Below are 48,256 nucleotides of genomic sequence, written 5' to 3' on the forward strand. Positions count from 1 at the left end.
GCATCAGTGGATTTCGCAACTGATGAAATAACTGCAAGGCCTGTTTTTACAGCATCGGCAGCGCCTGTCTCAGTAGCCGTAGTGCTTGGCGAGGCACCTGCTTCAGTGTTGGTTGCAGTACCGGTGCTTGTGGTTGGTTCAGAAGTTGATGAAGATCCGCAGCCTGCTATAAAAGTTACTGCGAGAACTAAAACCAATACCAGTGATAGTAATTTTTTCATAGTAGTTCCTCCAAATAGATATTATATTATATTATTTATTTAAAACCAGCCTGTTGAAAGCCGGTAAAATAAATCTCAAAAGGATTGATGTTGCAATTCCGGCAATTACGCCCGAAATCAGCAGTACGGGAAGGTATACCCAGAGATATATGTTGGTGTATATAAGTGATACGACTATAAACTGACCCACATTATGGGTTATTGAACCAAATATGCTCAGCGCAAGATAAGATATCCTGTCTTTAAAAACAAATATGAGCAGGGACATGACCAGAACTGACAGGACGCCGCCGCTTAAGCTCAGAAGTCCGGCTATGGGGCCTCTGGTCATGGCCACAAACAAGCCCTTCAGTACTGCTATGGCAAAGGCCGGCTTCTTTTTAAGGAAGAACAGCGCATACATTACCGCTATATTTGAAAGCCCCAGCTTCACTCCCGGAACGGGTATCAGCAAGCTCACAGAGGGCAGCGAATTTTCAACTATGGAAAGTACCAAAGCAACAGCAAAAAGCAGGGCTGTTAAAACTAAAAGTTTTGTTTTGCTCATTATACCGACCTCATCCTATCATATCAATATCCTGGTTGTTACGGCCGTTTTGCGGAACAATCTTAAGAAAAATCTCATTTGGCAGGCAGGCCGCTGTCTGTCCTACCGTGTGCAGCCTGCCTGTCTTGACACAAATCTTGTCGGGACAGTCGGAGCTTTCAAATCGTATACTTCCGTCAGGCTCCAGATGAAAGACAACATTTTTGTTCTGAGGAATGGAAAAATGAATATCCTTTCCCTTTGTCAGCTCAACAGTCTTTACAAGCCTGGATTTATAGTATATCTCAGCCTTGGCAGGTTGCGCCGCAAAAATATACCTGTACAAAAGCATTGATGATATACCAACAAATAAAATTGTTAAAACAAGCACGATGTCACTTTTCTTAAAAAACTTCATGTTTACTCCTCGGCTGGCAGGCAGGTTATGCCGCCAAAATAAGCTTGAATCAGGACCGGAGGTATGCGAACGGCAATGGCTAATTATGGTGTTAATTATTTAACTAATCTGCCCTTAAAAAATTCTATGGTTTTACAATAATCCGGATATAAAAATCACCAGCGTAATGGATGCCATAATAATCACATAGTTTTTTATTGAACAAATAAAGGTTTTTTCCTTATCCTGCAATTTAAAAAACGTATTTATATTTTTCTGAACAAATATCAGCGTCACCAGAGCCGTCAGGCATATGGGAGAGAGCATGCCCCCTGCAACCATGGCTATGATTGCGGCATAAGGCATATAGTACAGAGCCGCAAATAAATACAGCGCCGGCTTGTTTCCCAGATAATACGGCAAGGTATATCTCATGACAGAAATATCTTTGTCCACGTCACAAATGTTATTGGCAAGCATGATGTTTGCGGTAGTGCAAATGGGAGCTATTGACAGCAGTATGACAGTTATCAGGGGTATTACCTTCATTTCAAGACTTACAAGGTCCAGACCAAGCTTCAAGGTCAGATATGTTCCCTCCGGCATATTTATATATAATAGAAGGAATGGAATCAACAAACCGTAAAACAGGCCTGAAAATATTTCTCCCAGAGGCTGTCTTGAAATGGGTACAGGGCCAAAGGTGTAGAACACCCCGCATATGAAGCATACGGCACCCAGCAGCAATACTACCACATCTGTGAGATATGCCAGGTACAGTCCAAAACCGGCGGATATGAGAAACAGCACATATATTATCATAAGAGCCGTGCCTCTTTTAAAATCCAGGGTCTGGTGATTTGTTTTGGTATCAATATAATTGTTAATGGCAGTTGTGGTAAGATCAAATACAAACATGGAAACAAAAAATATCAGGGTCAGTCTCCAGTTTATGGGCTTATTTAAGGAGTATATATAAGCAATCGTCATTAAAAAAGCAAAAATGCTGGTTATCTTTGTCTTTATCTCTGTATAATTCAGAAGCTTTAAAACCATTTTTCTTCACCTGTAAGTTAGGATTTTCCATATGCCTTGTCAAGAACATATATAAGCTTTGACCTTTTATCGGAGGAAATATCAAGCTGGTCAATTATTTTTATGGATTTATCATAATACCTTCCGGCTATCATATGTGTATAAGCCAGACCTCCCGACTGAGTCACGGCGGCTTTCAATTCCTCCTGGGTAAGTTCATTGCTGCGGGCCTTATCCTTAAGTCCCAGCAGCTTCTTGAAGGTATATATCAGCGGCAGGGTAATGACTCCCTGCTGATAATCGGATTGAACAGGCTTTTTGGCTATCTCCCGGGTTTTTTCAAAGTCCATGCAGTCATCCTGTATCTGAAAAATCATACCTGCATATTTTCCCAGCCGCATATACTTGGCTATTGTTCCAGCCTCCGGCTGAGAATCCTTGTTATCAGGATGTTCGGCATCATACCCGCTGAGGATGGCTCCCGCGCAAAAAGAAGCTTCAAACAGTGCTGCCGTCTTACCTGAAATAATTTTAAAATACTGATATGCCGACAAATCCAAAAAGCCGTTGTTAATATGCTGGTTCAACTCTCCCAGACAAACTCTGCTGATGTAATCCGGCATGTTTAATTTTATATAATCCTCTTTGTTTGGAACCGACGCAGCCATTTTCAGTGCTACGCTGAATAAATAATCCCCGCATATTACTGCGGTCTTCCTGCCGTATTTCTTTTGCAGTGTAACCCTTCCACGTCTGACGCCTGCATTGTCCATAACATCATCATGGACCAGCGTTGCCAGGTGCAGCAATTCAATGGCAGCGGCAAAGCTCACGGCATTTACATGGATTTTGCCTTCTCTGTTCTGAGCACATATGAGCAGTGATACAGCACGGATATATTTGCCGGCAGAGGCTGTCAAATGCTCGGTATATTTACGGATGATGACCGGAGCCGAGGAAAGTGCCTTGTCAACCTTTTCCCTGACCATGTCCAGGGCTCCGTCATAAACTATAAACTCAATGTTTTCATTAATCATTATAAATATACAACCTTCTTACAATAGGTAGTCTCTTCCATTGTTTCTTCAAGAACGGCATTGCATAGTAATCCAAACCAAAGGTTCTTCCGGCACCTATCAAAACAGCTATTGCAGCAAATATCATCCAGAAGGTTCCCAGATAAAGTCCGGTAGTACATACGAACATGAACTGCAGTACCAGCGAAAGTGCCGAGGCCGGTGTTGTGAACAGTCCTCCTATGAGAGCAAGGCCAATCAGTATTTCAGCAATAACTATAAAGCTCTGCATGAATATCTGCACCGAATCGTGTGGCAGTACAAACCTGTTAAGGAACCCGTTCATCAAAGGTATATCAATCTTAAAGGCATAATCACTTAAAACCGAGTGGGACAAATCCTTGCCGCTTACGAAAATCAAACGGAACAGTCCAAGAAAATCAAAGTTCATGATAGCTGTTCCAATGGATTTTACAGCCTCCTGCACAGCGCCGTCCGCAGCAGCACCAGTTGCGGCACTTACCGCGTCAGTTACAGCCTTGACCGTACTTTCAGCAGCTCCCGTCGCGGAAGATACGGCGTCAACAGCGCCCTGTACCGTGCTTACAGCGGCAGTACTTGCAGCAGCCGTACTTGTGGCTGCACTTACCGCATCAGTCTGAACTCCTGCTTCGGCTGTCTTTTGTGCAACTCCCAGAATACTATTATACCAGGAGGCTGCTCCTCCAAAAAAGCCTGTCAGTTTCGGAGCGGTCAGCCAACCCTCAACTATCTTCATTATGCCTTCAAACAGCCAGACTGCACCCAGCCAGACTCTTAAAGCAACCAGCAGAAAGCTTGGAGTCCTGTTGGAAAAATGTCCGCCCACAAAGCTTCTGCAATTCCTTATGGTGAAAAACTCATGTCTTATATAGCTGAATATTTTATTCCAGCCCAACACCTGCACAAAATAAATAATATTGATAAAGTGCTTTGCAAACATTGCAAAGAAAGATGGCAAATTGAACATGTGGTTTGGCAGCCCGACTCTGGCTACACCGTAGCGTCCGCCCACACATACCATTACACCGTGGAAGGACGGCTTGTAAACCTCCATCTCTCCTTTTCCTGTAATTGCACAATGTATATTATTAGCACATGTCGCCGCACTATGCTCACAATTTTCTACCATCTGAGGAACAGGTCTTTCTTCTCCCTCAGGAATGTAAAACATATTGTCACCAACAACATATACTTTCTCGTTATCCAGCGATCTCAAAAATGAATCTGTCTTTATACGGCCTCTGCCCACAGACTGCAAATTCTGGGCAGCTTCATTTGTTATATCCGAGCCTTCAATACCGGCTGTCCAAATGACTGTTCCCGCACTGTATCTGGAACACTGGCTGTTTTTCTTCACCTCGATAAAATTTTCGCCTACTGCACAGACACCGGAATTGAGCATCATTTTAACGCCCATTTTTTCCAGACGCCTTTCAACCTTTTCCGACAGCTTTTCAGGCAAAATCGGTACTGCCCTTTGGAGTACATCAACATTTACCAGCTCCACAAGTTCCCTGTCTATTTCATATTTTTCACAAAGAAAAGGTACATATTCAGCAAGCTCTCCCACCATTTCAACACCGGTAAATCCGGCACCTACCACATAGAAGGACAGCAGCAGCTTCTTCTTCTCAAGGTTGGTTTCTGCGGCAGCCTTTCTGAAACAATTATGAATATGATCCTTTAATCTTACCGCATCATCATAGGACCAGAGCTTGTGAGTATATTCCTCCGCACCGGGGACACCAAAAAAAGTTGGCTTTGAACCGGCCGCAACAACCAGATATTCATAATCATACCTGTTATTTTCTCCGACTACTGTGTGGTTATCAAAGTCTATGGTTTTAACAGTGTCAAGAACCACATTTACTTTCCTGCCGGCGAATACCTTTTTAAGGCTTATTTTAATGCTGTCCTCATCAACACGGTTTGCCGCCACCTCATGCAATTCTGTAAGCATTGTATGGAAGGGGTTCTTATCAATGATCGTTATAGCTACGGCATCGTCTTTCTTAAATTTTTTAGCCAACTTCTTTGCTGTAAGTATACCCGCATACCCAGCTCCGATAACCAAAATATTTTTTTTCATATTTTCCTCCAGCAGTAATATCTAATTAATTACAATTTTCAACATTTTTCTACATTTCTTGTTATAATTTTAGCAAAGAACTGCTAAACAATCAATAAAATTGTTAAGTTTTTGACATGTAAATTCATACAAATTTTATGGAAATCCTAAGCTTAATATTAAGTATATAAATACCACTCAATTTCCACTTTAATCATAATTGTGCAAAAATTGTACCGATTATTGTGCAATTTTTTATTTGCGCAGTTGCTCAGCCCTGTTTTTTGTTAAGTTGTGTAACTATAGTTTTACTTAAGATTATAAGCATAAAAAAATGTTGATAGGCATATCTCTCGACTTTATGTAAACGCGTTCCGCATTAGTATGATATATCATTACCGCCAGATTGTAAAGACAAAAATTCATCAAAGAGACAAAGGAGCATGGTCATCTGCCCCACAGGCAGTCCGCCATGCTCCCGTTCAGTTGTTGCGTCCGGTTTATAAGCCTTAAGCCGGCTTTTTACGCCTGCGCCTGGTAAATAATATCTGCAGTGGTACTTGAATCTTCCACAGTGGATTTATAGGCTACTCTGGTATAATTTGCGAATCTTGAAGGTGACAATATGGCTGCTTCACCTGCCGCTACCTCGAACTCCGAGCTGTCGTCTATCCACAGGGTATTGTCCGGGCTTATCTGCACCTTTGCCGTTGCAGAATTGGCACCTGTATTGTTTACAAAGAAAGAGTACTGGCCTTGAAGTGAAATATCCCTTGCGGTTGAGCCTGCATAACTATTTGCCGTTGTAATATTCTGGGTAGCATTTGTAAAGGTTTTGGTATATGCTACCTGAAGTATACCTGTAACATCTGTCTTTAATGCTCTGTTATCAGTACCGTCGTTACCATATACCACTATATTGTCCTGGGTATTTGAAAGATTTCTTATATCCAGGTCTGTTGCACTGACTTCAACTGATGTTCCAATATCGGTTGCAATTATCTGCCTTCCGCTGGCATCGGTTTTTAACGCCTGATTATCTGTTCCGTCATTTCCATAAACAACTATATTATCCTGGGTATTTGAAAGATTTCTTATATCCAGGTCTGTCGCACTGACCTCAACTGATGTTCCAATATCGGTTGCAATGACCTGCCTTCCGCTGGTATCAAGCTTTAAGGTTCTGACTGTGGTTCCGTCATAACCGTACTGTAATGATTTTAGGTTATCGGGTGAATCCTGAAAAACAGGAATTCCAGCCATAATAATCAACTCCTTTACATTCCTACGTTTACATAATATGTCTTCAATTTATTCATTGTGACGAAATTTGTAAGAAGTTGTTAAACACCTGAAATTTTTGCATTTTATACTCAGGTCAGGCGTTTCATATAAAATGCCTGACCCTCACCTGCCAGCTTTTCTTCCCACAGGCTTTGCAGCAAAGCAAGCTCCTGGGAATAATCCTTCTTTTCCGGGTCCTTTTCATCATAGGGGAGCTGCTCCAGAATCTCTATAACAAAGCCCTCTTCCCCCAGTTCGTTCCATTCCTTCCGCAATTCCCTGTTAGGATGCCTGCCGTTGGACAGTCTGACATAGGTTCCGTTCATTACTCCCTTCAAATCGGGTGTTGCCTGAATGTGGCACTTGTTATTGCTCTTGCAGCGTACAAGGAATACACCCATGGGCTGCTTTGTATTTGCATACTCCTGCTGAAGTTCTCTTTTACGCGCTTTATCCATCTTAATATCCCATCTCCTTCAAAATTCTGGACAGGGTACGTAAGCGTTCGCCAATAAGTTCATCGTCATTGCTCAGTGCCTGGCTGAACAGCTTGATATCCTCGTTTATTTTTTCATTCTCAGTACATACGGCTACCGTCATTGCATCTCCCTGCAGCCCCACTCTGTCAATTACAGGCTTTTCCGTATCATAAAGCTCCGGATGCCTGTAAGAATCCTCCCTGAAGTACAGTCTGGTCCTTGCCACTAAAATGGCCAGATCAAGTACACGGTGCAAAGGAAGCTCCTCCGACTGCCTGGACCATTTTTCTCCTGTGAATCTCCACACCTTTGCTGAAATGTCCACCTTACCCCGGTCATTCCATTGAGCCAGCCCCAGTGAAAGCCCTTTAGCATCAGTGTTATATGCATATCTGCCATCAACCTGCTCATAGTTTTCGGATACAATTACAGGCTTATGCTTTAAATTTGTTGGTATTTTCATAAAATCCTCCTGTGCACTCAGTAATTTAGTAATTTAGTAATTTAGTAATTTAGTAATTTAGTAATTTAGTAATTTACTAATATTAATTTATATCATTTGCTTCCCATAGTCAAGAAACTTTCCTTTACAATTTGTTGACTATATTTATTGTCTATGCAAAATATGTGCTGTCAAACTTGAACTCCGAAGCCCCGGGTGTTATAATAGGTACAATTTTATACTGCTGGTTTTTCGGTTGAGCAATTTTTTGCTTTCAAGAGAACTGAAGGCTTCTGGGGTGGGAAGCTCGTTTTTGACGAGCTTCCCGCTTTTTTTGCCCTTTGGACGTATTTTGTTTCAGGAGGTGCAGGTATGATAATTTAACCTGTAGTGCCAGTTAATAAAGTCTTTAAGAGACAAGTTTCCAAGTCCCGGGAGGACGGCTTTAAAGAAATGCGCAGTATGATTAAAAGTTTTCGCTGAAATTGCAGGCTTACAGCATGTGTCAGTCCGTACGGGAGTGGGAAGCAGTAATAGTTGTTCTTACTGTCGCAGATGTTATGAAGTAAAAATCGGCAATTGCCGGTGAATTATTTGATGTTGTTAAAAATTCAGTTATTAATACTGTCTGCCCCATGCAACATTTGATTGTGGGCAGATAAGAATTGTGGAGGTTCTGTAATGATTATCGGATTAATCATAGTTTTGGCACTGATACTGGTACTGCCCTTTTCCTTCAGGAAAATAGAGCATAACCTGGAGTATTTTCTTCTTGTAATGGGCCTGGCTGCAACCGTCCTATCGGGCACTCTGTCACTTCACCTGGCGGAGCATATATTTATGAATAAATTACTGTATTTCATAACTGCCGCTGTTCTGGTGGCCGGTCTGATTTTCAGGCTTTCAGTCAAAAAAATCAAGGGCTTTGTGAGCTTTGTTACCGGCAAGCTGCCCCTGGCCTTATTCATTTTTTTGCTAATTGTAGTTTTAGGCTTCCTGTCAAGTTTTATTACAGCAATAATTGCCGCCTTAATTCTGGTGGAAATCGTACATGTCCTGCCGCTCAAACGTACACGCAAGGTTATTCTGACTGTGACAGCCTGCTTCTCTATCGGCCTGGGAGCTGCATTGACGCCCATAGGCGAGCCCCTGGCAACAATTGTGGTCTCCGCCTTAAAGGCCGACTTCTTTTACCTTGCCAGGAATATCGGGGTCTATGCAATACCGGGAGTAATCCTTATGGGACTCCTGGGAGCCTTCATGGTTTCCCGGGGAGAGACAGGCGGCGAAGCGGAAGTGAAGGATGAAAACTTCAATTTGGAGGAACAAAATATTACACAGTCGGAAAGCCTGAAGGATGTGTTTATGAGGGCCTTTAAAATATTCCTTTTCATAATGGCACTTGAGCTTTTGGGTTCAGGGTTCAAACCACTTATAGATACCTACATCATACATCTGGACAGCCGCATACTGTACTGGCTCAACATGTCCTCGGCAGTTCTTGACAATGTAACACTGGCGGCAGCCGAAGTGAGCCCGGCAATGAGCCTTCGGCAGATACAGGCAATACTGATGGGACTGCTGCTCAGTGGAGGTATGCTGATTCCGGGTAATATACCAAATATTATTTCAGCAGGCAAGCTGAACATCAAAAGCAGAGAATGGGCCAAAATAGGGCTTCCTATAGGTATAAGCCTGTTGATTATATATTTTGCAGTAATATTCCTGTTTTAGCAAAAGGGTCGGTTGCTCTCAAGCCTGCTGTTCCCGCCCCCGGAGTCTTTCTCCAAACTGCAGGCCGGACCTCGGCCTGCGACAGCCCTGCCTTACGGCTGCTGCCTGGAACCCTCTATTTCCAGCAGCTCCAGTATTTTCAGGGTACACCGCCTGCCTCCGCAAGGTCCGCTTCCCGCACCTGTCACCTGCTGTACCTCCAGCAGTGTTTTCGCTCCGTCTTGAATAGCCTTTTTAATAGCCGCTCTGGAAATAGCCTTGCAAATGCACACCTTTGTAATCTTATCCATTATCTCGGAATTAATATCATTATCCATATATTTACTCCATTTATATTTTTTGATATTGCTATTTTCAAATAGTTTTGTTTTTACTGCGTATATTATTCATAGCGGATAAATTTAAAATCATACGCCCTGCTTCATACTACCTGAATATCATACTATTTACCAACATTTATCGGAGGATTTATGCTTTTATACGCGGTAATTTCAATTAATCTCGCCCTGGTCTTCTATTCTGTCGGCGTGTGGGGAGAAAAAATCCAGGGAATTCTGAAAAAGTGGCATCTGGCCGTATTCTGGGCCGGGCTTGCCTTTGACACTGTTGGGACAAGCCTTATGGGCAGACTGGCTGAAGGCGGTTTCAAATTCAATTTTCATGGTATAACAGGGCTGCTGGCAATTGTACTTATGCTGGTTCATGCCGTATGGGCCTCCTATGTATTGCTGAAAAACGACCGGAAATCCAAGTCAGATTTTCACAAATTCAGCATCGTAGTGTGGATAATATGGCTGATACCTTTTATATCCGGTGCTGTAATGGGAATGTCCCGCTGATATCCGGTAAATCCTTTGCTCTGAGCCCTGAATAAGAAAATTCGCTTCGCTCAGTTTTCTGGTGTTCGCCGGTATTTAGTAAGCAAATTTTCTTGTGCAACACCTAAAACTCAGGATTAATAGTGCTTGGGCTTTCAATAAAAAGTCATAATCCCCATACGCTAAAAAAAAGTGCCGCAAGCTCCGGACTTATTTACCCTTCAACTGTTCCCTACCAGTCAATAACAGAAGTACTAAACCCAGGTTTTGCCACACTCTCTTTTAATTTGCCTGCCAAAATCAATTACTATGGTAATTGACTTTAACATTATTGCTTAATGGCAGCATTTATTTCCTTCATCAATTCGTCAACATTAATACCGTGAGCAAGTGCCCCCTGTTCAATATTTTCAAATCTTGCAGCCATACACCCGAAGCAGTGCATTCCGTGATTCAGGAGCACATCTGCTGCTTCAGGATATTTTTCAACTATATCGGTTATTGACCAGTCCTTTGTTATCATCTTTTTCACCTCCTTACAACATTGCCGCAATTGCCGCAGCAGGAGAGACAAAAGGTCTTCAGCTTGCAGCATAGCACTATTATGGCAATTTCTTAAGAATAAATACCCATTACCTGCCGTACATAATCAGAATACTTTAAAATAAGTATTTCACCTGATATGGTTTACAAGACAGACTGAAATATTTATACTAAAAGCAGTTGATAAACGGCATAAAATCAAAAATATATTCAGTTCAATAGTTCAAATATTATAGAACTATTTTAATATATCATGAGTTATGATATAATTCAAGTAATTTATAATAAAAGGGGTACTTTCAAGCAGTCCCCTCTAAAGTCAGGAGGCAATACTTTGCGTGAATTATTTCACCCCAATCTTGAACAGATATGCTTATCAACCGTGTTAAGCGCTTTAGGTGATCCCATCCGCCTGCAGATAATAAAAAACCTGTCACATAAAAAGGAAACCACCTGTGCCAGTTGTAACATTGATTTGCCAAAATCCGCCTTATCCCACCACTTTAAGGTTCTCAGGGAGTCAGGTCTCATTAATGTACGAATTGAAGGCAAGCAGAGATTTTTATCAATCAGGTATACCGACCTGGAGCTAAAGTTCCCCGGATTGCTGGATTCCGTAATAAACAGCTTCAAGAGTTCCCACAGCTAGCTGTTCATCATTTCCGCCACAATCCTGATAATTTCCTTTTTCATAACGTCGTAATTCATGTACTCATGTTTATGATAAACCACTTCATGTGAAAAATTCTCAATCATACCCATGGCAATATGCACCTTCTCATGGGCATTTTCAGGCTTTATACCATGCTGGAACATGATTTCCACTATTTTCTCTGCGGTAGTTAATTCAAAATTGCAGAAGTATTCCCTCACGTCATTATCGGTGTGGGACATGGCCATCATTTCTTCATGGGCTTCCTTTGACAAGGTATGTGAAGTTGTGAATATATTGATTATCTGGTCAAGGGTTTCCAGCATATCAAAAGGTTCCTTCAGTCCCATCAGGCTTCTGTAAAGCTGGCTCGTCATGCCTTCGGAATAAAATTTGACGGCAGCGATAAAGATATCCTTTTTGTCGTTAAAATAATTATATACAATACCCGTGGAAACACCGGCCTCTTTTGCGATTTCGGCAGTATTTGTATTGTAATAGCCCTTCTCGCAAAAAAGCTTGAAGCCGGCATCAACAATTCTTTTCTTTTTTTCAATGGAACGCTTCTGTCTGGGTTCCCTGATGCTGGAAGTACTCATGCCCGATCTTCCTCTCTTTGTATTCGGCTTCTGATGTTTCAGCAGGTTTCCATACAACCGTTTCCCTCTGTCAGCCTTTATACTAATTATATTTTATATAATCCGGAAGTGCAACTTCAAATATGAAATATATTTCACATTTATAATTGACATATAAACCCGTCACAGCTATACTAAATATGAAATATATTTCAGGTTTGTTCAGCTTGTATTTGTTGTATATACAGTCCGTATCTATTTTTGTACATATGGGAGGTTATTATGAACTCACTGATTCAATTTAAAAATGTTACCAAGGAATACAATACCGGCGGGAAGAAATTTCTGGCTGCAGACAATGTTACTTTCACCATCGAAAAGGGAGAATTCGCAGTAATATTAGGTCCCAGCGGAGCAGGCAAATCAACTGTGCTGAATCTGCTGGGAGGTATGGATTTTGCTACCTCCGGCGATATAATTATTGACGGGCGGAATATATCAAAATACGGAGAACAGCAGCTAACCGGCTATCGCGCGGAACATGTGGGCTTCGTATTCCAGTTCTACAATCTTATCCCCACACTGACGGCTTTTGAAAATGTGGCACTCATAAAAAATGTGGTAAAAACACCTCTTGACCCCGGGGAAATGCTTGCTTCAGTCGGCCTTGGAGAGCACTTGGGGAAATTCCCCTCCCAATTGTCCGGAGGTGAGCAGCAGAGGGTATCCATTGCAAGGGCAATATGCAAGAATCCGGCACTGCTGCTGTGTGATGAGCCCACAGGGGCATTGGACAGTGAGACCGGCATTGTAATTTTGTCCTTGCTGCAAAAAATGTGCAGAGACTACAACAAAACCGTCGTCATAGTTACCCATAATACCGCTCTTGCCCAGACCGCCCACAGGGTAATCCGGCTGAAAAACGGCAAAGTAAGGGATATATCGGTTAATGCCTCGCCCCTTGCTGTAAGCGAGGTGAACTGGTAATGCTGCTGAAAAAAATGCTCAGAGATATGAAAAACCACAAAACCCAATTTATTTCAATATTCCTTATGGCCTTTCTGGGGGTCTTCGTCTATTCAGGAATAGGGGGAGAATGGTACGGCCTCTATAAAACCTCCTCTGGCTATTATGAGGATACAAATCTTGCAGATGTGTGGATATATGGAAACAATTTTTCAAAAGAGGATGCAGCTTCCGTTTCAAGGGTCGCCGGCGTCCGGCAGGTTCAGAGAAGACTTTCCCTTGACGCAGTGGCAGACTTCGACAACAGCCCTTCCATAAAGCTGCATATTATTGAGGACAACAGTGTTTCAAAATTTCTTCCGGTTTCGGGAGAGAACTTCTCATCTGCCAGTGACGGCATCTGGCTTGACGATCTATTCGCACGGGCAAAGCATTTGAAAAGCGGCGATTCCATAACGCTTTCTGTCCTGGGAAAGAAGCTGCAAAAGAAAATACTGGGAACAATATTAAGTCCCGAATATGTTTTCGCCACCGGGGCAAACGATATTGTTCCAAATCATAACAACTTTGGCTTTGCCTATTTATCTGCTGCCGCTCTTCCCAAGGGAATAAACATACCCTTTACCGACTTGCTGGTCAAAACGGACAGCCTTTCGGCTCCATCTCTTGAAAGCAGCATAGACAATGCTCTTAAGGGCCGTTACAGCGTATATCTGAACAGGGACGATTTTTTGAGCTACTCAATGTTTTCTGACGAGATACAACAGCACAAGGCCATGGGCTCGGTGTTCCCGGCAGTTTTTCTCTCCATAGCCCTGCTTACCATCCTCACCACAATGACCAGACTGGTAAATAGCCAGAGAACTCAATTGGGGACCTTAAAAGCCCTTGGCTTCAGGAATAAGGCAATACTTTTCCACTATATAGCCTACGGCTTTTGGCTTTCACTGGCAGGGACGGTGCTGGGAGTCATTCTGGGTCCTCTGGCACTTCCGCGGCTGTTTTATGGAGCAATGAAAACAACCTATACTTTGCCGGAATGGAAACCGGCAATACCGCCGGAAATATTTATAATGGCACTGCTTACAGTGCTTATGTGCTGCCTTACCACATATCTGGCCTGCCGGAGCAATCTGAAGGATACTCCCTCTCAGGCACTAAGGCCCAAAGCACCAAAGGAAATGAAACAGCGAGCCCGTGATTATACCCCGGTGTGGACACGCCTGGGCTTCAACCTCCAGTGGAATCTCAGAGACATGGCAAGAAACAAGGTACGTTCCGTCATGGCCGTGGCAGGTGCTCTGGGCTGCAGCGCTCTGCTGGTGTGTGCCTTCGGGATGCAGGACAGCCTGGACGATGTGGTACAATGGCAGTATAAGGACCTGAACAGGTTTTCTACCAAGCTTTCCCTTGCTGAAAATATCTCACGGGACACTCTTGACTCTGTTTTGTCCCAGACTGACGGTGAAGCTCTGATGGAAGGTGCAGTGGAAATAAAAGCCAATGGCAGGAGAAAACCCGGAGAGCTTTTGGTAACCGACAAGGTTTCCCTGATAAAATACACCGACCCTGGGAGAAATTATATGGAGCTGCCTTCCGACATGATATCCATAAGCTACAAAATGTCCCGGCTGCTGGGCGTGAAGCAGGGAGATACCGTTTCCTGGCATGTATATGGACAGGAAAAATGGATTACAGGCAAAATCGGTGCTGTATACAGGTCTCCTGTATCCCAGGGAATCACACTGACCAGGGAAATGTATGAAAAGCTTGGCTTCAGTTTTGCTCCCACCGCAGTTGTTACAAACCGGCAAATAGATACACTTCCAACCGGTGCTGAAAGCATATGGTCCGACCGGGATCTGACCGAAAGCTATGAAACCATGACCGAAGCCATGAGCATCATGGTCTATGTACTTATATTGGCTGCCGCCATTCTTGCAATTGTAGTCCTTTACAATCTTGGCGTGCTCTCTTTTACAGAAAGGCTGAGAGAACTTGCCACCTTAAAGGTCATGGGTTTTCAATCCGGAAAAATCAGGCGCCTGCTGCTGACTCAAAACATCTGGCTTTCGATTACAGGTGTCATTTTCGGCATTCCCTGCGGAAAATGGCTCATAGATTTTATGCTGTCCTTCATGGGTGACAGCTTTGACATGATGTGCAGGCTGACGGTTTTAAATGTGGTCGTAAGCTCTGTCATAACCTGTTTGCTTTCGATTGCAGTCAGTTTCTTGTTCACAGGCAAAATCAAAAGAATTGACATGGTAAGTTCACTGAAGGGCGTTGAGTAATATGAGGCAATATGCCAAAAGACCCGTCAAGGATACTTTTCTTACTTTGAGGTATCCTTGACGGGTTTCTTTTTACCGGAGTCCTTTCGTCTTCATTACCTTTTGCACTTTCTCAGGGTGAAAATGATATTTATAGCGCAGATTACGATAAATATAACCGAGGCTGCCTGCATTCCGGTAAACCACTTGTCAATTGTCGTATCCAGAGGAAGCTTCAGCCACTGGGAAAGCTTTTCAAAGAAATCCGGATTAAACAGCAGCCTGTCATTGCACATGATGATAAACAGCAATGCTGAACCCACATCCTGGACCGCGTTTGCCACAGCCAGGGGAAGGGTCCATCTCATCTGGATAAACTTCCACACGGCAATGCACAGTTGGAACAAGGCAAGCAGCAATATTGCCGGAATAAACAGCTTCAGCCTGTCGTTATCAAACAGCCGTATGGCTTCGCTTCTCCCGGGATCATTGATGTATACTGCAATAAGCTGGGGCTTGAGGTAAATAAGTGATGTAAACAGTATTGTCAAAAACATTGATACAATGGGGTCCGCTCTTGAAATCAAAGCTTTTTTGGGAACAGGTGAAGTGGGAAGCTCATCAATGGACCACTTTTTTCTTGCAAAAGGAAGCTCATTTTCATTAACACCACTTCTTTCAATGATTACAAATACCAGAGTCACCCAGAAGGCTGCCTGCAGTCCTCCCTCCAGGGCTGAGCCGATAGCGTTTGAAAACAAGCCGGCCCAAACCTTCCCAATCTCCGCCGAAGTGTCCTTGTTGAACCAATCCAGCAGGGAGAGACACATCAGTACGGGAATTGCAATTGCCACTACTGTCTTAAGTACTGAAATATAATTGTCATACAGGGCCGGACCGATCAGAAATCTTTTCCCGGGGTTATACTCCTGGGCCAGTTTCCTTGGATTGCCCAGTTTCTCCAGCACCGATCTTATCTCATCTTCAGCGGCATTTTCAGGAAGCATATCCTCTATGTTGGACCTGAGCTCTTCTGCAACGTCATAACGCATTTCCTCAGGCAGGCGTTCTGTTACTGCTAAAATGTACCGTTCTATAATACTCATGCTTCTTCCTCCTCTATTAAACCCTGGAGCTGCCTTGACAAGGCCCTCCACTCTTCTTTGAGGCTATTGTAGACCTCTTTTCCCATATCGCTTAAAACATAGAATTTCCTTGGGCGGCTTTCGCTGGTATCCCACTGGCTTGTAAGAAGATTCTGCTTTTCCAGCCTGCGAAGCAGTGGATAAAGAGTGCCGGCTTCTATGGGGGTATTCTTCTCCTCCAGCTTCTGCGCCAGTGAGTAGCCGTATTCCGGCTTGCTAAGCTGGCTGAGCACCGACAACACCAGCGTACCTCTCTTTAATTCAACAATAAGCGAGTTTATCAATTCATTAATGCTTTCCATTTGATCACCTCACTGCTATTATACTGTATATCATACACTATTGTCAATATTATAACATTATAAATTTTTACATATTTTGAATTGCTTATTAATATAAACAAAAGAGACTGTTGCACAATGAATTTTTCCACTGGGCAGCAGTCCCCTTTTTGTTCCTGTTTATTATATCAGTTTAAGCCATATTTCCATGCTTGTGGTTTCGGGTGAATGGCTTGCATATCGCTCCGCACAAAACGACTCTGTTTGCAGCTTGCGATTTGGCAGCCATGTGTTGTAGATGTACTGCTGTGCTTTGTATAGAGCATCCAGGACGAGAGCCTCAAAGTTTTCAGCTTCAAAGGAGCAAACAACATACTCTCCCGGTGGTAGTTCCCAGTTCATAAAACCGTGCGGAACCTTTCCAGGTCTGGACCTGGCACCTGCAAAATAGCTAAAATAGCCTTCCATTGGGCATGGATATGCCACACCAATCTCTTCATTATCCTCAGGAAGTCCAAGTGCTGTTTGTTTCTGAGCATGAAAGTTTTGCCAAAGAGTACCCAACGGATCAATCCCCGATTCGATCCCCAGTCCGTCTATAAACTGAACCGGCATGTCCTTTTTAACCCCGGTAAAACAGACTGGCTCGGTAGTTTTGCGCCTGTTTACCTCCAGAACGATGCCATGGGTAATCAGGGGTACTCCTTCATCAATCAGAGTGTAGTTAAGTAAAAGCTCAGGTTTTGTCATACGGTTGAGTGTTTGCGGGCTTTTACGGTACTCATCCGGCGTCATCCCAAAGGTATCTTTAAAGGTGCGGGAGAAGTGTTCATGAGAGGAAAATCCAAGCTCCAATGCCATATCCAAAATGCGCTTGTCCTTTTGGAGCACTGCTTCGGTTGCCTTCGCCATACGGCGGAGTTTTACATACTCGGCAACCGGTTTTTTTACCAGCCGGCTAAACAGACGCTGATAATAAAAAGGTGACAAAGAAGCCATTTTTGCCAGGTTTTCAATGTCGATTTCCTCCTCCAAATGATACTCGATAAATTCTATGGTTCGTTGTATTTGTTCCCATGCGTGCATGTATAAGCACCTCCTTCTCCTGCAGAATACCATGGCCGGGGGATATTCCGCTTGACTGTGAATGCCTTTTTTCAGTTGGCTGCAGTTTTTTTCCTCCTGAGCAGTATTACTCCTCCCAGAGCAATTGCGGCAGCTCCCCCGGTGCCAAGGGCAATCCACAAGGTTCTATCCGCCTTTTCCCCGCTATTTTCTGCAATTGCCGCTGTGGCATATATTTCAGCAGCTCCGGAAGCACTTGTACTTTTGTACATTCTTCCGTCATCTGCCGCATCTACAGCCGCTCCCTTATTTACATCCCTCTCCAGGTCCTCCATGTAAGGTTCGGGCATAACCCCGGCAGCCCCCGGAGCACTGCCTTGCTGCGCAATGCCTGGCGCCGGCTCGACAGTGTTTCCATCATACATAATGACTGCTTTTTGTCCCTCAACTATCCTTACCTGCTCTTTTCCGAAGATGCCATACAGATATTCCTGATTTTCCTCAGTGAGAGGCAGGATTCCTATTTCCACAAATTCTTCAAACGGCACAGTGTGCGTTACCGTTATGCCTTTTTGCTCAACCTCTTTTGCATGCTCCTTAAAAAGATATGCATCTATTTCCTTCTGCTTTTTCAATATTGCCTCGTCTATCATAACAGGACTTGATACAGCCTTGTCCGGACTGACGGAGCTTGTGGCCATCCCGGTATTTCCCCCGCCGCTTACAGAACCCGCCTTGGCAATATCCTCATTTACCGCCGCATTTGCTGCGGTGGAAAACACCAACAGGCACATGCTCAAGGCAAATGTTCCTGCAAATACTTTTCCAAACAATTTTATATCTCTCATTTTAATACCTCCCTAAAAAATTAATTTGTAGTTATGCTTAAATCTTTAGCGTTGTACTAGCTTTTTCCACTTATCTTCCTCTCATGGCTTCCGCTATTTTTATAACCTCTGCTTCCTCAAGCTGGCCTGCAACGGAATACAGGGTCTCACTGCCGTACCATCTGATTTCGGAGGCTGGTCCGCCACCGCCCTCTCCGGCTGCCCCCACGGCTTTTACATATGCGGGAGTCCCGTTTATTTCAATTGTCCTGTAGCCCTGAAGCTCCTTCTGCTGTTTTGCTTGGTTTTCCTGTCCGGTTTTTTCCTCAGTAATCTGAAAGGAATACTTCTCGTTTTGATATGTCAGAACAATTCCAGTGGTATTGTCCTTGTCCTCAATAAACCCTTCCGCAGCCGTCAGCTTGAACCCACCGGGAATATAACCGGGCTGGAGGAAATTCCCTCCAAAGGCTTTACCGGCCTGAGCAAGCGATCCAAATCCCACTGTTTCTCCTTGCCGGGCGGATTTCAGCATATCTCCCCCGCTGTCCTGGGGCGAGACATCCGTTCCCCGGGCAGCCTCCATCATAATAGTAGCCTCGGGACTGCTATCGGGCATTCCAGCCTTGTTGCCCCCAAGCCAGTCCATGGTGCCCAAGGCGGCAACTGCAAGTACCACGCAGGCTGCCGGAACCAGAATTCCCACGACAGGTTTCAGGCTGTTGTTCTTTCTGCACTTTTCCAGCGTCCTTTCCTTGAGGCCGGGGGTGACTGTAATTCCATCCATTATCCTGTGGGAAATATCCTTGAAATCCTTCAATTCATCCATCCCTGCCCATCCCTCCTTCCATTTTCCTTCTGAGCATTTCACGCCCTCTGTGAAGCCGGCTTCTTACAGTTCCCTCAGCTATTTTCAGAGTTCTGCTTATTTCCACGGTATCAAGCTCATGATAGTAGTAAAGGATGATTACCTCCTTGTAGTTCCGGGGAAGAGAGGTAACTTCATCAAACAAGCGCCGGTTTTCATCCTTTGCTATAACACTGCTTTCCACATTTGCCACAATGTTTTCGGTTCCGGCCTTATCTGTGAGCAAAACCCTTTTTAGCCAACTGCTTCTCAATACATCCTTGCACACATTTATGGTTATTCTTATAATCCAGGTTTTTTCGCTGCTCTCTCCCCTGAAGCTGCCGAACTTTTTATAAATCTTGTAAAATACCTCCTGAAAAGCATCCTCTGCCTTTTGCAGGTCCTTCAAATACATATAGGAGGTCCTGAGTACATCATTGCCGTACGTGTCCATTAATCTCTCTATTTCAGTGTCAATATGCTTTTTGTGGTTTATTTGTTTTTTCTCTCCACTCTCGTCATTATCCTCTGGTACCGAAAGGAAATACATGTCCGGCCTCCTCCCCTGGCAGCTTTCACTTAATAGACGAACCCCGGCACACAGGCGCTCCGTCTATTTGAGCTCCTTAATTATCCAGCAGTCAATGGTAAAAAAGTGAAATCCTTTACACCCGCCCTCCCGGATAATAAAATAGACCCGGCAGCAATCGTAGCCTTCAGACGGGTCTCTGTAAATAATTTTTATATTCAGGTTATATGTTAAGTTAACCTGTAGTGTGAGCAGCATTTTCTGACCGCTACAACATTTTTAATTAGCACTACAGGTTAAGTTACTCTTTTTTTCTTCTCTTTTCATCACTCTTCTTTTGATGTTTTTTCCTTATATCCTCAAGCAATTCCCTGGAAAATTCCACGGACAGACGGGTTCTCAACCGCTTTCTCTCGTTGGTATCCACAAACAGCGTGTTCTCCCTTTGCACAAAAACCTTCTTTGCAGCTATATAAACAAGTGCATAGGCAGCCACCATTATCAAGCCTGCTATCAGGCCGGAGGCCTGTCCCGGAATGAAGGGCATGCTGAATATAATTACAACGAGGCTGATCAAGGCCAGCCATGAAGCCACAGGATATCCCGGCATCTGGCACCTGCCGTCCGGAGGGCAGCCATGTCTCTTCCTGAACCTTATGTGCGTGGCCATTATCACCGCATAGGTGAATAACAGGGCAAACCCGCCCGAACTCACCAGGAACAGGTATACCCTGGGAAGCAGCAATCCTATCCCCAATCCTGCCAGCATGGAAATACCCGAAAACATTATCCCTCTTACAGGAACCTCTTTTTCATCCTTCAGCCAGCCGGGAGCATGCCCTTCCGCCGCAAGGGAGCGCATCATCCTTCCAAGCCCGAACATTGCTGCAAGCATGGTAGACAGTATTGCAGTAATCAGTACAAAATTTATGGCCGTACCTGCCCAGCCCATTCCCCATCTTCCCAGTGCCGCCACCATGGGACTGACATTTTCGTTCAGTGCCGCTGTGGGCACAAGCGGCAGCAACACTACTATGGAGACTATATACAGTCCCACCAGCGCAATAACCGTAGAGGAAATAGCCTTTGGAACTGTTTTTCTGGGATTATCCGTTTCAGCAGCAGCCAGTCCGATGATTTCAAAACCGGCATAGGAAAATATTACTATCAGCATACTGCCCGCAATTCCCTTAATTCCACCGGGCAGCAAGGGTTCGCGCGCTACTTCCCCCGCGCCGGCAGAGGCCGTTCCGGGAATAAAACCAAAGATCAGTGATACTCCAAGCACAATAAATGATACTATTGCAAACAGCTTTACGGCGGCAAGGCCGCTTTCCAGCTTGCTCAGCTTGTCTGCTCCAAGCAGGTTGAGAAGTGTGACACCTATGATTATGGTACTGCCAAGAATTGAGATGGATACATCGGGCACCCACTCACGTATAAGTATGGATACAGCAGTAGCTTCACTGGACATGGCAAGCACCATCCCAGTCCAGTATACCCACCCAACCGTAAAGCCTGCCCATGGGCCGAAGGCGTTTGCGGCAAAAGTCCTGAAGGAGCCTGAATCCGGGTTGGCCACAGTCATTTCCGAAAGTGCAAAAAGTATGAGGTAAACCAGTATACCGCCTAAAATGTAGGATATTACTATAGCAGGTCCGGCAGCCTCAATAGCAACTGAGGAGCCCAGAAAAAACGAGCCTCCTATTACCGTACCCAGGGCCATCATGGTTAGCTGTCCGGCAGACAGCCCTTTATGCATCTTTTCCATAATTTTCTCCGTTATAAATAAAATATGGTATCAATATAAGGTTCTTATACCGAATATAAAATATTATCCCAAAAATCATGAAAAAGATTCTCTTGTCTGTTCTTAACCAGGAGTGCAATTACCGCAAGACATAGACATTTATAAAAGTTGCGTCATTCAATTACATTGAGCATATTGTCTTCAATGGAATACAGAAGAGGTGTGACCGAAATTCCCGGGTATTTCCGGGACAGACGCCCTGATTCACTTACTGCAAACTCCACCTCATTGTCGATTTCAAACATGGGGGCATAATTCATAAAGTGCTCTTCTGCTCTTTTTATATCCCAGTTGGCATTTTCACACAACCCCTTCACAAATTGCTCTCTCCTGGATACAAGATTTACCATCCCGCAATTATTGTGAGCAATGAGTACGATGTGCCTGACCCCTCCTATGGCAATGGCATAGGAAACTTTGAATTCACTGTATCTTAAGTTTGCTCCTCCGGTTCTTATTATATAGGCGAAATTTTCAGGTATCCTGAGCTGCTTCCGGTTGTCCATGCACATGCCTATCAACAGCTCCGCCGAGCTGTAAGCCTTCAGCTCGGCACCCAGATTCTGATAGCACAAAAGCTTGTAAACCGGTGTATTTTTATATTTTTCGGGAATATCCTTTTCCTCTTTGACCTTTATAAAATTCATAATTCCTCTCCCTTTGTCTCCTTAAAAGCATATATCATTTCAGCCAGACGTTTGTAATTCAGTGTATCAAGCCGTGAAGCAGGAATGTTTGCGCTCCTGATACCGTTGTTACTTTTTTTCAGGTAGGAATATATGATATTCGCCTGGTCGATTTCCTCCTGCGTCAGAGTTCCGGCCTTATTATCCTGTTTCTTGAAACAATGAGCCGCCAACTGCTTCAGGGTTTTCTCCAGCAAAGCCATATCATACCCGGACAGAGCTACTACTTCCTTTCTCAGCAGTCTGTTTCCCTTTATGAAGAAAAGCTTGACCGCATCCCCGGCATATTTTTCGGCTGCTATAACATTTCGCCCGTAGCTTGAAAGCTTTATTATCTTTTGCTTATGCAGTACGTGCCGGATGCCCTTCAATTGTTCCCTGCAAGCTGCGGCCTTTTCAAATTCAAGCTTTTCCGCAGCATCCAGCATTTTCTTTTTCAGCTCCTTCACCGGGTTTTGGTCCTTTCCTGAAAGCAACCGCACTATTTTCCCGATCTGCTCCCCGTAGACCTCCGTTACAGCCTCCCCCGTGCACGGGCCGGGACAATTGCCCAACTGCAGGTTCAGGCAGCCGGAAGGATTGCTTTTCAAAGTTCTATTTTTGCATTTGCGTATAAAATAATTTTCCCTCAAAAATGAAACTGCGTGTTCAACCGAGCTCTGGCTGGTGAAAGGCCCAAAATACAATGCCTTATCCTTACCCGGCCGGTTAACGATTTCAGGAATGGGGTAATTTCCGCCGGCATCCAGCCTTATGTACTTGTAATTCAGGTAATTCTTCAGCAGCTTGTTGTACGGTGGCCTTAGCTCCCTGATAGTCTCACATTCCAGTAAAAAGGCTTCCAGCTCGGTGTCTGCGGTTATTATCTCAAAGGTATCAATCTGCTGCACCATTTCGGATATTTTGGGAGATTTGTTCCGACCGTTCTGAAAATATTGTGAAATCCGGGCTTTCAGGTTCTTGGCCTTTCCCACATAAATAACCATACCAAATGAATTTTTCATCAGGTAAATCCCAGGAACTCCGGGTAGTTTCTTAACCGCTTCCTTTATATCCATATTTTTTCCTCTGATTAATAAGATACATTATGCACATATTATATCATACTGGTATCCGGCATTTATACAAAAGCGGCAGCCGTTTCCGGCCGCCACAGGTTAATTTATATTTTACTCATTAAATAGTACAGATAAGTGTCTGGGTTACGATATCTGAAAATATCTCCGTTGTGTTTGTCCCGGCAACATGAACCACCTCTGAAAGAGCCGCAGCCTGAGGTTCTATTTCTTTAAGCCTGTTCTCAAGGCTCAGGAGTTTGTGACTGTTAAAAACCGTATCTCCGCTCCCGTCAATTAAGGCTGCATAAAAAATCCCGGTCTCCACCAAATCCTGAAAGAAGTGGCTGCCATAAGACAGTTCAGGCATCAGACCCGCCTGACTGTGGGATACTTCGCACAGCACCGACATATTGCTCAGCTCAGTAAAGTGGACAGGTACACCCAGCGAGGGTGTCGTACTCCCCCACCTGCCCGGGCCCATGAGCATCACGTGCTTTCCTTTCAGCTCCCTGTTCAGACGGCCTATGAGCCTTGCCACAGAATATTTCCCCTGTTCATTTAAAGCCAGATATTCCTGGGCTTTGACTAAAATCACATAATCTATATTCAGTCTGACATTACCTCCCATAAACCCGCCCTTGCCGCGAAACAGGCAGGTTTCAGGCTTTACTTCCGGAAGTTCCACAGGCTTTCCAAGTCCTCTGGTCTGAAGGGGACGGCATTGCAGCAGGTTTACCTTAAAGCCCCCATCCCTTGTAAAATTTGCAGTGTACTCAATATCCACAGGATAATCGTAAATCCTTGAAAGCAAGGCCAAAATATCCCTCATGACAGCAGCAAACTGTGTCTGGGTAAACAGCTTCCTATAGTCAAGAAGGTACGGTACTTTTTCGGAGGTATACCCAAGCTGCCGGAGTCTTTCGGCGGTTTTGAAATCGGGACTTGCAAAAAGCTCCCTGTCGGTCTTCAGCTCACCCGAAATAATTTCCTCCAGCCTCTTTTCCTCCAGCAGATTGTCCTTAAGCGAAAGCACATCCACACCTTGCTGTGAAAATTTCGGCATGTCTTCGGCATTTATGGGGGGCAGCCTCAGAGGATTGTCCAGACACACTATCCTGGGATAATCTCCTTCGGTGCGGTCCACCGCCCTGGTGCCAAGACCGAAAACCAGGCGCAGCATACCTGCTTCCATATCAATGCTTTTATCCCATACATACAGATTTGAAGAATTGCCCACTCCCGCCACATGGGGAAAGAAATTTTCATCATACTGATCGCCTGAAACGCGCTGGACCAGCACTGCCATCTGTTCGTCGCACTCAGCCAGCCCCCTGTCCCTCCTGTATGCCAGGGCATCCTCGTTCATGGTACTGGCATAAACTTTCCGTATGGCTTCCTCAAAGGCTTCATATCTTTCATCCGGTGTTCCCTGGTTTACGCAGAAGACACTTTCGTATTTACCTGCAAAGGCATTTCCGAAGTTGTCTTCCAGCAGTGAGCTGGAACGTACTATCACCGGAGATTGTCCAAAATATTCCAGCATCTGTTGGAACTGTTCCTGAATATTTTTGGGGAATTTCCCGTGAAGCAGCTTATCCTTCAGTTCGGCTGCAAGGCTGAAATAGCCTTCTTCTGTTTTTTGCCGGGTTCTCAGCCTCCACCAGCCGTTCTGGACAATATAGGTATAAAATACATCAGAGCCGATGTAATAGGAGTCATGGGGCTCCAAATATGTATCGAACAGCTCTTTTGCATCCTTTTCCAGAATTTTTCTCGCTATGAGCATCCCTACGCTTTTCCCTCCAATGAAACCCGTCCCCACCTCCCGTGAGGCTATCTGAAGGATATCCCTCAAGTTGAAATACTTGTGGCAAAGCTGGAACATTCTTGTGGACTCATTGCCTATGAGCATATGCATCAGAAGCTTTTTCTGAGCGTCCTTCTCCCGGGGGGATTTATCAAGTACCCCTTTGGCCCTGCTGAATATGATATCCCAGTAGTCCAGCCTGTCCTCTCCCCTGTTTATACTGGAAAAGAGCCCTGCGGCCTCCGTACTTGCCGTAATGCCGACAGCCTCCTGTCCATCAATGAGGTGAGGGAAGAACATGGTTGGAGAATAGCGCTGCCACACCTTCAGGGGATGAATATAATACTTGCTGTTTACCTGATACAAATCCAGCAAAAGCTGGGTGGTCTCCCGTATTCCCGCTACGGTACTGTACGTGTGGCAATTTCTCCTGATGGCAAAATACGCTACCGTATCCAATTCATACAGGTAGGGACAGGTCACCTTGAAAAAATTGCCGATCATCAAATCCGAATACCAGTATTTCAACAGGTCGGTAAGGCAGTCAAATACATAGAATACCTTCTTCCCCTCTTTTTTTATCAGCTTGTGCACTTCTGTGGCAAAGCCCTCAAAGCCCTTACCCGAGTCTATATGATATACCTTGACCTGGCCGCTCTCCTCAAGCAAGGGCTGATGCCTGCCGAAACGGATATATACAAGCCTTCTTCCGTCCAGACCCGCCTGTATGGCATATGGCTCAACAAGCCTTTTGTAGTCTTCAACCGAATCCACCTGCCAGACCACATTATCACCCAGCCTGAGATGGTCTATTACCTGGTCAAAGCCTTTGAGCCCTGTGCTTACCCTGTCACCAATCCCCATACTGCAGCACCTCCTCCATATCCCCGCAACGCTCTTTACACTTCACGGCCTGCAGGTTTCTCATCTTATCTTATATTATACATTATACCTGGCCAGTGGTCTGTAACATCTGGAACTTATATTGCCCGGCAAGGAAGATTATTTTACAGGCTCCTTAGTGCATCGATGGGATTCAGCCTGCTGGCTTTTCTGGCGGGCATGTAGCCGAAAATTATTCCAACGGCTGCAGAAAAGCCCACCGCCAGTGCTATGGTAGACACTGAAACAGAAAAAATAATACCTATGAGTACCGCTGTAGCATAAGCTATAAGGCCTCCGGCCACCAGGCCTATAAGCCCGCCTATGAGAGACAGGAAGATTGCTTCTATGATAAATTGGAGCTGAATCCTGCCCGGGGTGGCCCCCAGAGCTTTTCTCAGGCCAATTTCCGTGGTTCTCTCAGTTATGGATACAAGCATCATATTCATTATCCCTATACCTCCCACAACCAGTGATATGGCAGCAATTCCTCCCAGCAACATGGACATGATGGACATCATATCCTGGAAGGATTCAATCATATCTCCCATGTTGAAAACCGTAAATGCATCCTCTTTGCTGTTAAACGCCTGAGAGAGCACCCCTTTTATATCCAGCACCGTTTCGTCGGCTGCCTCGGTGTCCTTCAGGTATACATCCAGGCTGGATATGTTTTTTATTCCAAGGTTTCGAAGAGCTGTGGTATACGGAATGACAACGGTTCCATTGTTGGAATTCATGCCAAAACCACTGGAAGGTGCCAGTGTTCCTATGACCGTGTAGGCCATACCGTTAATGGCCAATTCCTTCCCCAGAGGGTCTGCCCCGAAGAACAGCTCCCTGGTTATATCGCTTCCGATGACGGCAACCTGGGTTTTCCCCTCAATATCCAGAAAGTTAACCGGTCTGCCGGATTTTATCAAGCTTGTGTCTGTTTTAAAAAATACTTCATTCTTCCCCTGCACAGTTATATCTTTCATGACACTGCCATTGCCCACAACTGAGGTTTTACCTGTTATGGTGGGAGATACTCCCTCTATGTTTTTCAATCGGGAGATTTCGGCGGTATCAGCATCCGTGAGCCCGGTCTTAAGAGGTGTTCCAATGACGTTAATCATTATTTTGTTTACCCCCAGCGAATTCACCTCCTTGCTGATGCTGGCGGTAGCTCCGCTTACTATGGTGATAAGAGCTATAATTGACGCAACCCCTATTACTATTCCCAGCATGGTAAGAACAGACCGGAGCTTGTTTTTAACTATATTCTCCCACGACATCCTTATACTTTCCCAAAGCATATTCCTGCCTCCCGCTGCTTACTTTTTTACGGCCTGCCCTCAGCTCTCATATCCGGCCTCGGACAGATGTCCGTCCAGGATATTCACTACTCTTCTTGCCCTCCGGGCTATGCCTGTATCATGAGTTATCATTATGATGGTCTTATGGTCACGGTTAATTTCTTCAAACAGCTCCATAACCTGCAGGCCTGTTTTCTGGTCCAATGCTCCTGTAGGTTCGTCGGCCAGCAATATGGTAGGCTCGGTAACAAGTGCACGGGCTATGGCTACACGCTGCTGCTGTCCTCCCGACAGTTGATTCGGCAGATTTCTCAGCTTATCCGCCAGGCCTACCCGTTCCAGTATGTCTCCTGCACGTTTTTGCCGCTGTGCCTTGGCCAGCCCGGAATAGATCAGCGGCAGCTCAACATTTTGAAGGGCTGTCAGCCTGGGCAGCAGGTGAAAGCTCTGAAAGACAAAACCTATTTCCCTGTTTCTGACCCTGGCCAGTTGGATTTCATCCAGCTTGTTTATATCATTGCCGGACAGGAGGTAGGTTCCCGAGGTGGCTGTATCCAGGCAGCCGATAATATTCATCATGGTAGACTTGCCTGAACCGGACGGTCCCAGTATGGAAAGGAATTCACCGGAATCCACCGTCAGGTTTACATTGTGCAGCACCTCCAGTTCCTCTGCATCCATATAATAGCTTTTACATATATTTTCCATCTTAAGAATTTCAGCCATCAGCCAGCTCCCCCAAGTGTAGTGCTGCTATCCTGTCGTCCCCTGAAGCCCATTCCCGCCGTGCTGCCGGTTCCGGTACCGGTATACAGAATGGTTTCCCCGGAGGACACCCCGTTTTTCACCTCTACTTCAGTACCGTTATTGATTCCCGTGACTATATCCGCCCGCACAGGGCTTCCTCTTCCATTTGGATTTTCTTTGAGCACATAGGGTGCGTTGTCGGCATCAAAGCTTACAGCATACATGGGTATTGTCACGACACCCTTGGCAGAAGCCTTCACAAGCCTGACTTCCGCGGACATCCCCACCTTCAGGGTCTGATCCCGGTTCAGGTCGATTGCGGCAATGAAATAGGTCAGACCGTTGGCTACAACCCCCTCCTTGGATATGCTGCTTATTTTGCCCGTAAGTTCCTTGTTCAAGGCTCCTATTTTAACCTGTGCAGCCATACCCTTTTTCAGATACCCCAGATCATATTCGTCCACTCTGACCTTTATCTCAAGATTATTGTAATCAACAATTTCCATGAGCCTGACCCCTGCCATAACCATCACGTCTTCCTCAACGCTAATGGAGGCTACTTCTCCGTCAATCTCCGCAGACAGTTCCTGGCCTGAGGAAGTCTCAGCCAGTACGTCCCCCTTTTTCACCAGGTCTCCCTCCTTCACTAAAATGTCGGATATCTGCATAACGGTTTCCGAGGTCACTGCCTGTCGGTGTTTGGCCTCTATATTGCCGGAAAAGGAATGGTATGTTGTAATATCCCCCTCCTGAGCCTTTATGTTCCGGTAATCCTTTAAGTCCCTTCCTCTGTTGAACAAAATCGCTGCAACCGCAGCCAGGAATATAATTATGATTAAAGTCACCCACTTCCAGGCTGCGGATTTTCTCTTTGGCTGCATTATATTAATATCCTCCGCTCAATAAATAAAGAGCATTCATATACCCATCCGGTAGAATGCTCTTTAATATATCGTTTGCCTTTTATTATGAAAATATGCATGGGTCGGTCTAAAAGCAGCACTTCCAATGCGCCTTACTAATCAAGCCCTTCAGTAGTCCGACTATGTGCGGCCCTATTGGTTGACTCGTTAAAAACAATCATCATTGCCGTTACCACAAGCAAATAATAAGGATATATTGTAAAGGAAAAATGCTGTGCCAGCAGTCCAAACAGAGGCGGCATTGCGGTTGCACCTGCATAGGCACTGGCCATTTGTATTCCCATAAGGGCCTGGGACAAATCCTTTCCGAAGCGTTTGGGCGTCTCATGCAGCAGGCAGGGAAAAACCGGCGCGCAGCCTATTCCCATCAGCAGGAAGCCTGCGGGAAGCAAGCTGTTTTTCCCCAAGGGGAGAAGAATGCATATAAGCCCCGCTGCAATAATCCCCTGTCCAAGCCTCACTAATGTCCTGTTTTCCATTTTCATTGCAATAAAGCCTGCTGCAAATCTCCCAAGGGTTATGCCGAAATAATACATGGAAACCCATTTTGCTGCTGTTCCTGCAGTGATGCCTTTGTTCAGCACCAGATAGCTGCCTCCCCAAAGTCCTGCCGCAGCTTCTACAGCGCAATAGCTGAAGAAGGTAAGTAAGGCCGGTTTTGCTCCTGGCTTACCCAGAATGGCCAGCATACCCGCAGACTCTCCGGACAGTTCCTGCTGCCCGGCCCCTTCCCCAACCTTTCTCCACAGCGGCAGTGAGATAAAAAGGATAATAATCAGACATACCTGAATGATTCCGATAGTCCTGTAGCCCGACTTCCATCCGCCCTCCCCTGCAAGAAAAAAAGACATTATCATAGGGCCGGCCGTTGCCCCTACTCCCCAAAAGCAGTGCAGCCAGCTCATATGGCTTGCCTTATAATGAAGCGCTACAAAATTGTTCAGGGATGCATCCACAGAGCCTGCACCAAGGCCAAGGGGAACCGACAGGATGCACAGCACCCAAAAATCCCTTGACAGGGAAAAGCCCAGCAAGGCAATTGCCGTCAGAGTGACGCTTACAGCAGTAACCTTGCCTGTTCCGAATCTACGTATGATTCTTTCACTTAGGACACTTGATATTATTGTACCGCCTGATATTATTACAGAAAGTATGCCTGCATAGGATACCAGCAAGGACATATCCGTCATTATGGCCGGCCAGGCCGTTCCAAGGAGTGAATCCGGAAGCCCCAGGCTTATAAAAGCCAGATATATTATTATAAGCAGTAAAGTCGCCATTTCTTACCATCCCGATTTATGGTGTCATATTTTTTATTCTATTACAACCGCAGTCCCCGAAACAGTGACCATGAGCATGTTATTGCCCTGTCCAAGTACTTCATAATCCACGTCGACACCCACAACAGCGTTGGCACCCATATTTTCAGCCCGTTTGGTCATTTCATATATGGCATTTTCTCTTGCCTGTATAAGCTCGCCCTCATATGAATTTGATCTGCCTCCGAAAAAATTTGTAAGACCTGCTGCAAAATCCTTTATAAAGTCAACTCCTGAAATTACCTCTCCAAAGACAATTCCCTTGTAATCAGTTATTTTTCTTCCTTCAACTGTTGGTGTGGTGGTTATAATCATGTTTTTCTCCAATCCGGCGTATAAAGCAGCCTGCTTCACGCCTGAAAATAATAATTAATAATATTGTTCTTACGTTGAGTGTATACCTTCGTCAATTATTAGTCTATCATTTTAATATACGGATTCAAGCTTGATTTTATATAATGAATTTTTTTGGAGCTGCACCGCATAAGAGGGCTTTTGCAGGCAAAGCACCCGCTTTTAACGGCAACTGCAATGCTATCACTGGAAAATTTCAGAATTTAATGTTATAATCAAACCATTCTGAAAAAACGAAAGAAGATATTATGGAAAACAGTTTTAATAATTTAGGAATTACAGCACCAATATTAAAGGCTCTGGAGGAAATGGGTTTCCAAACTCCCACCGAAGTTCAGAGCAGAGCCATACCTCATATTTTAAACAAGGAAGACCTCATTGTCATGTCAAAGACAGGAAGCGGTAAAACAGCAGTATTCGGTGTTTCCATGCTTCAAATGACAGATCCCTCTTCCGACGGCCCTCAGGGCCTGATACTTACGCCGGTCCGTGAACTGGCAGTCCAGGTGGACAATGATATTAAAAAAATGGCAAAGCACCTGTCACACAGGACAACAGCGGTATATGGGCAGCATAGCCTGACCGTAGAGGTTCAGGAGCTGAAGAAAGGTGTCACCATAGTTACGGGAACACCGGGAAGGGTCTTTGACCATATCCAGCACGGCAATTTAGTCACCAAAAACATCCGCTTTCTGGTGCTGGATGAAGCAGACAGGATGCTGGACATGGGATTTCTGGATCAGGTAAAAAGAATTATCCGCTCCGTTCCAAAGGACAGGATAACCCTGCTTTTTTCTGCCACTATGCCTTCTGAAATACACAGGATCTGCAGAGAATACATGAAGAATCCTCTGACTGTTGAAATCGAGTCACAGACAAAAACAGTTGATTCCATACAGCAGGAATACTATAGAGTTGTACCAAATGAAAAACGTACACAGCTTAACAGGCTGCTTATTATTGAACAGCCCGAAAGCTGTATGATTTTCTGCAATACCAGAATGGGAGTCGACCATGTCCAGAACTTTCTGACAAAACAGGGCTACGCTTCGGAGGCGCTTCACGGCGATATCCCCCAGGGTAAGAGGACAAAAACCATCCAGCAGTTCAAGCAGGGCGAGTTTCATATCCTGGTTGCTACTGATGTTGCCGCAAGAGGCATTCATATAGAAAATCTGTCCCTGGTCATCAACTACGACGTTCCTGTGGAAAAGGACAGCTACGTGCACAGGATAGGCCGTACAGGCAGAGCAGGCAATGGAGGAAAAGCACTTTCCCTGGTTACCAGTGATGATATTATGACCCTTTATGAGATTGAAGAGCACATAGGCGCCATGATACCCGAATCAGAGCTTCCACAGGAGGAACTCTTTAACCGGCGCAAGGCCGAAGCAGGAGATTGGCTGCTTGCCAATGCGCTCAAAGCAAAGCCTGCAGGTATCAAGACTCCGCGGGCTGTCTCAGGTGCTGCCGAAAAAGGCGGACGCAGGACAGGTTCCGGCAGCAAGACTTCCTCCGGCGCAAAAGCTTCAAAACCGGGTGAAAAGCACAAGGATAACAGAGTTCAAAGCAAGCCCTCCGGCAAATCCGGCAGCGCCGGCAGGGACGCCCAAAATAAAACCGCTGCGGCAAGCGGCGGCAGCAGAGATAATACCCGGCAGAAGCAAGCGGCTAACAGCATGCCAAGGCAGAAGCCGGCCGGTGAACGTAAACCCAACAGCGGCAAAGCGCATTTTGACAGGCGGAATTATCCTGCTGCCTCAAAGGCTGCCAATACCGGCAGACCGGCTCCGGAGAAAACCGGCACTCCTGCCGCCCCTGTATCTGCACCGCCGGCACAGCACAAAAAGAAGCCCCTTCTGAGGAGGCTGCTGGAAAACATATTCGGCAAGTAAGCCCGGATATATGTGAAGTATATTCATGAGCATGAAGGCTGTTAAACATGAAAGCAACATGTTTTAACAGCCTCTTTGTATTTATGGTTTCCTGCTTATTTATAATTTTTTGCATTTAAGCTTATGGATAAACTGCTCTCCTAAAAGCTCATAATATATTTCATACATTATGCCATGGATGTTTTCGTTTACTTCCTTCAACGGCGTCCCGCACCCAAAGACCATGAGATGCATGGGAACGTCCCATATGGCATAATCTATTCCGGGAACAAGGCTAAAGCCTGCGCGGCTGTAAAATTCCATTCTCTTTTCACGTATTCCCGCGTCTTCCAGGTGCAAAGCGTCCTCAGCCTTTTCAACCTCCACGATTATACCGCTTGACCGGGAGTACATTTCCTTCAGCTTCTCAAGAAATACCGTTCCAACGCCCGTTCCCCTGTACTCTTTATAAACTGCGAAAAAGCTTACAAGCACAAACCTGTTCGAGGGTCCTTCCGCACATATTGAATAGGCCGCATCCCTTCCGTCATGTACCAGAATCCACCCCTTTTGAATATTGGCTTCAAGCTGTTTGTACAGCTTGTCATAGGGAGGATATTCCCCTTGCGCAAAATCTGCGGTTATACGTTTATATATTGCCTCAAGCTCTGATAAGTGCATATTTCTGATTGCAGTTCCCATCTATACATATCCTTTAATATTTTTTTGATAACCGGGACAGCTCCCGCTTGTATATTGCCACATAAGGCTGCTGATATTAAGATGTCCGGTTTTTAGGATTTCATTCTATCTTATCTCATTCTGAGCTGCCACAAGGCTTGCAGCGCCAAACCTTTCCCTCAGTTTGGGCTTTTCAATTTTTCCGGTAGGATTCCTGGGCACAGTATCAAAAATAACCTTCTTTGGCCGTTTATAGCGCGGCATGGAAGCACAGAAAGCCTCTATCTCCTGGTCTGTGCAGGTACATCCAGGTTTCAGCTCAATGATGGCCGCCGCGATTTCACCCTGGCGTTTATCCGGCAGCCCTATAACTGCCACATCCTTTATAGCCTTGTGGGCTCTTAAAAAATCCTCAATCTGGACGGGATATATGTTTTCTCCGCCGCTTATGATAACGTCCTTTTTCCTGTCAACAAGATATATGAAGCCATCCTCATCCATCCTGGCCATATCGCCGGTAAACAGCCATCCGTCTTTCAGCACCGCAGCAGTGGCTTCCCGGTCATTAAAGTAACACTTCATCACTCCCGGTCCCTTTACAGCCAGTTCCCCCACCTGCCCCTGGGTTACAGGGCTGCCGCCTTCATCTGTAACTTTTACCTCCCAGTTGTAGCCCGGTACTCCTATGGCTCCAACCTTATGTATGTTCTCCACACCCAGATGGACACAGCCCGGCCCGATGGATTCACTGAGGCCATAGTTGGTGTCATACTGGTGATGAGGGAAATATTTTTTCCAGCGCCGTATGAGGCTTGGGGGTACGGGCTGGGCTCCGATGTGCATCAGCCTCCATTGTGAAAGCTGGTAATCTTCAAGCCTTACATCCCCTCTGTCAATAGCGTCAAGAATATCCTGAGCCCAGGGGACCAGCAGCCAGACAATGGTTATTCTTTCTTCGGACACTGTCTTCAAAATCCATTCGGGCTTTATCCCTCGCAGGATAACTGCCCTGCTGCCTGCAAGGAAGCTTCCGAACCAGTGCATTTTTGCGCCTGTATGGTATAGCGGAGGTATGCACAAAAAGTTGTCTTCTCTGGTTTGCCCATGGTGGTGGTATTCTGTATAACAGGCCGACAGCAAACTTTCATGGGTATGCAAAATTGCCTTTGGAAAGCCTGTGGTCCCTGAGGAAAAGTATATTGCCGCATCGTCCCCCTCCCTCAGTTCCACAGCCGGTGCTTCCGAGGAGCAGTTGGCTGTGAGGCGGTCATAGTTTTCCGCAAAGGTAGGCCGGTTTTCTCCGGCAAAAAACAATGTCCCCACCTGGGGTATCTGATCATATATTGCTTCAATCCTTCCGATAAATTCAGGACCGAAAACCAGTGCAGATGTCTCGGACAGTTCCAGGCAATACTTTATCTCCTCGGCAGTATACCGGAAATTCATAGGTACTGCCAGAGCACCGGCCTTCAATATGCCAAAATATATGGGCAGCCACTCCAGACAATTCATCATCAGAATGGCAACCTTTTCACCTTTTTTTATGCCCCGCTTTAACAGCAGGTTGGCAAATCTGTTGGCCTTTTCATCAAAGACGCGCCAGGTCATCTCCCTCCGGTATTCACCCGCAGGATTATTTTCTATGAGCTCGTATTCCTTCCATATGACATTGTGGCTGTCCTGAAGATCAAGATTTATTTCTGTCAGACATATCTCAGCCCCGTATAACCGGGCATTTTTGGATAAAATTTCAGTGATAGGCATTTCCCGCTTCCTCCCGTTCTACCATATATACATATATGCCGTATTAACCGTACTACAGACTGCCCAAAAATCATATCCGGCGTTTTACCAAAGTCAATTACGGTTCAAAGCCTTCACTTTTAAGTGCTTTTATGCCGACTTTGCATGCAGTTTGGGCTTGAAAAAGTTTTTACTTCAGGGGGCTTTAGCCTCAAACTCAAACTATCGGCTTTCAGACGATAGTAATTGACTTGCAATAAATCAAATAATACGACACTTTATATTATAAAATGAGATATGCTGCTAATCAACACAATATTATCCATATGAATGAAAAAGCTTCTCCGCTGCTGCCTTAAATATTTTTCGGGGGACTATTTCCCGGAATGTCTTTTTGAAAGCCCAGTTCCATTCCTGCAAATAAATAAAGCCTTTCCCTCCCGTCTGCATTAAAAAATCCTGTATATGTGCAATAGTATTTGCTTTGAGCAAGTTCGCCCTTTTTATAAAATCTACATACTTTTTATAAAATAAAACAAATATATAGATAGGAGTTTTAAAAAAATGATAAGTTGGATAATAAATGTATTTTCAGCATAAACATATTTCATAAACATATTTAAAATACAAAATTATAAAAACAGGGAGGCACTTATAATGAAAAAGATATTAGCAATAGGGATGGCTCTTATCCTGGTATGCGTCATGCTTGCAGGCTGCGGCGCCGGTACTGGTTCAAAAAGCGGCAGCGGTTTTGAGATTGCATTGATTACGGACAAGGGAAACATTGATGACAAATCCTTCAACCAGGGTTCCTGGGAAGGTGTTGTAAAGTTTGCGGAGGAAAACAAGATATCCTACAAGTATTACAAGCCTGAGGAAGCAAATGATGCCGGTTACCTGGCCTCCATCGACCTGGCTGTGACAGGCGGCGCGAAAGTTATAGTAACTCCTGGTTTTCTGTTTGAAGTACCGGTCTACGAGGCCCAGACAAAATATCCCAATGTAAAATTCATTCTTCTGGACGGGGCTCCGCATAAGGCAAATGATTATGCACCCGATATCAAATCAAATGTAGCCAGCATCAAGTACGCCGAACAGGAGCCCGGTTATCTTGCAGGGTATGCCGCCGTCACGGATGGTATGACCAAGCTGGGCTTTATGGGCGGTATGGCTGTTCCTGCCGTTCAGGCATACGGTTACGGCTTCCTCCAGGGAGCAGAGGCTGCCGCCGTAAAATCAGGCCTGGGTGACGGTTCCATCACCGTTACTTATCACTATACCGGAGACTTTGCCGAGACAGATACAAACAAGGCCACAGCCAAGACTATCTTTCAGGAAGGTACTGAGGTCATATTTGCCTGCGGAGGTCCCGTGGGCAAGAGTGTAATGTCCGCGGCAAAAGAAGCAGGTAAAAAGGTCATCGGTGTAGACGTGGATCAGCGCTATGACAGCGATACGGTTATAACCTCTGCCATGAAGGAACTGGGCGGTTCGGTTATACAGGTGCTCGCAGCCATATACAAGGATAATAAATGGGACTCTTTTTCAGGAAAAACTACAATCTTTGATTCCAAAAACGATGGCATCGGACTTCCCACCATAGTACTTGGAGATGAAAAAGCAGATGCCTTCGACAGGTTCAAAACCTTCAAAAAGGCCGACTATGAAGCAGTGCTCGCTTCCCTTAAAGATGGCTCGGTAAAACCGCTCAGCACCATCAAGGTTGCTGCTGAAACCGGCTATGCAACCGCAGCCGAGCTTGCTTCACAGTTAAATCTTAAAAAGGTTAAGGTTACAGTAAGATAACAGGATAAACAGGGTTGACCTATATATGTATGCCCTTTAACGGGGAAGGGAAAACCTTCCCCGTTAATTTGTCTATGTTGAATAATAATAAATGTTGACAGTATGCGGTGCATCTGCGGTTTAACTGCGTGCAACGCAAGCAGACGGGGAGCTTTGACTTATGGAAGAATATATCATTGAAATGCTAAATATAACAAAAGAGTTTCCGGGAATCCTGGCAAACGATAATATTACCCTACAGCTTAAAAAAGGTGAAATCCATGCCTTACTGGGAGAAAACGGCGCCGGAAAATCCACTCTCATGAGTATTCTTTTTGGCTTGTATCAGGCTGAAACGGGTGAAATCCGCCTGAACGGAAGGCCCGTTAAAATCAATAATCCAAACGATGCCAATTCACTTGGAATCGGCATGGTACATCAGCATTTCAAGCTTGTTGAAATCTTCACGGTACTGGAAAACATAATTCTGGGTGTTGAACCCAGCAAGGCAGGCTTTCTTCAGAAAGCGGAAGCCCGGGAAAAAGTACTGAGGCTCAGTGAAAAGTACGGCCTTAAAGTTGATCCCGACGCTTTGATTGAAAAAATCTCGGTGGGCATGCAGCAGCGTGTGGAAATCTTAAAGATGCTTTACCGTGAAAACGATATATTGATTTTTGACGAACCTACCGCCGTTCTGACTCCACAGGAGATTGAAGAGCTTATGGAAATAATGCGGGGGTTTGCCAGAGAGGGAAAATCAATATTGTTCATAACCCATAAATTAAATGAAATCATGGCCGTGGCCGACCGCTGCACGGTTTTGTGGAAGGGCAGGTGCAAGGGCACTGTCGCTGTCAGGGATACCTCCAAGGAGGAGCTTTCAGAAATGATGGTGGGCCGGCAGGTTACCTTCAAAGTCGGCAAGAAGGACTCCCGGCCAGGCGAAGCGGTGCTTTCAGTGAAAAAGGTCACCATCCCCTCCAAAACTCATAAAAACAATGCAGTAAAAGCAGTCTCCTTTGAAGTAAGAGCAGGTGAAATAGTCTGCCTGGCAGGAATAGACGGCAATGGCCAGACGGAGTTTGTGGCCGGCCTGACAGGTCTTGAAAGACTGGGCAGCGGAAGCATCTCTCTTTGTGGAAAGAATATCACCAGAGCATCCATACGAAACCGTTCCAAATCTGGTATGAGCCACATTCCCGAGGATCGCCACAAGTACGGACTGGTGCTGGACTATACCCTTGAAGAAAACATGGTCATACAGCGGTATTGGGAAGCCGGGTTTCAGACGGCAGGCTTTATAAGGAATGCTGCGGTGCGCTCTTACTCTGAAAAGCTTATCAAGCAGTATGACGTCCGAAGCGGACAAGGCCCCGAGACAGTTGTGAGAAGCATGTCCGGGGGGAACCAGCAAAAAACCATCATTGCACGGGAAATTGACAAGAGGCATGAGCTGCTGGTGGCGGTTCAACCTACCAGAGGCCTTGACGTAGGCGCCATAGAATACATCCACAAACAGCTTGTGGCCACCCGTGACGCAGGAAAAGCAGTACTTCTGGTGTCCCTGGAGCTTGAAGAGGTCATGAATGTCAGTGACCGTATTCTTGTAATGTTTGAGGGTGAAATAGTGGGCGAGCTGGACCCGGGGTCGACAACAATCCAGGAGCTGGGTCTTTACATGTCGGGAGCAAAACGTAACACTGTAAAGGAGATTGAAAATGCGTAACAATACAGTTTCTTCAACCGGAAAATTCGATTTTAAAAGGCTGTCTGGAAACAAAGGCTTTTCAGCCTTTACAGCCGCACTTCTGGCAATTTTTCTGGGTTTGATTTTCGGTTTTGCAGTAATGGTTACCGCCAGTCCCGAAAATTCCCTTGCCGGCTTTCAAATGGTTCTCCTGGGAGGATTTAGGCGAATAGGTGATGTTTTATACTTTGCTACTCCCATATTAATGACAGGTCTTGCCGTAGGCTTTGCCTTCAAAATGGGCTTGTTTAACATCGGAGCCTCGGGACAGTACACAATGGGAATGTTTTTTGCACTGTATGCCGGCTTTATGTGGGATTTGCCGGCCAGCTTCCACTGGGGGGTCTGTGTTCTGGCAGGTATGGCCGGCGGTATGCTTTGGGGCTTCATTCCCGGTATATTCAAGGCTTTGCTTAATGTTAACGAAGTCATAACCTCCATAATGTTCAACTATATAGGGATGTACCTGGTGGACATGCTCGTTCAGAGCAACTCGGCCATGTATATTTCCTCCAAGACGCGAACCGCCTACCTGCCGGGTTCTGCACAGTTGCCCTCTCTGGGCATTGAAAATTCCAGCCTTAACATCTCTTTTATAATAGGCCTTGCAGTTGCTCTTGTCTTATATGTTGTTCTGGACAAAACCACCTTTGGCTATGAACTCAAGGCCACCGGCCATAACAAGTATGCCGCAGCCTATGCCGGAATGAACGGAAAACGCAACATAATACTTACAATGGTTATTGCCGGCGGCATGGCAGGACTTGGAGGCGCCTTTGCCATTCTGGCGCCATCCACCATAGAAGGCAGCAGCATGACCTATGAACCTATAAATATTATTGCAGCCAACGGCTTTAACGGTATAGCAGTAGCGCTGCTTGGAAACAGCAGCCCCATAGGAATCATTTTCTCAGCTTTATTCATTTCACATATACAGCGCGGAGGCACACTGGCAAGCCTTTACGGCTTTAAACCCGAAATTATCGACGTGGTTATTGCAGTCATCATTTACTTTTCGGCCTTTGCCATGCTGATGAATTCAGCCGTGGGAAGGTTTTTCAAAGGGCGCGGAAGGGGCCCTGCTCAAGTAGAACCTGCTGCCGCGGAAGGCACTGCCGGGTTAAACAAAGCAGGACCTGTTGATGAAAAGAAGGAGGTGTAAATTCATGGATACAATATATTACTTAATTCAAAATACGCTTCCGGTAGCCATTCCACTGCTTCTGGTGGCATTGGGCGGTATGTTCAGCGAACGCAGCGGTGTCATAAATATCGCCCTTGAGGGTATTATGCTCTTCGGCGCCCTGTTCGGGTGTCTCTCCGTTTATCTTATCCAGGGCAATTCCCTGAATCCCCAGTTGATATTGCTTTTGGGCATGCTGGTATCGGCGGCGGCAGGTTTTGTATATTCCCTGCTGCTCTCTTTTGCCGCAGTGAATTTAAAGGCGGATCAAACCATTACCGGAACAGCTCTTAACATGCTGGTTCCGGCTGCAATGCTGCTCTTTGCAAAAATGTATTTCAACAGCGATGGAATAACCACGGATGTGGATTTTTACGTTAAAGGTATTCCGGGCTTGAAAACCATACCGGTTCTGGGCAGGATGTTTTTCCAGAATACCTATATAACTGTTTATATAGGTACATTGTTCCTTGTCATTGCCACGGTAATCTTTTACAGGACCAGGTTCGGGCTTCGCCTCCGCTCCTGCGGTGAACATCCGCAGGCAGCAGATTCCGTTGGTATAAATGTCTATTTTATGCGATATGCAGGTGTAAGCATTTCAGGAATTCTGGGAGGTATGGGGGGCTTTTTCTACGCAGTCGGAGTTATGGACGGAAACATAAACGGACACACAGGCGTGGCAGGTTTCGGGTTTCTTGCACTGGCTGTAATGATATTTGGACAGTGGAAACCCATAAAGATACTTTTTGCAGCGCTGTTTTTCGCCTTCCTGCGGACGCTGGCCTATTCCATAGCGCTTATTCCCTTCCTGTATGCGCTGGATATCAACCAGACCTTTTACAAAATGCTGCCCTACCTTGCAACAATGGTAGTTCTCGCCTTTACCTCCAAAAGGTCAAGGGCACCCAAAGCAGAGGGCATTCCCTATGACAAGGGGCAGAGGTAAATCGGAAGCAGGCACCTTCAACCTGAAAAACACGGGCTTATTACCTCAAGGTCTTTAATTTCAGCAGGTGTATGCTGACGCCTATGCCTACAAGTACAAGAAATATTATTAAATGCATGCTTCCTGCCACATACATGGATATTGCCAGCGAAAGCCACAGGGACACCAGGGCGGTTATTTTCACATTTCTTTTTACAGCCCTGTGTGTGGTATAGTTGTATAAAAGCCTTCCAAACAGCCTGTGATTCATCAGCCACCTGTGCAGCCTGTCCGAACTGCGGATATAGCAGAAGGAGGCCAGCAGCAGAAAAGGTGTTGTGGGAAGCAGCGGGACAACAACTCCAATCATACCCAAAGCCAGGGCTATGGAGCCTATTCCCAGCAATATATATTTTTTTATGCCATTGGTAGCCAACTGTCGCCTCCTTATGAATGCCGCACTCCAAATATGATATTTCTTAACTTTCCGGTAACAGGCAGGGTTCCTGTATTGGTTCTTTTGCAGCCTGTTTAAAATTCCCCTCAATACTTCTATTCCTACTATAAGTCAACACCCGCACAGTTGCAACAGGCTTCCGCTTTATATCCGGCTCCTGCCCCATGTGCCCGGCAGGGTATTTTCCACTTAAAGGGTTCTTATTTTTATTTTTTAATGATATAATTTTATAGGATAGCATGCTAATTCTGTATAAAAGGATGTAAAAAGTGATTAAAAACATATATGACCAGAAAAAAACCGTATTTTCTCTGGAGGTATTCCCTCCTAAAAATGATGTTGATATTCCGGCAATTTATGAGGCCTTGGATCAGTTCAAGCAATTAAACCTTGATTTTATCAGCATTACATATGGTGCAGGCGGCGGCACCCGGAAAAGGACCCTGGATATAGCGTCCTATGTTCAGAACAGGTGCAATATGGATGCCTTGGCCCATTTGACCTGTGTTTCTCTTGATGAAGAGCTTTTGTCAAAATTGACTGAGGAGTTCGGAAAAAATAATATAAACAACATATTGGCACTTCGTGGTGACCGTCCCAAGGATATGCCTGACAGTGTGTATCTCAGCAGACCTTACAAGTATGCTTCCCATTTGGTATCACTTCTGAGGGCAAATCCCCATATGTGTGTGGGAGGGGCCTGCTATCCGGAAATCCATCCGGAATCAGGCAGTCAGGAAGCGGATCTGCATTATCTGAAAGCAAAAGTTGAAGCAGGCACGGACTTTTTAATAACCCAACTGTTTTTTGACAACACAAGGTTTTACAGGTTTTTTGAAAAAATACGCAGCACCGGAATATCCGTACCTGTGTCGGCAGGTATTATGCCCATTACTTCCATAAATCAGATCAAGACCATAGTTGAATTGTCAGGAGCCAATATTCCTCAAGACCTCAGTGAGATATTTGTTAAATATGAAGATAGTCCCGAGGATTTTAAAAAGGCCGGCATAGAATATGCTGCCAGACAGATCAGCCAGCTATTGAGCTACGGTGTCCAGGGTGTTCATCTCTATACCCTCAATAAGGTTGACGTGAGCACCGCAATATTTGAGAACCTGGGGCTGCTGTGAGTGTGACCGCTTAATCTGCTTCTTTTTCAACTGACCTGGAGCATAAAGAAGGTTACATCATCCTTTAGTCCGCCGTTATCTGTAAAATATTTGATTTTGTCGTTCAACTCCCTGTAGAGCTCATGGTTTCCATTACCGCTGTGCTCTATAAGGAGTTTTTTCAATTGCTCCACGTCAAAATTTTTACCGGTCTGCTTGCTGTTCAATTCAACAAGTCCGTCGGTATAGAAAAATACCTTGTCTCCGTCTTCCAGCCGTATTTTTTTGTCTATGTAATCCGCAGGGCATATCTCAGCCAGGTTGCAAATCGGCAAGCCCTTTATTTCCACCTCCACCACCTGACTATGGCTTTTGACAATAATCGGCTGCGCATTCATGCCCGCCGACGAATATACAAGCTCCCTGGTTTCCATATTGTAAATTGCATAAAAAACCAGGATATAGGTATCATCCTTGAAATGAACCTTGTTGTATAATTCATAAAGGTTCTCCAGTACCTGGGCGGGATTGATGATTTCAGTACGGTTTCCCTCAACCTCACGTGTGGTTTTTATGCTTTGATTCAAAAAAACAGTGAGCATCGCTGCAGGAACTCCATGTCCCGAAACATCTCCTATATACATTCCGATATTTTTCTCATCCAGCCTGAAAATGTTGTAGAAGTCTCCGCTGACCCTTTCCGCAGGATAGTAGTGGGCTATGAAGGTCACTTTGTCATTGTCCGGCAATTTATCGGGCAGAATGGCCTTTTGTATGTCACGGGCATATTCCAAATCCTCCAGCAGCTTCCGGTTTATTTTGGCCAGGTCCTTGGTGCGTTCCTCCACCAGCTTGTTCAGATTCCTGGCATCAGCCTTTATTTTACTTTTGGCTTCATAAAGAGCCATATAGGGTTTTTGAATATTATTTACAAAAGCAACTCTGAATACCAGAAAATAAGATATGAATTTATATACATGGCCCAAATAGTTATATATATCGTAAACCGAATAATATCTTAAAAAGGCCAGCTCACTGAATATGCTTGCAGTAATTGCAATCGCGAACACAAGGTTGGTGTCGTCCCTGTGCTTTATGTACTGCTGCAGGAACCTGATGCCCGAAAAGGCCAGAAACAGCATTACTACATATTCAAGTATCCTCTTTATAAAGGTAACTCCTTTACCCTCCTCATACATTTCAGGGAGAAACCCGGGAAAGTAGGTTGCAAGCACCAGCGTTCCCAAAATGAATACAATAGAAATACCCAGGATGATTCTTTTATCAATCCGGCACCTCTTATTTATCTTGATAAAGCTCATGGCAGTTATCCCTATGGCTCCGACCAGCCTGGCTATAATCCAGAAGGTGGTGGCCCGGTTTGCCGTATCGTTTTTCACAAGAAAGTCAGCCATCCCCTTGAAGCTGAGAGTGTGAAATATATCAATGCTCCCCATTACAAGAAACACATGAGCGGCCACCAGGCCTCTTAACCGATGATTCTGATTGTATGAATAATAAGGCAGGATGAATACACAAAAAGAAACCAGTATGCTTATGAACTCAAACATGGTGTGCCAGGACAGATAAGCCACCGGGCTTACTGCTCTTTCAAAATAATGTTCAAAAAGATATATGAACTTGAAAAGCACTATTGAAAAAAACAGTACGAAAACCAACCAGAGCAATTTTTTATATTCAAGCAACTTCTTATATGTACCGTCTATATGCAAGACATCACCGCCCACAAAGTTTGGATATCCTAAAGCCGAATCTTTTGTCAAAACAAATTTAATATATATTCACTTAACAATTTTAGCATAAAACACCATTTTATCAAAGCCCGCAGCATGTATACTTTTTCATACATTGCCACACATTGCCGCATTGAAAACCGTGTATATTTGAAGCTATGATAAATTGTATTAATTTGAGAACATGGCTTATGACATATTAAGCATATATTGTTTCGTTCGCCCATAAACATAGTAATACGCAAAGTTAAGTCTAGGAGGGATTTTATGCAGTTGAAAGGAATTAAGATAGGCTATGGATTTACCGGAGCATACTGTGTATTTCATCAGGTCTTCCCTCAATTGGAGGCGTTGGTGAACGAGGGAGCAGAAGTTGTCCCCGTCGTCTCTTATCAGGTTGCCGTAACGGATTCCCGTTATGGTTGTGCTGAAGATTTTCTGAAGAAAATGAAAAACACCTGCGGAAAAGATGCAATCAAAACAATGTCGGATGCAGAACTTTACAATAAGCAGGAATCACCTTTAGATATGCTTGTTATTTCTCCCTGTACAGGCTGCAGTCTGTCCAAGCTGGCAGACGGCGCCACGGATACCCCTGTCCTGATGATGGCAAAGGAGATGTTCAGAAACAACAAGCCTGTCCTGCTGGGAATCGCCACAAATGACGGCCTTGGAATAAGCGCCAAAAATATAGGGGTGCTGCTCTCTGCTAAAAATGTCTATTTCATTCCCTTTGGGCAGGATGATCCCCTGGCTAAACCCCTTTCACTGATATCAAAATTTGAGCTTACAGTGCCCTCGGTTATTGAGGCTATGAAGAGAGAACAATTGCAGCCGGTACTTGAGAAATATTAAAAAAAGCGAGTGGCCTCAATTAAGCTGGTACTCCCATACGAATTTAAATCAATGTCAAGTGTTCTCCAGCTTTGCCTGACACACTGCACTATAAAAGAGCTTACAAATTGTGTAAGCTCTTTTATAGTGCTTCCCATTGATTTAAATTGTACCGGTGTACCAGCGCATCAAATATACTTGTCTGCAATGACCTCCAGCGATTACTCACTTTATTTTGTTATTTTGCTTTCTACATTATCGGGGCGGTAAATGCCTGCACATTTATGTATGAAACCCCAATCAAACTCTTTTTCTTCATCTGACTCCTTAATTATCTGAAGCATGTAAAGTCCTATATTATCAGGATTTTTAGCATCAACTAACTTATCGATAAAAAACACTATGTATTTATCTTTATCTGTTGTAACTGTATACTTACATTTCAATTCGCTGGTCCTTTCGTCATCTTCATTCAAACCAGAACCTTCACGTGCCACATTCTTTGATATAATTTTACCTTCATACAAGTTTATTATGTAATCAATACCACCATCCATATCATTCGCCTCTTTTAATGCATTAGGTGAAAACATTTTCTTTAAACTTTCTTTATCCTTATTCTCCAATGCTTCTATGATTTTCTGAAAACGTGTATCCGCAATTTTTTTATCATCCCTTGCAAATCGTCCGGCTTGAAAAAAACTACATGCTGACAAACTCAGGGAAAATACTATAACGGTTGTAAGTACTAATAACTTCTTAATATTCATAATTCTCTCCTTAATTAAATTCTTACTTGCAGTAGTGTGGAATTTAAAAGTTAGCCTTTAACAATACCACACCACTGATGTCTTAAATATTACCATTTAAACTTTGCAATATAATTATCAGTATCGAAATACCACATAGTATCCTTCATATTTGTAATGGCTTCCAGCTTGTTTGCAGCATTGTACCGGTATGTGGTCTTATTCCCGTTTGAATAGGTCAGCGACTGCCTGTTGCCATTAGCGTCATATGCATAGGTTGCGGTGAGAAGCCCGTTTTCAAACACCTTTTCCAATCTGTTCATATTGTCATATGTATAAGCGGTATTTGTTTTTACCGCTCCGTTTTGCTTTACTGCCAGTGATTTACGGTTATTTGCCGCATCATAGGTGTACTCCTTCGTAACTCCATTTGACAGAACTTCCTTTACCAACCGTCCCAGGTCATCATAATAATATGCTGTACCTGTTCCTCCGCCATTCATTGTATTTACATTCCCTGTCAGGGTATAAGTATAGGAATATGAGCTGTTAACTGCCGGATTTTCAGAATTTTCGACCGATTTGGCCAATAGCCTTCCCAGTACGTCGTAGTTCATTTTCAGCAGGCTGCCGTTTTTATCCAAGTATAAATAATTAAGCTGCTATTCCCATACCAATTTAAATCAATGGGTTACACAAAGAGCTTACTTGAAATAATATGGTTCACAATAAGTATTATCGCCGTTGCAGCGACTCGACCATCCTGGTCTCGTGTGCTGCTTAAAGTAACATCCATTACTTTACCTTCTAAAATACTTGCTGTCCACATAGTATAAGTGGTGGCAGTTGCATTCAAAGCCTTTTTTCTCGAACTCCTAACACAGTGGTAAAGAAAAAGCCCTGACAGAGTATTTTTGATATGCTCTATCAAGGCTATTTTCACTATTAGTGTTTACTTCTGCACATCAAAAAATACAATCCCATTTTCTAAATCTAAATAAAACTTTCCTACATAGCTCGCTGATTTGATGTAATTATCAAATTCCGTGCTAAATGACCATTTAAAGGACTGTATATTCAATATACTTGTATCCAGTGAAGGCTTCCATCCACTCTCTACATCCAACCACTTATATTGTGTCTTAAATGCTTCAAAATCCTCTCTTTTTAGTACCACAAACCCTTTCATCCAGTATGAGGAAGGACCAACACCACTTTTTCCTATAGTATCAGCTTTCCAATAGCACTTATCGAATTGGCCAACATTAGGAAAACGACTAGTAATAGGGTCTTTATCTACTCTATATCCATTTTCAGTTTTACCTATTGTGCTATTGGTATCAGCTACCATACTGTATAAAGTATACCCTACAACTCCAATAATTAAAAAAGCAACAATTAATAATATATATCTACTTGATTTACGTTTTATAAGGTTCATTTATATTCTCCTCTTATCTTTTCTGATACCGCCTGCTTCATTGCTATGGAAAACAAACTATCAATACTCGCCTTAATGACAGAATCTTGCTTATAAGCCTTTTCATAGTCAATATTCATAGTAGTTCCTGTTGCATCTTTATAATGCTGATATGCGCTAACCGCATCAGGCATGTTTTTAATTATCTGTGCTCCAGCTAGCATCACTTCCCACTTAGCCCATGACAAATGGTCTTTCCAAGTAGCTTTTACATTTGGGTCATATTTAAAGTCCTCATCAAAATCCTGTACTGGCGCAGTAGGATTACCAATCTTGAACGTAACATGTCCACTTGGGTCAAACCTATTAATTGGGTCACTATAACAATATGTATACAAATTTAACGACAGCAGGTCACTATCCTTGCCCCAATAACTATCCTCTGTAACAAATCTCCCAATCATCGGGTCGTAATACCTTGCCCTCAGATAAATAGTCCCTGTTTCCTTATCAAAATACTCTCCGCAGTATCTGAATACATTAGTATCATTTGCGTCTGGTTTTTTCTCGTTTCCAAAAGCGTCATAGTCATATGACTTGACACTGCTTCCACTTGCATCCGTAAGCTGAACAACATCTCCATGACCATTATACAGGAAAAATCTTCCATTTGCACCTGTTCCATCCTCGGAATAAATTAAGTTTATCCCCCGCACATACTTGTTGGTAACCTCTCCCGCTCCGTTTGTTTCAAGAATTATTTGGCTGCCGTCCCATATGTGGTTTGTGACTGTGCCGTTTATATTTTTTGATGTTCTCAGCCCGTTTCCGTCATAAGCATATTCTGCTGTTATGTCACCTGTAGAAGTTTTTATCAACTGGTTGAAGCCGTCATACTCATTGATGGTTATATCGGTGTTGTCCTTTGCTGCTCCGGGTGTTGACAAATCAACTCCTGTGGATTGCCCCTGCACAGACGGTGAAATTGTTTCAGTGGACTTGTAGATGGTATTTCCGTTGTTGTCATAGGTGTATTTGGTAGTCTTCAATACAGAATTCTCGTCTTTTGTCTCGGTCTGCAGCCTGTTACTCAGGTCATAGGCATAAGTAGTTACGGACTTTCCGGCTGCCGTCATGGTTTTTCGGTTGCCGCTGTCATCATATGTATATGATATGGCCGGCTCTCCCGTGGGTGCTTCGCTTGTCAATCTTCCCAGGCCGTCATATTTGTATGCTGTAACTTTTCCCGTATTATCGGTTTTCGATGCCTGGTTCCCGTCAAGGTAGTATGAATAGGTATAGCTCGACAAGGTAGTCCCATCCTTCATATT

General features: G+C 44.6%; 47 protein-coding genes and 1 other annotated feature (1 of these 48 only partly in view). Of the genes, 12 read left to right on the forward strand and 35 right to left on the reverse strand.

Translation table 11 applies throughout. The features are described from left to right. From CLHUN_RS08495 to CLHUN_RS08535, 9 genes are all read right to left on the reverse strand, one after another. Positions 1-221: the 5' portion of a hypothetical protein gene (locus tag CLHUN_RS08495; RefSeq protein ID WP_080064158.1), read on the reverse strand. Its footprint begins 868 nt before the window's first position; 221 of the gene's 1,089 nt are visible here — the first part of the coding sequence; its start codon is at positions 219-221; its stop codon lies off the left edge, out of view. A gap of 31 nt (positions 222-252) precedes the next feature. Next, the gene (locus tag CLHUN_RS08500) at positions 253-768 is read right to left on the reverse strand and encodes a Gx transporter family protein (protein WP_080064159.1); all 516 of its coding nucleotides are present in this window, start codon (positions 766-768) and stop codon (positions 253-255) included. 10 nt (positions 769-778) lie between these two features. Then, a complete protein-coding gene (locus CLHUN_RS08505) occupies positions 779-1,165 on the reverse strand; it encodes a NusG domain II-containing protein (protein WP_080064160.1) in 387 nt (128 codons plus the stop codon). 132 nt (positions 1,166-1,297) lie between these two features. Next, a complete protein-coding gene (locus tag CLHUN_RS08510) occupies positions 1,298-2,200 on the reverse strand; it encodes a UbiA family prenyltransferase (RefSeq protein WP_080064161.1) in 903 nt (300 codons plus the stop codon). A gap of 17 nt (positions 2,201-2,217) precedes the next feature. Then, positions 2,218-3,216 carry a polyprenyl synthetase family protein gene (locus CLHUN_RS08515; protein WP_080064162.1) on the reverse strand — a complete coding sequence of 333 codons (999 nt, stop codon included), beginning with the start codon at positions 3,214-3,216 and terminating at the stop codon, positions 2,218-2,220. Beyond that, on the reverse strand, positions 3,209-5,326 hold the full coding sequence (locus CLHUN_RS08520; protein ID WP_080064163.1) for an FAD-dependent oxidoreductase: 2,118 nt from the start codon (positions 5,324-5,326) through the stop codon (positions 3,209-3,211). Before CLHUN_RS08520 ends, CLHUN_RS08515 begins: the two co-directional genes overlap by 8 nt. A gap of 501 nt (positions 5,327-5,827) precedes the next feature. Beyond that, positions 5,828-6,568 (reverse strand): DUF6385 domain-containing protein, encoded by a 741-nt coding sequence (locus CLHUN_RS08525; protein ID WP_080064164.1) that lies wholly within the window; start codon positions 6,566-6,568, stop codon positions 5,828-5,830. 110 nt (positions 6,569-6,678) lie between these two features. Then, a complete protein-coding gene (locus CLHUN_RS08530) occupies positions 6,679-7,047 on the reverse strand; it encodes a GIY-YIG nuclease family protein (protein ID WP_080064165.1) in 369 nt (122 codons plus the stop codon). A 1-nt stretch (position 7,048) separates the two neighbouring features. Continuing rightward, a complete protein-coding gene (locus CLHUN_RS08535) occupies positions 7,049-7,531 on the reverse strand; it encodes a DUF6530 family protein (protein WP_080064166.1) in 483 nt (160 codons plus the stop codon). Positions 7,532-7,764: 233 nt separating this feature from the next. Next, positions 7,765-7,818 (forward strand) — a sequence feature (sodium ion sensor (DUF1646 type); this cis-regulatory element may regulate processes involved in with the transportation of sodium ions). Between the two features lie 373 nt (positions 7,819-8,191). Here CLHUN_RS08535 and CLHUN_RS08540 point away from each other — a divergent pair. Beyond that, positions 8,192-9,244 carry a DUF1646 family protein gene (locus CLHUN_RS08540; protein WP_080064167.1) on the forward strand — a complete coding sequence of 351 codons (1,053 nt, stop codon included), beginning with the start codon at positions 8,192-8,194 and terminating at the stop codon, positions 9,242-9,244. Between the two features lie 92 nt (positions 9,245-9,336). Here CLHUN_RS08540 and CLHUN_RS08545 read toward each other — a convergent pair whose 3' ends face one another. Beyond that, positions 9,337-9,561, reverse strand: a complete 225-nt coding sequence (locus tag CLHUN_RS08545; protein WP_080064168.1) for a (2Fe-2S)-binding protein — start codon at positions 9,559-9,561, stop codon at positions 9,337-9,339. Between the two features lie 153 nt (positions 9,562-9,714). Between CLHUN_RS08545 and CLHUN_RS08550 the strand changes: the two genes are divergently transcribed. After that, positions 9,715-10,083, forward strand: coding sequence for an HsmA family protein (locus CLHUN_RS08550; RefSeq protein WP_080064169.1), 369 nt, complete (start codon positions 9,715-9,717; stop codon positions 10,081-10,083). A gap of 307 nt (positions 10,084-10,390) precedes the next feature. Here the strand turns inward: CLHUN_RS08550 and CLHUN_RS08555 are convergent, their stop codons facing one another. Further along, positions 10,391-10,585, reverse strand: a complete 195-nt coding sequence (locus tag CLHUN_RS08555; protein WP_080064170.1) for a DUF1858 domain-containing protein — start codon at positions 10,583-10,585, stop codon at positions 10,391-10,393. Positions 10,586-10,939: 354 nt separating this feature from the next. On the opposite strand from CLHUN_RS08555, the gene CLHUN_RS08560 reads away from it, so the two are divergent. Continuing rightward, positions 10,940-11,254 (forward strand): ArsR/SmtB family transcription factor, encoded by a 315-nt coding sequence (locus CLHUN_RS08560; protein ID WP_080064171.1) that lies wholly within the window; start codon positions 10,940-10,942, stop codon positions 11,252-11,254. Here the strand turns inward: CLHUN_RS08560 and CLHUN_RS08565 are convergent. Next, complete coding sequence (locus CLHUN_RS08565) at positions 11,251-11,856, reverse strand: TetR/AcrR family transcriptional regulator (protein WP_133051100.1); 606 nt, start codon at positions 11,854-11,856, stop codon at positions 11,251-11,253. The genes CLHUN_RS08560 and CLHUN_RS08565 overlap by 4 nt on opposite strands. Positions 11,857-12,117: 261 nt before the next feature. Here CLHUN_RS08565 and CLHUN_RS08570 point away from each other — a divergent pair, with 261 nt between their 5' ends. Then, positions 12,118-12,822 (forward strand): ABC transporter ATP-binding protein, encoded by a 705-nt coding sequence (locus CLHUN_RS08570; RefSeq protein ID WP_080064173.1) that lies wholly within the window; start codon positions 12,118-12,120, stop codon positions 12,820-12,822. After that, positions 12,822-15,095: an ABC transporter permease gene (locus tag CLHUN_RS08575; RefSeq protein WP_080064174.1), complete on the forward strand. Its 2,274-nt coding sequence runs from the start codon at positions 12,822-12,824 to the stop codon at positions 15,093-15,095. The genes CLHUN_RS08570 and CLHUN_RS08575 overlap by 1 nt, the downstream gene beginning before the upstream one ends. Positions 15,096-15,190: 95 nt before the next feature. On the opposite strand, the gene CLHUN_RS08580 is transcribed toward CLHUN_RS08575, so the two are convergent. The 15 genes from CLHUN_RS08580 to CLHUN_RS08650 form a co-directional block, all read right to left on the reverse strand. After that, positions 15,191-16,180 carry an HAAS signaling domain-containing protein gene (locus CLHUN_RS08580; RefSeq protein WP_080064175.1) on the reverse strand — a complete coding sequence of 330 codons (990 nt, stop codon included), beginning with the start codon at positions 16,178-16,180 and terminating at the stop codon, positions 15,191-15,193. Further along, complete coding sequence (locus CLHUN_RS08585; protein WP_080064176.1) at positions 16,177-16,521, reverse strand: PadR family transcriptional regulator; 345 nt, start codon at positions 16,519-16,521, stop codon at positions 16,177-16,179. The genes CLHUN_RS08580 and CLHUN_RS08585 overlap by 4 nt, the downstream gene beginning before the upstream one ends. 162 nt (positions 16,522-16,683) lie before the next feature. Continuing rightward, the gene (locus CLHUN_RS08590; protein ID WP_080064177.1) at positions 16,684-17,586 is read right to left on the reverse strand and encodes an AraC family transcriptional regulator; all 903 of its coding nucleotides are present in this window, start codon (positions 17,584-17,586) and stop codon (positions 16,684-16,686) included. 71 nt (positions 17,587-17,657) lie between these two features. Then, on the reverse strand, positions 17,658-18,413 hold the full coding sequence (locus CLHUN_RS08595) for a hypothetical protein (protein WP_080064178.1): 756 nt from the start codon (positions 18,411-18,413) through the stop codon (positions 17,658-17,660). Between the two features lie 70 nt (positions 18,414-18,483). Further along, the gene (locus CLHUN_RS08600; protein WP_080064179.1) at positions 18,484-19,221 is read right to left on the reverse strand and encodes a DUF4367 domain-containing protein; all 738 of its coding nucleotides are present in this window, start codon (positions 19,219-19,221) and stop codon (positions 18,484-18,486) included. Beyond that, a complete protein-coding gene (locus CLHUN_RS08605) occupies positions 19,214-19,792 on the reverse strand; it encodes a sigma-70 family RNA polymerase sigma factor (RefSeq protein WP_207559148.1) in 579 nt (192 codons plus the stop codon). The genes CLHUN_RS08600 and CLHUN_RS08605 overlap by 8 nt, the downstream gene beginning before the upstream one ends. A 280-nt stretch (positions 19,793-20,072) precedes the next feature. Continuing rightward, on the reverse strand, positions 20,073-21,542 hold the full coding sequence (locus tag CLHUN_RS08610) for an amino acid permease (RefSeq protein ID WP_080064180.1): 1,470 nt from the start codon (positions 21,540-21,542) through the stop codon (positions 20,073-20,075). Between the two features lie 152 nt (positions 21,543-21,694). Beyond that, entirely contained in the window at positions 21,695-22,231 is a 537-nt protein-coding gene (locus CLHUN_RS08615) for a carbonic anhydrase (protein ID WP_207559149.1), read from the reverse strand. Next, on the reverse strand, positions 22,225-23,325 hold the full coding sequence (locus CLHUN_RS08620; protein ID WP_080064182.1) for a GIY-YIG nuclease family protein: 1,101 nt from the start codon (positions 23,323-23,325) through the stop codon (positions 22,225-22,227). Before CLHUN_RS08620 ends, CLHUN_RS08615 begins: the two co-directional genes overlap by 7 nt. A 118-nt stretch (positions 23,326-23,443) precedes the next feature. After that, on the reverse strand, positions 23,444-25,996 hold the full coding sequence (locus CLHUN_RS08625; RefSeq protein WP_080064183.1) for a PEP/pyruvate-binding domain-containing protein: 2,553 nt from the start codon (positions 25,994-25,996) through the stop codon (positions 23,444-23,446). 143 nt (positions 25,997-26,139) lie between these two features. Next, positions 26,140-27,312 carry an ABC transporter permease gene (locus CLHUN_RS08630; RefSeq protein WP_080064184.1) on the reverse strand — a complete coding sequence of 391 codons (1,173 nt, stop codon included), beginning with the start codon at positions 27,310-27,312 and terminating at the stop codon, positions 26,140-26,142. Between the two features lie 39 nt (positions 27,313-27,351). Further along, positions 27,352-28,038 carry an ABC transporter ATP-binding protein gene (locus CLHUN_RS08635; protein WP_080064185.1) on the reverse strand — a complete coding sequence of 229 codons (687 nt, stop codon included), beginning with the start codon at positions 28,036-28,038 and terminating at the stop codon, positions 27,352-27,354. Next, the gene (locus CLHUN_RS08640) at positions 28,038-28,940 is read right to left on the reverse strand and encodes an efflux RND transporter periplasmic adaptor subunit (protein WP_080064186.1); all 903 of its coding nucleotides are present in this window, start codon (positions 28,938-28,940) and stop codon (positions 28,038-28,040) included. Before CLHUN_RS08640 ends, CLHUN_RS08635 begins: the two co-directional genes overlap by 1 nt. A 137-nt stretch (positions 28,941-29,077) precedes the next feature. Then, positions 29,078-30,262 (reverse strand): MFS transporter, encoded by a 1,185-nt coding sequence (locus CLHUN_RS08645; RefSeq protein ID WP_080064187.1) that lies wholly within the window; start codon positions 30,260-30,262, stop codon positions 29,078-29,080. A 33-nt stretch (positions 30,263-30,295) separates the two neighbouring features. Next, a complete protein-coding gene (locus CLHUN_RS08650; protein ID WP_080064188.1) occupies positions 30,296-30,616 on the reverse strand; it encodes a putative heavy metal-binding protein in 321 nt (106 codons plus the stop codon). A 287-nt stretch (positions 30,617-30,903) separates the two neighbouring features. On the opposite strand from CLHUN_RS08650, the gene CLHUN_RS08655 reads away from it, so the two are divergent. After that, the gene (locus tag CLHUN_RS08655; RefSeq protein WP_080064189.1) at positions 30,904-32,550 is read left to right on the forward strand and encodes a DEAD/DEAH box helicase; all 1,647 of its coding nucleotides are present in this window, start codon (positions 30,904-30,906) and stop codon (positions 32,548-32,550) included. Positions 32,551-32,649: 99 nt separating this feature from the next. Here the strand turns inward: CLHUN_RS08655 and CLHUN_RS08660 are convergent, their stop codons facing one another. Beyond that, a complete protein-coding gene (locus tag CLHUN_RS08660) occupies positions 32,650-33,231 on the reverse strand; it encodes a GNAT family N-acetyltransferase (protein WP_080064190.1) in 582 nt (193 codons plus the stop codon). Positions 33,232-33,336: 105 nt separating this feature from the next. Then, positions 33,337-34,974, reverse strand: a complete 1,638-nt coding sequence (locus CLHUN_RS08665; protein WP_080064191.1) for a class I adenylate-forming enzyme family protein — start codon at positions 34,972-34,974, stop codon at positions 33,337-33,339. A 636-nt stretch (positions 34,975-35,610) separates the two neighbouring features. On the opposite strand from CLHUN_RS08665, the gene CLHUN_RS08670 reads away from it, so the two are divergent. The 4 genes from CLHUN_RS08670 (at position 35,611) to CLHUN_RS08685 (ending at position 40,620) form a co-directional block, all read left to right on the forward strand. Continuing rightward, positions 35,611-36,762 (forward strand): BMP family lipoprotein, encoded by a 1,152-nt coding sequence (locus tag CLHUN_RS08670; protein ID WP_080064192.1) that lies wholly within the window; start codon positions 35,611-35,613, stop codon positions 36,760-36,762. Between the two features lie 160 nt (positions 36,763-36,922). After that, complete coding sequence (locus CLHUN_RS08675; protein WP_080064193.1) at positions 36,923-38,467, forward strand: ABC transporter ATP-binding protein; 1,545 nt, start codon at positions 36,923-36,925, stop codon at positions 38,465-38,467. Next, positions 38,460-39,650 carry an ABC transporter permease gene (locus tag CLHUN_RS08680; RefSeq protein ID WP_080064194.1) on the forward strand — a complete coding sequence of 397 codons (1,191 nt, stop codon included), beginning with the start codon at positions 38,460-38,462 and terminating at the stop codon, positions 39,648-39,650. Before CLHUN_RS08675 ends, CLHUN_RS08680 begins: the two co-directional genes overlap by 8 nt. A gap of 4 nt (positions 39,651-39,654) precedes the next feature. After that, positions 39,655-40,620 carry an ABC transporter permease gene (locus CLHUN_RS08685; RefSeq protein WP_080064195.1) on the forward strand — a complete coding sequence of 322 codons (966 nt, stop codon included), beginning with the start codon at positions 39,655-39,657 and terminating at the stop codon, positions 40,618-40,620. A 40-nt stretch (positions 40,621-40,660) separates the two neighbouring features. On the opposite strand, the gene CLHUN_RS08690 is transcribed toward CLHUN_RS08685, so the two are convergent. Beyond that, the gene (locus CLHUN_RS08690) at positions 40,661-41,035 is read right to left on the reverse strand and encodes a YbaN family protein (RefSeq protein ID WP_080064196.1); all 375 of its coding nucleotides are present in this window, start codon (positions 41,033-41,035) and stop codon (positions 40,661-40,663) included. Positions 41,036-41,325: 290 nt separating this feature from the next. On the opposite strand from CLHUN_RS08690, the gene metF reads away from it, so the two are divergent. Further along, positions 41,326-42,189, forward strand: a complete 864-nt coding sequence (gene metF, locus CLHUN_RS08700; RefSeq protein ID WP_080064198.1) for a methylenetetrahydrofolate reductase [NAD(P)H] — start codon at positions 41,326-41,328, stop codon at positions 42,187-42,189. 26 nt (positions 42,190-42,215) lie between these two features. On the opposite strand, the gene CLHUN_RS08705 is transcribed toward metF, so the two are convergent. Then, the gene (locus tag CLHUN_RS08705; protein ID WP_133051101.1) at positions 42,216-43,916 is read right to left on the reverse strand and encodes a PP2C family protein-serine/threonine phosphatase; all 1,701 of its coding nucleotides are present in this window, start codon (positions 43,914-43,916) and stop codon (positions 42,216-42,218) included. Positions 43,917-44,189: 273 nt separating this feature from the next. Here CLHUN_RS08705 and CLHUN_RS08710 point away from each other — a divergent pair, with 273 nt between their 5' ends. Beyond that, a complete protein-coding gene (locus tag CLHUN_RS08710; RefSeq protein WP_080064200.1) occupies positions 44,190-44,777 on the forward strand; it encodes a dipicolinate synthase subunit B in 588 nt (195 codons plus the stop codon). Between the two features lie 209 nt (positions 44,778-44,986). Here CLHUN_RS08710 and CLHUN_RS08715 read toward each other — a convergent pair whose 3' ends face one another. From CLHUN_RS08715 to CLHUN_RS08730, 4 genes are all read right to left on the reverse strand, one after another. Continuing rightward, entirely contained in the window at positions 44,987-45,526 is a 540-nt protein-coding gene (locus tag CLHUN_RS08715; RefSeq protein ID WP_080064201.1) for a DUF5104 domain-containing protein, read from the reverse strand. A gap of 89 nt (positions 45,527-45,615) precedes the next feature. Beyond that, positions 45,616-46,122: an RHS repeat protein gene (locus tag CLHUN_RS08720; RefSeq protein ID WP_117387031.1), complete on the reverse strand. Its 507-nt coding sequence runs from the start codon at positions 46,120-46,122 to the stop codon at positions 45,616-45,618. Positions 46,123-46,457: 335 nt separating this feature from the next. Then, positions 46,458-46,946 carry a hypothetical protein gene (locus tag CLHUN_RS08725; RefSeq protein WP_080064203.1) on the reverse strand — a complete coding sequence of 163 codons (489 nt, stop codon included), beginning with the start codon at positions 46,944-46,946 and terminating at the stop codon, positions 46,458-46,460. Further along, positions 46,943-48,256: RHS repeat domain-containing protein (locus CLHUN_RS08730; protein ID WP_165755709.1), on the reverse strand; the 1,314-nt coding region annotated here is incomplete at its 5' end. The genes CLHUN_RS08730 and CLHUN_RS08725, both read right to left, overlap by 4 nt.

The sequence above is a fragment of the Ruminiclostridium hungatei genome (assembly GCF_002051585.1).
Lineage (GTDB): Bacteria > Bacillota > Clostridia > Acetivibrionales > DSM-1351 > Ruminiclostridium > Ruminiclostridium hungatei.

Coding starts and splice junctions, on each gene's coding strand:
- CLHUN_RS08500 (WP_080064159.1), bottom strand. CDS start 768: ATGAGCAAAACAAAACTTTTAGTTTTAACAGCCCTGCTTTTTGCTGTT.
- CLHUN_RS08505 (WP_080064160.1), bottom strand. CDS start 1,165: ATGAAGTTTTTTAAGAAAAGTGACATCGTGCTTGTTTTAACAATTTTA.
- CLHUN_RS08510 (WP_080064161.1), bottom strand. CDS start 2,200: ATGGTTTTAAAGCTTCTGAATTATACAGAGATAAAGACAAAGATAACC.
- CLHUN_RS08515 (WP_080064162.1), bottom strand. CDS start 3,216: ATGATTAATGAAAACATTGAGTTTATAGTTTATGACGGAGCCCTGGAC.
- CLHUN_RS08520 (WP_080064163.1), bottom strand. CDS start 5,326: ATGAAAAAAAATATTTTGGTTATCGGAGCTGGGTATGCGGGTATACTT.
- CLHUN_RS08525 (WP_080064164.1), bottom strand. CDS start 6,568: ATGGCTGGAATTCCTGTTTTTCAGGATTCACCCGATAACCTAAAATCA.
- CLHUN_RS08530 (WP_080064165.1), bottom strand. CDS start 7,047: ATGGATAAAGCGCGTAAAAGAGAACTTCAGCAGGAGTATGCAAATACA.
- CLHUN_RS08535 (WP_080064166.1), bottom strand. CDS start 7,531: ATGAAAATACCAACAAATTTAAAGCATAAGCCTGTAATTGTATCCGAA.
- CLHUN_RS08540 (WP_080064167.1), top strand. CDS start 8,192: ATGATTATCGGATTAATCATAGTTTTGGCACTGATACTGGTACTGCCC.
- CLHUN_RS08545 (WP_080064168.1), bottom strand. CDS start 9,561: ATGGATAATGATATTAATTCCGAGATAATGGATAAGATTACAAAGGTG.
- CLHUN_RS08550 (WP_080064169.1), top strand. CDS start 9,715: ATGCTTTTATACGCGGTAATTTCAATTAATCTCGCCCTGGTCTTCTAT.
- CLHUN_RS08555 (WP_080064170.1), bottom strand. CDS start 10,585: ATGATAACAAAGGACTGGTCAATAACCGATATAGTTGAAAAATATCCT.
- CLHUN_RS08565 (WP_133051100.1), bottom strand. CDS start 11,856: ATGAGTACTTCCAGCATCAGGGAACCCAGACAGAAGCGTTCCATTGAA.
- CLHUN_RS08570 (WP_080064173.1), top strand. CDS start 12,118: ATGAACTCACTGATTCAATTTAAAAATGTTACCAAGGAATACAATACC.
- CLHUN_RS08575 (WP_080064174.1), top strand. CDS start 12,822: ATGCTGCTGAAAAAAATGCTCAGAGATATGAAAAACCACAAAACCCAA.
- CLHUN_RS08580 (WP_080064175.1), bottom strand. CDS start 16,180: ATGAGTATTATAGAACGGTACATTTTAGCAGTAACAGAACGCCTGCCT.
- CLHUN_RS08585 (WP_080064176.1), bottom strand. CDS start 16,521: ATGGAAAGCATTAATGAATTGATAAACTCGCTTATTGTTGAATTAAAG.
- CLHUN_RS08590 (WP_080064177.1), bottom strand. CDS start 17,586: ATGCACGCATGGGAACAAATACAACGAACCATAGAATTTATCGAGTAT.
- CLHUN_RS08595 (WP_080064178.1), bottom strand. CDS start 18,413: ATGAGAGATATAAAATTGTTTGGAAAAGTATTTGCAGGAACATTTGCC.
- CLHUN_RS08600 (WP_080064179.1), bottom strand. CDS start 19,221: ATGGATGAATTGAAGGATTTCAAGGATATTTCCCACAGGATAATGGAT.
- CLHUN_RS08605 (WP_207559148.1), bottom strand. CDS start 19,792: ATGTATTTCCTTTCGGTACCAGAGGATAATGACGAGAGTGGAGAGAAA.
- CLHUN_RS08610 (WP_080064180.1), bottom strand. CDS start 21,542: ATGGAAAAGATGCATAAAGGGCTGTCTGCCGGACAGCTAACCATGATG.
- CLHUN_RS08620 (WP_080064182.1), bottom strand. CDS start 23,325: ATGGATATAAAGGAAGCGGTTAAGAAACTACCCGGAGTTCCTGGGATT.
- CLHUN_RS08625 (WP_080064183.1), bottom strand. CDS start 25,996: ATGGGGATTGGTGACAGGGTAAGCACAGGGCTCAAAGGCTTTGACCAG.
- CLHUN_RS08630 (WP_080064184.1), bottom strand. CDS start 27,312: ATGCTTTGGGAAAGTATAAGGATGTCGTGGGAGAATATAGTTAAAAAC.
- CLHUN_RS08635 (WP_080064185.1), bottom strand. CDS start 28,038: ATGGCTGAAATTCTTAAGATGGAAAATATATGTAAAAGCTATTATATG.
- CLHUN_RS08640 (WP_080064186.1), bottom strand. CDS start 28,940: ATGCAGCCAAAGAGAAAATCCGCAGCCTGGAAGTGGGTGACTTTAATC.
- CLHUN_RS08645 (WP_080064187.1), bottom strand. CDS start 30,262: ATGGCGACTTTACTGCTTATAATAATATATCTGGCTTTTATAAGCCTG.
- CLHUN_RS08650 (WP_080064188.1), bottom strand. CDS start 30,616: ATGATTATAACCACCACACCAACAGTTGAAGGAAGAAAAATAACTGAT.
- CLHUN_RS08655 (WP_080064189.1), top strand. CDS start 30,904: ATGGAAAACAGTTTTAATAATTTAGGAATTACAGCACCAATATTAAAG.
- CLHUN_RS08660 (WP_080064190.1), bottom strand. CDS start 33,231: ATGGGAACTGCAATCAGAAATATGCACTTATCAGAGCTTGAGGCAATA.
- CLHUN_RS08665 (WP_080064191.1), bottom strand. CDS start 34,974: ATGCCTATCACTGAAATTTTATCCAAAAATGCCCGGTTATACGGGGCT.
- CLHUN_RS08670 (WP_080064192.1), top strand. CDS start 35,611: ATGAAAAAGATATTAGCAATAGGGATGGCTCTTATCCTGGTATGCGTC.
- CLHUN_RS08675 (WP_080064193.1), top strand. CDS start 36,923: ATGGAAGAATATATCATTGAAATGCTAAATATAACAAAAGAGTTTCCG.
- CLHUN_RS08680 (WP_080064194.1), top strand. CDS start 38,460: ATGCGTAACAATACAGTTTCTTCAACCGGAAAATTCGATTTTAAAAGG.
- CLHUN_RS08685 (WP_080064195.1), top strand. CDS start 39,655: ATGGATACAATATATTACTTAATTCAAAATACGCTTCCGGTAGCCATT.
- CLHUN_RS08710 (WP_080064200.1), top strand. CDS start 44,190: ATGCAGTTGAAAGGAATTAAGATAGGCTATGGATTTACCGGAGCATAC.
- CLHUN_RS08715 (WP_080064201.1), bottom strand. CDS start 45,526: ATGAATATTAAGAAGTTATTAGTACTTACAACCGTTATAGTATTTTCC.
- CLHUN_RS08720 (WP_117387031.1), bottom strand. CDS start 46,122: ATGAACTACGACGTACTGGGAAGGCTATTGGCCAAATCGGTCGAAAAT.
- CLHUN_RS08725 (WP_080064203.1), bottom strand. CDS start 46,946: ATGAACCTTATAAAACGTAAATCAAGTAGATATATATTATTAATTGTT.